General features: G+C 40.5%; 43 protein-coding genes, 2 tRNA genes, 1 riboswitch and 1 other annotated feature (1 of these 47 cut by a window edge). Of the genes, 40 read left to right on the top strand and 5 right to left on the bottom strand.

All coding sequences use genetic code 11. The features are described from left to right. The first annotated feature begins 1633 nt into the window (after nt 1-1633). The 3 genes from ACJQWY_RS03995 to ACJQWY_RS03985 all read left to right on the top strand — a co-directional run bounded on the left by ACJQWY_RS03995 (nt 1634) and on the right by ACJQWY_RS03985 (nt 2821). Nucleotides 1634-2269 (top strand): copper homeostasis protein CutC, encoded by a 636-nt coding sequence (locus ACJQWY_RS03995; protein WP_407076468.1) that lies wholly within the window; start codon nt 1634-1636, stop codon nt 2267-2269. A 103-nt stretch (nt 2270-2372) separates the two neighbouring features. Then, nucleotides 2373-2446, top strand: a tRNA-Pro gene (locus ACJQWY_RS03990). A gap of 57 nt (nt 2447-2503) precedes the next feature. Continuing rightward, nucleotides 2504-2821, top strand: a complete 318-nt coding sequence (locus ACJQWY_RS03985; RefSeq protein WP_407076467.1) for a hypothetical protein — start codon at nt 2504-2506, stop codon at nt 2819-2821. A 98-nt stretch (nt 2822-2919) separates the two neighbouring features. On the opposite strand, the gene ACJQWY_RS03980 is transcribed toward ACJQWY_RS03985, so the two are convergent. Next, nucleotides 2920-5730 (bottom strand): YfhO family protein, encoded by a 2811-nt coding sequence (locus ACJQWY_RS03980; protein WP_407076466.1) that lies wholly within the window; start codon nt 5728-5730, stop codon nt 2920-2922. A 285-nt stretch (nt 5731-6015) separates the two neighbouring features. Between ACJQWY_RS03980 and ACJQWY_RS03975 the strand changes: the two genes are divergently transcribed. From ACJQWY_RS03975 to ACJQWY_RS03875, 21 genes are all read left to right on the top strand, one after another. Then, nucleotides 6016-6969: a mannose/fructose/sorbose PTS transporter subunit IIA gene (locus ACJQWY_RS03975; RefSeq protein WP_407076465.1), complete on the top strand. Its 954-nt coding sequence runs from the start codon at nt 6016-6018 to the stop codon at nt 6967-6969. 28 nt (nt 6970-6997) lie between these two features. Further along, nucleotides 6998-7801, top strand: a complete 804-nt coding sequence (locus tag ACJQWY_RS03970; protein ID WP_407076464.1) for a PTS mannose/fructose/sorbose transporter subunit IIC — start codon at nt 6998-7000, stop codon at nt 7799-7801. Nucleotides 7802-7816: 15 nt separating this feature from the next. After that, a complete protein-coding gene (locus ACJQWY_RS03965; RefSeq protein ID WP_407076463.1) occupies nt 7817-8731 on the top strand; it encodes a PTS system mannose/fructose/sorbose family transporter subunit IID in 915 nt (304 codons plus the stop codon). A 194-nt stretch (nt 8732-8925) separates the two neighbouring features. Next, a complete protein-coding gene (locus ACJQWY_RS03960) occupies nt 8926-9312 on the top strand; it encodes a DUF956 family protein (protein WP_407076462.1) in 387 nt (128 codons plus the stop codon). 139 nt (nt 9313-9451) lie between these two features. Further along, nucleotides 9452-11731 carry an RNA polymerase recycling motor HelD gene (gene helD / locus ACJQWY_RS03955; RefSeq protein WP_407076461.1) on the top strand — a complete coding sequence of 760 codons (2280 nt, stop codon included), beginning with the start codon at nt 9452-9454 and terminating at the stop codon, nt 11729-11731. 6 nt (nt 11732-11737) lie between these two features. Then, nucleotides 11738-12682, top strand: a complete 945-nt coding sequence (coaA, locus tag ACJQWY_RS03950) for a type I pantothenate kinase (protein WP_407076460.1) — start codon at nt 11738-11740, stop codon at nt 12680-12682. Nucleotides 12683-13054: 372 nt separating this feature from the next. Then, entirely contained in the window at nt 13055-13756 is a 702-nt protein-coding gene (locus ACJQWY_RS03945; protein ID WP_407076459.1) for a LysM peptidoglycan-binding domain-containing protein, read from the top strand. A gap of 170 nt (nt 13757-13926) precedes the next feature. Next, on the top strand, nt 13927-14802 hold the full coding sequence (locus ACJQWY_RS03940; RefSeq protein ID WP_407076458.1) for a cation diffusion facilitator family transporter: 876 nt from the start codon (nt 13927-13929) through the stop codon (nt 14800-14802). Nucleotides 14803-14885: 83 nt separating this feature from the next. Then, the gene (locus tag ACJQWY_RS03935) at nt 14886-15272 is read left to right on the top strand and encodes a fluoride efflux transporter FluC (RefSeq protein ID WP_407076457.1); all 387 of its coding nucleotides are present in this window, start codon (nt 14886-14888) and stop codon (nt 15270-15272) included. After that, entirely contained in the window at nt 15269-15631 is a 363-nt protein-coding gene (locus ACJQWY_RS03930) for a fluoride efflux transporter FluC (RefSeq protein ID WP_407076456.1), read from the top strand. Before ACJQWY_RS03935 ends, ACJQWY_RS03930 begins: the two co-directional genes overlap by 4 nt. Before the next feature lie 155 nt (nt 15632-15786). Next, on the top strand, nt 15787-16551 hold the full coding sequence (locus ACJQWY_RS03925) for a CAP domain-containing protein (RefSeq protein ID WP_407076455.1): 765 nt from the start codon (nt 15787-15789) through the stop codon (nt 16549-16551). 287 nt (nt 16552-16838) lie between these two features. Next, a complete protein-coding gene (locus ACJQWY_RS03920) occupies nt 16839-18380 on the top strand; it encodes an MDR family MFS transporter (protein WP_407076454.1) in 1542 nt (513 codons plus the stop codon). After that, the gene (locus ACJQWY_RS03915) at nt 18377-19003 is read left to right on the top strand and encodes a DUF4811 domain-containing protein (protein WP_407076453.1); all 627 of its coding nucleotides are present in this window, start codon (nt 18377-18379) and stop codon (nt 19001-19003) included. The genes ACJQWY_RS03920 and ACJQWY_RS03915 overlap by 4 nt, the downstream gene beginning before the upstream one ends. A gap of 146 nt (nt 19004-19149) precedes the next feature. Beyond that, on the top strand, nt 19150-19617 hold the full coding sequence (locus tag ACJQWY_RS03910; protein WP_407076452.1) for a hypothetical protein: 468 nt from the start codon (nt 19150-19152) through the stop codon (nt 19615-19617). 59 nt (nt 19618-19676) lie between these two features. After that, a riboswitch (THF riboswitch) is annotated at nt 19677-19785 on the top strand. Nucleotides 19786-19824: 39 nt separating this feature from the next. After that, entirely contained in the window at nt 19825-20388 is a 564-nt protein-coding gene (locus ACJQWY_RS03905; protein WP_407076451.1) for a folate family ECF transporter S component, read from the top strand. Between the two features lie 311 nt (nt 20389-20699). After that, on the top strand, nt 20700-21686 hold the full coding sequence (gene trpX / locus ACJQWY_RS03900; RefSeq protein WP_407076450.1) for a tryptophan ABC transporter substrate-binding protein: 987 nt from the start codon (nt 20700-20702) through the stop codon (nt 21684-21686). Between the two features lie 25 nt (nt 21687-21711). Continuing rightward, entirely contained in the window at nt 21712-22608 is an 897-nt protein-coding gene (locus ACJQWY_RS03895) for an ABC transporter permease (RefSeq protein WP_407076449.1), read from the top strand. After that, on the top strand, nt 22608-23378 hold the full coding sequence (locus tag ACJQWY_RS03890) for an ABC transporter ATP-binding protein (RefSeq protein WP_407076448.1): 771 nt from the start codon (nt 22608-22610) through the stop codon (nt 23376-23378). The genes ACJQWY_RS03895 and ACJQWY_RS03890 overlap by 1 nt, the downstream gene beginning before the upstream one ends. 275 nt (nt 23379-23653) lie before the next feature. Continuing rightward, nucleotides 23654-25072 (top strand): pyruvate kinase, encoded by a 1419-nt coding sequence (gene pyk, locus ACJQWY_RS03885; protein ID WP_407076447.1) that lies wholly within the window; start codon nt 23654-23656, stop codon nt 25070-25072. A gap of 163 nt (nt 25073-25235) precedes the next feature. Continuing rightward, nucleotides 25236-26195, top strand: a complete 960-nt coding sequence (locus ACJQWY_RS03880) for a DUF1002 domain-containing protein (protein ID WP_407076446.1) — start codon at nt 25236-25238, stop codon at nt 26193-26195. A 96-nt stretch (nt 26196-26291) separates the two neighbouring features. Then, nucleotides 26292-26435, top strand: coding sequence for a hypothetical protein (locus ACJQWY_RS03875; protein ID WP_407076445.1), 144 nt, complete (start codon nt 26292-26294; stop codon nt 26433-26435). Nucleotides 26436-26503: 68 nt separating this feature from the next. Here the strand turns inward: ACJQWY_RS03875 and ACJQWY_RS03870 are convergent, their stop codons facing one another. Together ACJQWY_RS03870 and ACJQWY_RS03865 are read right to left on the bottom strand one after the other, a co-directional pair. Next, on the bottom strand, nt 26504-26989 hold the full coding sequence (locus ACJQWY_RS03870; protein ID WP_407076444.1) for a PadR family transcriptional regulator: 486 nt from the start codon (nt 26987-26989) through the stop codon (nt 26504-26506). Nucleotides 26990-26991: 2 nt separating this feature from the next. Further along, nucleotides 26992-27534, bottom strand: a complete 543-nt coding sequence (locus ACJQWY_RS03865; protein WP_407076443.1) for a phenolic acid decarboxylase — start codon at nt 27532-27534, stop codon at nt 26992-26994. Nucleotides 27535-27671: 137 nt separating this feature from the next. Between ACJQWY_RS03865 and ACJQWY_RS03860 the strand changes: the two genes are divergently transcribed. Next, nucleotides 27672-27744: transfer RNA gene (locus ACJQWY_RS03860), tRNA-Lys, on the top strand. A 172-nt stretch (nt 27745-27916) separates the two neighbouring features. On the opposite strand, the gene ACJQWY_RS03855 is transcribed toward ACJQWY_RS03860, so the two are convergent. After that, nucleotides 27917-29788 carry a bifunctional diguanylate cyclase/phosphodiesterase gene (locus tag ACJQWY_RS03855; RefSeq protein WP_407076442.1) on the bottom strand — a complete coding sequence of 624 codons (1872 nt, stop codon included), beginning with the start codon at nt 29786-29788 and terminating at the stop codon, nt 27917-27919. A 275-nt stretch (nt 29789-30063) separates the two neighbouring features. Between ACJQWY_RS03855 and ACJQWY_RS03850 the strand changes: the two genes are divergently transcribed. From ACJQWY_RS03850 to ACJQWY_RS03815, 8 genes are all read left to right on the top strand, one after another. Beyond that, on the top strand, nt 30064-30528 hold the full coding sequence (locus ACJQWY_RS03850) for a low molecular weight protein-tyrosine-phosphatase (protein WP_407076441.1): 465 nt from the start codon (nt 30064-30066) through the stop codon (nt 30526-30528). Nucleotides 30529-30544: 16 nt separating this feature from the next. Then, nucleotides 30545-31249, top strand: coding sequence for a hypothetical protein (locus ACJQWY_RS03845; protein ID WP_407076440.1), 705 nt, complete (start codon nt 30545-30547; stop codon nt 31247-31249). A 69-nt stretch (nt 31250-31318) separates the two neighbouring features. Continuing rightward, entirely contained in the window at nt 31319-32890 is a 1572-nt protein-coding gene (locus tag ACJQWY_RS03840) for a peptide chain release factor 3 (protein WP_407076439.1), read from the top strand. A 90-nt stretch (nt 32891-32980) separates the two neighbouring features. Further along, a complete protein-coding gene (locus ACJQWY_RS03835) occupies nt 32981-34276 on the top strand; it encodes a replication-associated recombination protein A (protein WP_407076438.1) in 1296 nt (431 codons plus the stop codon). Continuing rightward, a complete protein-coding gene (locus ACJQWY_RS03830) occupies nt 34273-35274 on the top strand; it encodes an acyltransferase family protein (protein WP_407076437.1) in 1002 nt (333 codons plus the stop codon). Before ACJQWY_RS03835 ends, ACJQWY_RS03830 begins: the two co-directional genes overlap by 4 nt. Before the next feature lie 338 nt (nt 35275-35612). Beyond that, nucleotides 35613-35897 (top strand): hypothetical protein, encoded by a 285-nt coding sequence (locus tag ACJQWY_RS03825; RefSeq protein WP_407076436.1) that lies wholly within the window; start codon nt 35613-35615, stop codon nt 35895-35897. Nucleotides 35898-35984: 87 nt separating this feature from the next. After that, a complete protein-coding gene (locus tag ACJQWY_RS03820) occupies nt 35985-36431 on the top strand; it encodes a universal stress protein (protein WP_407076435.1) in 447 nt (148 codons plus the stop codon). 180 nt (nt 36432-36611) lie between these two features. Beyond that, a complete protein-coding gene (locus ACJQWY_RS03815; RefSeq protein WP_407076434.1) occupies nt 36612-37844 on the top strand; it encodes a hypothetical protein in 1233 nt (410 codons plus the stop codon). 87 nt (nt 37845-37931) lie between these two features. On the opposite strand, the gene ACJQWY_RS03810 is transcribed toward ACJQWY_RS03815, so the two are convergent. Beyond that, nucleotides 37932-38678 carry a hypothetical protein gene (locus ACJQWY_RS03810; RefSeq protein WP_407076433.1) on the bottom strand — a complete coding sequence of 249 codons (747 nt, stop codon included), beginning with the start codon at nt 38676-38678 and terminating at the stop codon, nt 37932-37934. A gap of 153 nt (nt 38679-38831) precedes the next feature. Continuing rightward, nucleotides 38832-39043 (top strand) — a binding site (T-box leader). A gap of 56 nt (nt 39044-39099) precedes the next feature. Between ACJQWY_RS03810 and ACJQWY_RS03805 the strand changes: the two genes are divergently transcribed. The 7 genes from ACJQWY_RS03805 to xseA all read left to right on the top strand — a co-directional run. Continuing rightward, complete coding sequence (locus ACJQWY_RS03805; RefSeq protein WP_407076432.1) at nt 39100-41760, top strand: valine--tRNA ligase; 2661 nt, start codon at nt 39100-39102, stop codon at nt 41758-41760. Nucleotides 41761-41907: 147 nt separating this feature from the next. Next, nucleotides 41908-43221, top strand: a complete 1314-nt coding sequence (locus ACJQWY_RS03800) for a bifunctional folylpolyglutamate synthase/dihydrofolate synthase (protein WP_407076431.1) — start codon at nt 41908-41910, stop codon at nt 43219-43221. Nucleotides 43222-43281: 60 nt separating this feature from the next. Next, nucleotides 43282-44658 carry a 23S rRNA (uracil(1939)-C(5))-methyltransferase RlmD gene (gene rlmD, locus ACJQWY_RS03795; protein WP_407076430.1) on the top strand — a complete coding sequence of 459 codons (1377 nt, stop codon included), beginning with the start codon at nt 43282-43284 and terminating at the stop codon, nt 44656-44658. Between the two features lie 283 nt (nt 44659-44941). Then, on the top strand, nt 44942-45946 hold the full coding sequence (locus ACJQWY_RS03790) for a Gfo/Idh/MocA family protein (protein ID WP_407076429.1): 1005 nt from the start codon (nt 44942-44944) through the stop codon (nt 45944-45946). Between the two features lie 18 nt (nt 45947-45964). Further along, nucleotides 45965-47371, top strand: coding sequence for a DEAD/DEAH box helicase (locus ACJQWY_RS03785; protein ID WP_407076428.1), 1407 nt, complete (start codon nt 45965-45967; stop codon nt 47369-47371). Next, on the top strand, nt 47355-48245 hold the full coding sequence (locus ACJQWY_RS03780; protein WP_407076427.1) for a bifunctional 5,10-methylenetetrahydrofolate dehydrogenase/5,10-methenyltetrahydrofolate cyclohydrolase: 891 nt from the start codon (nt 47355-47357) through the stop codon (nt 48243-48245). The genes ACJQWY_RS03785 and ACJQWY_RS03780 overlap by 17 nt, the downstream gene beginning before the upstream one ends. Then, nucleotides 48230-48747, top strand: partial view of an exodeoxyribonuclease VII large subunit gene (gene xseA, locus ACJQWY_RS03775; RefSeq protein ID WP_407076426.1) — the 5' end (the start) only. 751 nt of this gene lie beyond the right edge of the window; only the first 518 of its 1269 coding nucleotides appear in the window; it begins with the start codon at nt 48230-48232; its stop codon lies off the right edge, out of view. Before ACJQWY_RS03780 ends, xseA begins: the two co-directional genes overlap by 16 nt.

Here is a 48747-nt window from a genome sequence, read left to right as displayed (position 1 = left end):
AAGAGAGTGTGGGTTCGATTCCCACCGACGGCATATTTTATCAGAAATTGCATGAAATTAAGTGAAACGAGAATTTTCGTAATACTTAATTTCATGCATTTTTTATATTAGCATATATATTCAACTAACATCATTGTAATAAAAGCTTTATGTTCTTACGAATGTTCCAAAATAATGTTTAATTATCAAATGCGTTCTTTATCATTGCTAATGATATTTTTGGATGATAACCAATATAGATTGATATGAGTGTTTGAACAGTGTGCCCCATTCAGTACGCTGTATTTTTGTATAATTAATTACATTTTCAGATAAGCATGGGATAAAAGTATGGCGTAAAAAATAAATTGTAACATATGCTGAGGTATTTAACTCTTGTGCTATTTTTCTTAGAGATATATTTAATATAGCCTGTTAAATTGAATATTGATGTTCTGCTTCATTAAAATTAATTAGTGATAGAATAATCGGTACATAATTATCATCTATGTTAATGGTTGATAAGATGGTCTTTTGAGTAATTAATTAATGTTCAATAGTTATTGATAACCATTCAGTCAAAAATAGAGTGTTTCGTTATTCGCCGTTTTTTGTAAAATGACTAAAAATTTTATGAATGTTTAAAAAAATTATGGATTAAAATACTCATTCTTGCAAGCTGATCCATTGTTATATGGTGAATTTCGGGATCGTTACACTCAACTGTTGATAAAATATTTCTTAATTTAAACGTTAAGAAGCAATTATGACCACGAGAATCTGATAAAAATGAAAATGTACCAAATAATTTAAATAAGCATGATAAATCGCAAAAGAATGTGGGATCATTATTACCTAAGACTGCTGTACAAAAAATTAAATTAGTCAGTTTGGTGAGTGGTGTATTGGCGTTTGCTTTTGGATTTGTAATTTGGAAGAGATGTAGTTAATAAATATTAATAGTTGTAAATTAAATTAATAAGTGAATAAATAAGTATGGTTATGTTTTATAAAACCATGCTTTTTTTGAGTTTTATATTAAAAAATTACAAATTAATGTTTCTATAAAATTAGCAAATTCATTAAATGATTTAGTCATAATAATTTAAAATTTTCAATTGCGTACATCTGGCTATCATGTTCAATTGAAACAGATTTTAAACAAGAAAATAAAGCGAAAAAAATTTAAGATATGCCAGCACATAAACTTCTTAGTAATAATTGGTTCATAGGGTCTTATATGATTATTTCGGATTGAGTGTAAGTTTTCAAAGTGTTCCAATATTTGTGACATAGTTAAATACTTCTTTGTCAGAAGTTTAATTCTACAGGGTTAATACTGATTAGTTCGATGCTAACCGACAGGCATAAATAGTTAAATTTAAAATCTTACGAATAAATTTACATATTCTTTTGTAAGATTTTATTTTGGCGCTTTTAGGAATTTTAATTTTTCGAAATTTGATGGTGTTGTTTCAAAAAACAACTTAATATGGTAAATAATTTTGTACGATTTAGTTTAAATTATTGTATAATCTTGTTGAGTAAATGCACAAAGGATGAATCTTTAATAAAAGCTAATATGTAAGGTCTAAATCAGTTCAAATTTATAATTGAACATACGCTATATGACTGGGATTAAATGGAGAAGCAGATGATTAGAGAAATTGCGTTAGAAAGTTATTCGGTGGCACAACGAGCGGTTAAAGCTGGTGTTGAACGAATTGAATTGAATCAACGCCTCGATTTAGGAGGTTTAACTCCTCAGCGCGCAACTTGGCAAAAAATTCAGAAGTTAAAAGTCCCGGTAGTTGTGATGGTGCGTCCGCGTGGCGGTGATTTTAATTATAATAATGATGAATTAAATCAAATGAAGGCAACTCTGCGGCAATTAAAAGCTGATCGAATTCAAAGTGTGACGTTTGGGGTATTAAATGCGAATCAGACTTTAAATAAATCCGTTATGAAAGAGCTAATTGAATTAGCTGCCCCTATGGAAGTTGTCATGCATATGGCCTTTGATGCGATACCACAAAATGATCAGGTGGATAGCATGCAATGGCTTAGCCAAAATCATGTCCATCGTATTTTGATGCATGGTGGAGCTTTATCTGAGCCTTTAAGTGACACGGTATCGCATTTAAAAGCTCTGGTAAAAGCCGCAAAACAACTGAAGGAACCAATGATTATTTTACCAGGTGGCGGCGTAACAACCGATAATATTAAGCAATTGTATCAGCAGTTGGGCGTCACGCAATTCCATGGTTCTAGAATTATTAAATTAGATTAATATGAATCACCGCAAAATTTGTTTTTGGCAAAAGAATATTTTGCTTGATAATTTTGGACAATGTGAGTATAATTAATGATGTTGTGTTAGTTATATTACACATCGGGATGTAGCTCAGCTTGGTAGAGCACCTGGTTTGGGACCAGGGGGTCGCAGGTTCGAATCCTGTCGTCCCGATCGTAAAGCAATGCCTTGAAGGGTGTTGCTTTTTTATTTTATAAGGGAGAATTTCAAATGAAAACATCAGTCAATAATATGCAAGCAGATTCATTTAGTGCATTGATTAATCAACTTTCGGCCGATAGTTTGATTGTTGGTGAAAAAACCTTTCATACTGATCCTGGTTTCCAAGTGCGCGACCCGCAAAGTAGTGAAGAAATACAATTACCATATTGGGATGTTTTAAAGCGGGCAGATGACTCCTTTTGGTCACCTTTAGATGGTGATCGAAAGACGTTATATGATGTGACGACCTTTGAAGTGCGGCCTAATGATCAAACAGCTTGGCAAGCTTTACCTGTGTGGTATGAAGATGCTGCAGTAGAAAAATAGGGTCAGCATCAGAATGAGCTCAGTTTATAAAGATAAACATAGAAAATTATAAAGATAAACATAGAAAAAAGGGGCAAGTTTAAACTTGCCCCTTTTTATTAAACATTCTTAAGTTTACGCTGCTTTAAATAATAATAAAAACGAGAAATCAAAACTAACACCATCAGGCCAATGCCTAGTAATCCGAGCACTAATCCTAATTTAAGACCAGGGGTATGATATTCTAAGTGAATATGATTGGTGCCGGCTTGAAGTTGAATACCTATCAGCCCATTATTAATTTTGATGAGTTTCTGGTTAGTACTTGACCAGCCGCTTGACCAAGGAATGGTTGTTGCCATGACCTGAGACCGTTCGCTGTGATAATTAAAATCAATAGTATCTTTGCCGTAGTTGATTTGCTTAGGTGAAGCAGTTTGCGCCGCAGTCGCAACTTTGGCAAAACGATCATCAATTGGAATTGCTTTAATTTCTAGTTGATAATTATATTGACCAATTTGTGAAAAAGTAATTGGGATAAATTGATCATGCTTAATATCTTTAGCTGCCCCTAGGTTCAAGGTTAGTTCACGACGCTTTTGATAAAATGATAAATTATTTTGCCCCGGTTGGTAAACAGTCTTATCTTGGCCATGATAGTTCGTTGTGAGTTCATAACCGTTAATTTTAGGACTTAGATTCGTTAAATTTTCCATGAACCAATGGTATTTAAAATTAGCGGGATTATACTGTAAATCTTTGGTGCTTTGCGGGTTGGCTAACTGTTGGTGATAGTTGAACTGATATTGCTTAACTTCCGTTGCTAAACGTTGTTGCCAAGATGCTGGCTGATACGTTAAGTCAGTGATTTCTAAATGAAGCTCAGTACCGGCCAATTTTGGATTAGCTTTTATCATAATGCCATTTGGGAGGGTGGATGGCATTGAATTATAGGTTTGGTGTACCTTTTTTTGCCATTTGGTACTTCCTTGATTACTGATTAGTGCTGTCTGAACCGTTTGTTCAAACGGTGAATGACGCTGACCACCATGTGGTACAACGACGGAATCCGCGATGGTAGCCTCCTTTTGTGTCGATGAGAATTGGTTGTAAGCTGTTTGATTAATTTGATGCTTTGGAACATAAAATTGTGGGTAGGCTAAGCGTGACTGTCCGCGCTTGAGCTGGTTAAAACTTGTTAAATTATCCTGATATGTCGTGGGAAGCTTACTGATTTTGGGTGTGAAAATTGATGAAACCCCTAAAGTATTCAGTAAGACATTACGCTGATCTAAATCACCCGTGACGTCGTTACCAGACGCGGTGGGAATTTGAAATCCTTTCATAAATTGTCCTAATGAACGATTCTGTAGCGACCAGTAGCTTTCAACATTATTAATACCGGCGATCAATGGTAAATTACTAGCCGGTGAAATGCCGGTGGCGTTTCCTAATTGATTATCAAGATAAACTCGTTCGTGAGGGAGGAGTGTATCTTTAATGTTTTTTTGTTGCGCCGTTAAATTTTGCACGGCAGCTTGAGTCATTGTGGTAGCTAATTTGGGGTTATTATCATTGGTGTGATTACGCGCCATTAATACAAACAAATTAAAAAGCACCAGGGCACCAATCCAGAGTTTCTTACGACGATTTAAAGGTAAATGTAAAAAACTGAGGCCTAAAATTCCGGCAAAATAAGCAGCTATTAGAAAACCAAATTTAGTATTTAAGTTGAAGTTGTCGCCTGCCAAAAGTGAGATTGCGCTGAGAATACCAACGCCAGTGGCCCAGTGTAAGTCAGGGCGTTCAATGGTTTGTTGATTGATATGGCTAAGGTATTCCAAACTGATAAGGGCAATCGGGAGGCTTAATAAAAAGACCCAACGATTGGATGGCGACGTTCCGCCATTAAAGCAAGCAGCTAGAGTTGGAATAAGTAAACCGATGATGCTGCCTAGCCAAATATAGTTGTAATTCTTAAAGGTTTGAAAATGACGGAAGCTGTGGACGATGGCCACGACACTGATGAAAGTCAAACCGCCCGTAAGCCAAAAACTAGGGGTTAAATCATTGCCGATAATTTTCCCAGGTAAGGTTAGATAGTAGGAAATGGGATAGAAAATTAGCCCGTTGGCGAGGGTATCGCCGGCGCGTGCCGCCTTCATAGTTGCGAGGGCGGAAGGAAGGAAGAGTGGACTACTAATTAAAAAGCCTAAGCTGCCTGCGCCAATGACACGAATAAATTGAGCGCGGAAGCTCCGCTGTTGAATAAGTAAAAAAATCCATACTAGGCCAGTGGCGCACCCCAGCGACCAAGCAAAGTAAAAATTATTCCAAAGCGTCCAAGCCACCATGACGGTAAAAGGCAACCATTTTTTATTTCTTAGTAAATGGAGGAGACTTAAAAGGAGTAACGGCCAGATGATTAATGGATTAATAAAAAATGGATGCTCAAACGCGGCAAACGCAACATAGCCAGAAAAAACATATAAAGTGGCCGCGAGGGCGAGGGTGTTTGGGGTGAATTTTTTTTGTAAGATGCGTGGAGCGGCATAGACGAAGGCAACACCGGCGAACCACAGGCGTAAGATAACCATACAACTATAGTAAAAAGGAGCCATTTTAGCGCTAAAAAAAGCGATGGGGTACGTGAAAATATCGCCCATTACATAGTAAGAAAAGGTTTGAAGATAATCTTGTCCTAAGCTAATGTTCCAATTCCATTGGGCTGGCCACTGATGTTGAAAGAGTAAGCCCTTTAAATCGGCTTGCCACTGCAATAAAGCAGGAAAATGTTGAGTGATACCATCTGCATTCCAAATTAAGGTGTTTGCTCCCACAAAATAAGGGCCAAAAATAGCACAACTAAAAAGGATGAAAATGACGGTATAGCGCCAGAAGGCCGGATGTTTTATTTTTTTAAACCACATAAAAACTTTCCTATCATTTTAATAAATTTATTAAGATTTATTATAGCATGCTTTGCAGGTCGGCGATTTTCAGTACAATATATGAATATTATTTCAAATATATAACGTGGCTAATTTGGTAAATACATGTAAAATTTTGTCGATTGTTTATAGATTATATTAAAAAAATTACCAATGTTGTTAATATGCTAATGTAAACGTTTACTTATTTGTGAAGATAGGGTAGTATAGTATACGTACTTAAGAATTATGTAGGTATGAATAAAATATAAGGAGCTCCGCGAAATGGTTAATTTTATTATTGCCAGTCACGGTGAGTTTGCATCCGGGATTAAAATGTCGGGTCAAATGATCTTTGGTGAGCAAGAAAATGTGGAAGTAGTTACCTTTATGCCAAATGAAGGCCCTGATGATTTGCGGAAGAAGTATTTGGACGCAATTAATCAGTTTGAAGGTGGACTGGATAGTCAAATTTTGTTCCTCGTCGATTTATGGGGTGGATCACCATTTAATCAAGCTAACTTGATTGTGGCTGAACATCCAGAAAATATGGCACTGATTTCAGGATTGAACTTGCCAATGTTAGTTGAGGCCTATGGGGCACGTTTTACAAAGGATCATGCCATTGAAATTGCCCAAGATTTGGTGCCAATTGCGCGTGATGGTGTGAAATCAATTCCAGAAGCTGAAGAAGCTAAAAAGGTCCCCGCTAAGGCTGGTGGAAATAGCGGCTTAAAGGAAGGTAAGCTGAAGATCAATTTGGTCCGCATCGATACTCGTTTGTTGCACGGACAAGTTGCTACAGCCTGGACGCCAGATTCAAAAGCCAATCGCATTATTGTTGTTTCTGATAATGTTGCTAAAGATGACATGCGTAAGAATTTGATTATTCAAGCGGCACCAAATGGAATTAACGCGAACGTGGTTCCCGTTGATAAAATGATCGAAGTTGTGAACGATAATCGGATGGGTGGGGTTGAAGCCTTCCTTTTGTTTGAAAACCCCGAAGACGCCTTGCGTGCAATCGAGGGTGGCGTTCCAATTGATACCATTAACGTTGGCTCAATGGCCCATTCTGCTGGTAAGACGATGGTCAACAAGGTGCTTTCAATGGATCAGACCGATGTCCAAACATTTGAAAAGATGCGGGACATGGGCGTTAAATTTGACGTCCGTAAGGTACCTAGTGATTCCAAGGCTGATTTGTTTGAATTGATTAAGAAAGCCCATGTTAAGTAAATATTTAAGGATTGAAAGGTAGAATATTATGTCAATAATTTCGATTATTTTAGTAATTGTCGTGGCATTTTTCGCCGGGATGGAAGGAGTTTTGGATCAGTTCGAAATTCACCAACCCTTGGTGGCATGTACATTGATTGGACTTGTAACGGGACATTTGATTCCATGTGTTATCTTGGGTGGAACGTTACAAATGATGGCCTTAGGATGGGCTAATATCGGAGCCGCTATGGCACCGGACGTGGCCTTGGCTTCTGTCGCATCTGCTATTATTCTTGTGCAAAGTGGTCACTTTGATTCAGCACACATCACTATTGCGTACGGAGCTGCGATTCCTTTGGCAATCGCTGGACTATTCTTATCAATGATTGTTCGTACAATTTCAGTTGGTATGGTTCACGGGGCTGACGCTGCCGCTAAGCGTGGTGATTATAAAGCCATGGAGCGCATTCACGTTATAACTTTGATGTTCCAAGGATTGCGAATCGCCATCCCAGCCGCATTGTTGTTGGCGATTCCAACGGACACAGTGCAAGCTTGGTTGAATTCAGTACCTGCTTGGTTGACTGATGGAATGGCTATCGGTGGTGGAATGGTTGTTGCCGTTGGGTATGCCATGGTTATCAACATGATGGCTACGCGTGAAGTTTGGCCATTCTTCGCCTTGGGATTTGCCTTGGCTGCTGTAACTGACTTGACTTTGATTGCCTTTGGAATTATTGGTGTTGCAATTGCCTTGATTTACATCAACCTCTCAAAGATGGGTGGTAATGGTGGCGGATCAAATGGTGGTTCCGGAGATCCAGTTGGCGATATCCTAAATGAGTACTAAGGAGGAGAAGAGATTATGACTGCAGAAAGAGTTACACTTACAAAGAAAGATCGCTTCTCAGTTGCTTTACGCTCAACTATTTTGCAAGGTTCATGGAATTATGAACGAATGCAGAATTTGGGATTTGCATACTCATTAATTCCAGCGATTAAGAAATTATACACGACTAAAGAAGACCGGACGGCTGCCTTAGTACGGCACATGGAGTTCTTCAATACTCATCCATACTTGGCTTCTCCGGTTTTGGGAGTTACCTTAGCTTTGGAAGAGGATCGGGCAAACGGTGCTGAAATTGATGATGCGGCGATTGCCGGGGTTAAGGTTGGAATGATGGGACCGTTGGCTGGGGTCGGAGACCCGGTCTTCTGGTTCACAGTCCGACCAATTTTAGGAGCTTTGGGGGCTTCATTAGCCATGGCTGGAAACATCATTGGTCCTATCCTATTCTTCGTGGCATGGAACATTATTCGTTGGGCCTTCATGTGGTATACCCAAGAGTTCGGGTATCGTGCTGGAAATGAAATTACCAAGGACTTGTCTGGTGGTTTGTTGAAAGATATCACCAAGGGTGCCTCAATTCTTGGTATGTTTATCTTAGCCGTGTTGGTTGAACGGTGGGTTAACATTAAGTTCGTTCTTCAATTGCCTGCTAAGAAATTGGCTGAGGGAGCTTACATCAAGTTCCCTAAGGGCGATGTCACTGGTTCACAATTGCAAGAAATTTTGCAAAAGCAAGCTGATGGTGTTAGCCTAGTTCAAAACGTCCCAAATACTTTACAAGAGAATTTTGATCTTTTGATTCCAGGTTTGATGGGATTGCTTTTGACCTTCGCCTGCATGTGGCTTTTGAAGAAGAAGGTTTCACCAATTATTTTGATTATTGCTTTGTTCATTATTGGAGTTGTATTGCACGTACTTCACATCCTATAGAATAAACATTGTTAATTTTAAAATGGGCTGGGGTTGAAATTCCAGCTCATTTTTTATTTAAGGATGGTTTTTATGAGAGAGCAACCTGAAATTTTACGAAATTTGTTATAATAGCTTTTGACGGTATTTGAATTAAATTGCCCCTATATATAGGTGGAAAGTCATCTAATTTAAAATTATAGACGGAGGATATGATGGTAGAATCATTGAATACCAAAGTGGATTTAACGGCTAGGGGGATTTCATATTTAGGAATCGGTGCTAAATATGGCGATATTATGATTGGTGATCGCGCATTTGAATTCTTTAATGAAAAAAATGTTCAAGATTATGTGCAAATTCCATGGAAAGACATGCAAAATGTCTATGCCCAAGTAAAGCATAATCAAACGCTTGGCCGGCGTTTTAAAATTCAAACGACGGCTGGAGAATTTGATTTTTCTTCCAAAGAGGTCGGACCAATTTTAAAATTGATTCGTAATCAGTTGGGGGATGAACATGTGATTCGACAAATTGGCTTTTGGAAACAAATGGGACGAACTATCCGAGGAATGTTTCAGCATAAAAATAAAACGCGGTAATGATTAACACTGATTAGAAAAGCTGGGATGCCAATCATCCTGGCTTTTTTGATGGTGGGACCGATGGGGCAGTTGGTAGAATCTTTCCCGATTATGTGGTAATATAGAATAACTAATTTTTAGAAAGAAGGCCCCTCAAATGCAAGAATTGGGATATGAGCAAAAGCGTTTAGACGGAGTTTTAGAGTCCATCCATACTGCGAAAATTGAAAATGAAAAGAAATTAAGCCGCGTCGCTAAGGATCAAGCGGAAGTAGATAAGGGTTGGAACGACGTACGTTTTAAATCGTCAACTTATTCGGGTCTGTTTGAGACGGCTATGTCAGTGCGGCAACAACAACAAATGTTGCAAGAACGCGAAGTGGCACAAAATTCGGCGGAGCATCAAGCAGAAGTCTTAAAGCGCTTGGAACAAAATCCTTATTTTGCGCGGATTGATGTGCAAGATGCAGAGAGCAATCAAGTTGAACCAATTTATATTGGATTGGCTTCATTTTCGGATAAGCCGGATAATTTTTTAATATATGATTGGCGTGCCCCAATTTCTTCCATTTATTATGACGCGGGATTGGGTCCGGTTAAATATGAAACGCCAGAGGGAACTCAAGCGGCGGAGGTTACCTTAAAGCGCCAATTCCAAATTGAAGATGGAAAGATTGTTACTTTGTTTGACACGGATGAAGCCGTGGGCGATCAAATGTTGTTAAACGCCGTTTCTGGTGAGTCTTCCACGAAGATGAAATCAATTGTGACGACGATTCAACGTGAACAAAATAAAATTATCCGGAATACGAAGGCTAAATTACTCTTTGTCCAAGGAGCGGCTGGATCCGGTAAGACATCAGCTGTTTTACAACGGGTAGCTTATTTGCTTTATCGCTATCGGGCTAATCTAACCGCGGGTCAAGTGCTCATGTTCTCACCAAACCAATTATTCAATGATTATATTGATCAAGTTTTGCCTGAAATGGGTGAACAAAATATGATTCAAATGACCTTCTATCAATATGCTTCACGGCGTCTTCCTAAATTAAAATTGGAGACGTTGCAAGAACGTTTTGAACAGTCTAAAACGGATGAAGAGAATTGGATTAATGACTTAAAGGGTTCAAAAGCTTATTTTGATGCAGTTGGACAATATACTAAAACTTTGAATCAACACGGCATCCGTTTCCGGGCAGTTAAATTTCGTGGCCGGGAATTAGTTTCTAAAGATGAGATTGCTAAAATATATTATTCATTTAATGAAAATTATAGTTTGCGTCAACGCTTGGAAGTAACGCGTGAAAAGTTAAGCAATAAAGTTCGAGGATATGTTAGCAGTGAAATGCGGGCGGGTTGGGTTGAAGAAACCATTCAGAATCTATCCAAAGATGAATATGACAGCTTGCTGGGTGACCAAGTTCGCGAATTTAAAGATGAAAAAGCAGAATATAATGCTTTAGCGAAAGTAATTGTGCAAGATGCGATGCGGCCTGTCTTACAGCAGGTGAGTCGTACGCGCTTTTTGAATATTAATGCGCAATTTGTGGATTTCTTACGTAAGGTGCCCCAATTTATTTTGCTGGCTGACCATGGTTTGGATGAAGCAAGTTGGCAGCGTGGGGTAGAACGAACTTTGCAACAGATGAAGGCTAAGAGTTTAAGCTTAGCTGATATGACACCATTTATGTATCTGTTTGATGTCGTGAAGGGAAGTCATGGCGAGCGTGATATTCGCTTTATCTTCATTGATGAAATCCAAGATTATACACCATTCCAGTTGGCATTTTTGCAGTTCACTTTCCCCAAAGCCCGTTTTACCATGTTGGGCGATTTAAATCAGGCTATTTTTACGAAAGAAAATGCGCGTTCGTTGCATCAAGAGTTATTAGAATTATTTGGTACGGAGGAGAGCGAATTTGTGCAATTGACACAAACCTACCGTTCGACGCAACAAATTACTGATTTTGCGAAGGCTTTGTTATTGAATGGGGCGCAAATTGATGCCTTCGAACGTTCTGGAGCTAAGCCGACGATTCAAGTGGTGAATGATTTTGAAGCCATGGTGCAAGCGGCACGTACACAAATTCAGCAAAATCAGGTACAAAGTGAAACAACGGCGATTATTACGAAGACTTTGGCGGAAGCACAACAAGTTTACGCAGCAATGCAAAATGATGAAGAAATAACTGTGATTCGGACGGAAAACCAACGTTTGGTACCAGGGACCTTGATTGTTCCTTCTTACTTAGCTAAAGGTTTAGAGTTTGATGCGGTAATTATGTGGGACGCATCCGCTCAAAACTATCAAGGTGATGACGAACGACAATTAGTTTATACGATTTCCTCACGCGCCATGCATCAATTGACGATTTTGGCCCAGAAAACATTGAGTCCGTTATTGAACGTTAATGCGGCCTTATTTGAAAGAAAGTAGAAAAGCATGGCAGAATTTCCATTGGATTTTACGGTATATCAAAGGCAGACCTGGCAACAATTAACTATGCCAATTGCGCGACGAGCTGATGAATTAGTGACACCGAAAATATTATCTGAAATCAAAGCATTTAATGATGAGATTTCAATGGATGATGTGGTCAAAATTTATCAACCCCTCGTAAATTATCTTATTTTACGCAAACGGCAAGTTGATTTAGATTTGGCGGAACGGCAGCGCTTTTTAAATCAACTAGCCCATCCAGTTCCTTATGTAATTGGAATTGCTGGTTCAGTAGCGGTAGGTAAGTCCACGACGGCGCGTTTGTTGCAGTATATGTTGCAAGTTGAATATGGGGTGGAGCGAGTGGCCTTAGTGACCACGGATGGTTTCATTTATCCGAACCAAGTTTTAGTAGAACGCGGGATTATGGACCGCAAAGGCTTCCCAGAATCTTATGATACTAAAAAGTTGGTGCAGTTTTTAAACGCGGTCAAGGGGGGCGCTAAACGCTTACGAGTTCCCTGTTATTCGCATGAGCAATCTGATGTGGTGGCGGATAGTTATGATGAATTTGATCAGCCCAGCATTATGATTATTGAAGGCGTGAACACTTTACAAATTAATGATTCTTTGAATGTCTTGTTGTCGGATTTTATCGATCTTTCTATTTATGTTGATGCGCCAACCGAGATGATTGAGCAATGGTATTTAGATCGCTTTATTGCGCTTTTGGATAAAACTAGGGTTGAACATGATACTAATAATTATTTTTGGCAGTGGGTTGATTTGAGTCGGGAAGATGCTTTGACCATTGGACGCAAGATTTGGCAGACGGTTAACTTAACGAATTTAAACGAGTATATTTTACCAACCCGTGAACGAGCTAATATTGTTTTGCGAAAACGAGAAAAACATGAAATTGATGAAGTTTGGTTACGAAAGTTCTAAAATGTAACTTTAAAAAATTGCATATGTGTTACAAAACAAGCTAAAATTCACAAATTAAAAACAAAATAATCGAAAAAAGGATTTTTTAATTACAGTCCAAAATAAAATTATTGAGATTACACTTTAGTCTGAAATTTAGTTGTATCAAGTCGTTAGCGCGTTGAATATTCGAATGTTGCGTTAAAGTTACATGAATTCTAGGTGATTTGGTAGATTAGTAACGGATTGTAAAGTGAGCTTAATATACAAGCGTTTTGAATTGGTAAACTTATATATGTTGATACGACGAAGGCGTCGTAGGGAAGAAGTCCACCTGATAATTACATCAGGCGAGAAAAGTTGGAATTCGATAATCTAGGAGAATTTTAAATAATGAATAAAGTAAAAGAAACAGCCTTAACAGTTGCCGGATTGACTGCCGTATTTGGAGCAGGACAAACAGCAATTCATGCCGCAACAACTTATACAGTTGAAGGTGGAGATACTTTGGGTGATATCGCAACAAAGTTCAACACAACGGTTGCTGACCTTGTACAAGCTAATAATTTAAAAGATGCTAATTTGATTATCAAAGATCAAAACTTAGTTGTTTCAGAAAATGATTCAGAAGTAGCAACATCCGAAGCTACAGCATCTGATTTAGCTGCCCAAGCTGCTGATGATGCAACCTCATCATTAGCCGCAGCTTCAGAAGCGGCCGCATCATCTGCTGCTGCCTCAGAAGCCGCTGCATCATCTGCTGCCTCTTCAGCAGCACCTAAGGCTGCGAGTGTTGCATCTACCTCAAATGGTGGTTCAGTTCAAGCTACTGCGGCTGGCTCAGGTTCAGTTTATGAACAATTTATTGCTGCCGGTGGAACTGCTGCTTTGTGGCAGTACGTGGTTATGCCTGAATCAGGTGGAAATCCTAATGCGGTTTCACCAAATGGTTATCATGGTTTAGGTCAAACTAAGAATGCTTGGGGTTACGGTTCTGTGGCTCAACAAACAGCTGGGATGGTTGGTTACGCAACTTCACGTTACGGATCAATTGATGCCGCTATCTCATTCCGTCTTTCACACGGTTGGTGGTAAAATAAACTTAAATTTAGCTGGTTCTTCGCAAAAGCGGATAACCAGTTTTTTTGTGGTTGAAGATGAGGTATCCAAAACCCGTTATGGATTAGATTTCGTAATTATTTATGAATATATTTTCATGTATATGTTAAAATAAAAGAAGGAATTCAATCGAGGAGGGTAGAAAGATGCAAGAAAAGACAACTAGTCGCCGCTATTCGATTGCAACATTGATGAATATTATTATCACGATTACCGAATTAGTAGGTGGGATGTGGGCCGGGTCGTTAGCGCTGGTTTCTGACGCGGTACATAATTTTACGGATGTTATTTCATTGGTGATTGCATGGGCGGCCCAGCTGGTTATGGGCCGACAAGAAAACGCGGAGAAAACATTTGGTTATCGGCGGGCCCAAGTTCTTGGCGCTTTTGTGAACGCGTTATTCTTAATAATAGTGATGGCCTTTTTGATTGTGGAAGCAGTAAGAGGTTTTGTTAATCCGCATCCCATTAAAGGCACATTGATGTTGGTGATTGCCATTATTGGGCTGGTTGCAAATATTGTGACTGGATTAATGCTGATAGGTGGTCAGCACAATATTAATCAAAAAGCAGCACTCTTGCATGTCTTGGGTGACACGCTCTCATCTGTTGGGGTGATTATTGCGGCTGTGATGATTTATTTTTTCAATTGGCTCTGGCTCGATCCTGCGATTACATTATGTGTCGCTTGTTATATTTTGTATGAAACATGGCCCGTCTTAGTGACTGCGACCAATATTTTAATGGAAGCAAATGCATCGGTTGATTTAAATGATATTGCTCAATTAGTGGAGCAATGTCCATATGTGCGCGGAGTCCATCATGTGCATGTGTGGCAAATTGATGAAGAGCATTTGGCTGTGTCTTTGCACGTAACGATGGAAAATCAATCCTTAGCTGATGTTGAGACAAGTATGCACGCCATGCAAAAGATGTTAGGGCAAAAGTATCCTGGCATGCATGTCACCATCCAGCCAGAAATTGATCATTTAGAACAAGGGCTGGTTAAAAATGAAGGTTGATCTTAAAAGTGCTATAATAATTTAGTTGCTGTAAGCGGTTAGCCTACAGCAATACATATAAAAATATGAAACGAGGGGGTAAAATGTTTTCAAGTATTAAAAATCAACGCTGGTTATTAATCGGGTTAGGTGGCTTTATTGGTGGTGGCTTACGTGCAATGGTGGAAAATTTGTTACAAAGTTATGCCCCTTTAGGAACATTATTGATTAATTGGACAGGCGTGTTTGTTTCTGTCTTACTAACGGAAATTTTGGTTAAGAATTGGCCGGCTTGGCAACAGTGGCATGCTGATTTTCTTTCCATTGGGTTAATTGGCGCCTACACCACGTATTCGACCGCTATATTAGAGATGAGCCAACAAGCACTTGTGCCAGCTCTCGTTTATTGGTGTTTGAGTGTGATTGGCGGGGTTTTAATTGTATTAGCTGCCCAAGTTTGCGCCCGCTGGATACGAGGTAACCAAAAATGACATTTTTAATTGCAGGCAGTGGCGCTGCCCTGGGTTCAATTGCACGGTATTGGTTACTAGAAAGATTACCGGAAAAATTCCCCAAACTACAAAATTGGAAAGTTGTTATATTGAATTTAATTGCAATCTTTTTAATGGGTTATGTGACAGGTTTAGGACTGAATAGTACGTGGAGTTCGTTTATTGCAACAGGAATGATTGGTGGCTTTTCGACTTATTCAACGCCGATTATTGAATTAGCTAATTCAATCACCGCTGACCATGACCAGCAGTTGGGACCAGTATTGTTGAAATCAGTGATTATGTTTATCGGCGGGTTTCCAATCTTATGGCTCGCTATATATTTGGCTGGGTATTAAAAAGGCAAATTTGGGACAGTTTTAAAAAAATTGTAAAATAAGCGTGTTATGATTGTTTTGAATCGTAATATCTTTGTTATTTAGGTTTGGTATAGTCTATTGTAGAAATGTTAATCAAGTAAATTAAGAATTAATGAAGGCGAGAAATAATTAATATGAATAATTCAAAAAAAATTGTTGGAACTGCGATTGCAGCCGCAGCATCTGCAATCCCTTTCTTAGGCGGAAATGCTTCTGCCGATCAAGTCTCATCATTCCGTGATACATCTGTTGATGATGCGCAAAAAGCAACAGATGATGCTAAGAATACACCCACGTATACCGTGCAATCTGGCGATACCTTGTCATCAGTTGCTGACGTAACAGGTGTTTCAGTTGATGATTTGATGAAGTTTAACCATTTAAATACTTCATCCGTTATTGTGAGTGGCGATCAATTAAAGTTGTCAGCGGGCGAAGATAATGCTGATGAAGCATCTGATTTACAGGCTGCAGATAATGATGGAGTGGCTAGCTCTGCTGCTGGGAATAACGGTTCAGCCGCAGTTCAAAATAACAAAAATGTTAAGGTGACTAATACCGCCGCTTCTAATTCGACGGACGTTACATTAGCAGCGTTGAATTCAATGCGTGTGAGTGCTGGATTGCCTGCTTTGAGTTGGGATTCAAGCTTAGCCGCTAAGGCACAGGGGCGTGCAGCTCAAGTAGCCGCTCTAGGTGGAATTCCTGCCGATCACTTTAAGACTTCTGGAGAAGTCATTGCTATTGGTTGGGGTGCTGGTTCTTCAGTTATTTCAGCTTGGTATAACGAAACCAATATGATTGGTGGACCTGGACACCGTAATTGGGAAATGAACGCTTCATATACCCATGTCGGATTTGGTTATGTAAATGGTGTAATTGTCGGAGAAGCGCGTTAAGATTATAAGTTAAAAGGCTAGCTAATGGGCTAGCCTTTTTAATTTGGGTCGGTATGTGCCTAAAAGATAGGATTAACAATGCTAAATTTAGTAATAATTACTTGGGCAAGTAAAAGGCTGAAGGTTGCGTTATGTTTTAAAATGAATTAGCTTTGGCTGATGATTGTCAAGCGAACTTAACGCAAACGGTTACATAAAATTTCATAAAATAGGCATTGCTTTTCATGTTAAATAATCTTACAATACTATCCATACAAGATACATCATTTGATGTTAAGGAGGATGAAATGACTGATATAACGAATAAAGTTGTCGATATCCATGGAAAGCCATATTCAAGGATGGCTTTCATTTTGGTAATTTTATTGGCAACTTTCGCTGGAATGTTGAACCAAACGTCTTTAGGAACAGCAATTCCGACACTAATGCGAGAATTTGATATTTCTATGGCTACAGCTCAGCAAGCCACCACATGGTTCTTACTGGTTAATGGAATTATGGTCCCGGTTTCAGCATTTTTAATGACGCGGTTTAAAACCCGTTGGCTCTATGAAATTGCTTACGTGCTATTATTTTTAGGGTTATTGGTAACTAGCTTGACGCCAGCTAATCATGATTCATGGTGGATATTTATTGTGGGGCGGTGTCTATCGGCTTTGGCCGTTGGGATTACCGCGCCTTTAATGCAATTGGTCATGGTTAATATTTATCCACCAGAGCAACGTGGAGCGGTTATGGGACTTAGTGGTTTGGTTGTTGGAATGGCACCGGCAGTTGGTCCTACTTTGTCAGGATGGATTCTAGAAAAGAATCATATCGTTTTAGGTATGACTTTGAGCAATTCTTGGCGCTCAATTTTCATTTTGCCAATGATTATTTTAGCGTTTACGGTGCTGATTGGCCCTTTTGTCTTTAAGGATGTTATTCCAAAGAGTGCTGAAAAACTCGATTGGATTTCATTGATTTATTCAACGTTTGGTTTTGGAATGTTCCTCTGGGGTTTCACAAATGTTGCTACGGACGGTTGGGGTGATTTTAACAATGTAATCTTGCCAATCATAGTCGGTGTAGTTGTGATTGCAATCTTTATCTTGCGACAACTCCGACTTAAGACGCCATTCTTAAATGTACGTGTCTTCAAGAATAAGCAGTTTACGTTAACGACGATTTTGGTTGCCTTAGCCATGATGGCGATGATGGGAGTCGAAATGATGTTACCAACTTATCTCCAAAATGTGCATGGATTGAGCACGTTAGATTCAGGATTGGTCCTTTTACCGGGGGCTTTGATGGTTGGAGTAATTTCAATGGTTGCTGGAGCGGCTTATGACAAGGTTGGAGCTAAACGCTTGTCACAGATTGGATTCTTAATTCTAGCGATTGGGACAGTACCATTTATGTTCTTAGGAATGGATACCCCGACGCATTATGTTACTTTGCTATATGCTTTGAGAATGTTTGCGATTGCCTTGGTAATGATGCCGTTAACTGCTTCAGCGATGTCAGCTTTGCCCGTTGAAACGGCAGCGGATGGAACTGCAGCAAACAATACGGTCCGGCAGGTTGCTTCAGCAGTGGTAGTTGCCCTGTTGACCTCAGTGACGCAAAATGTAATTAATAATAATACACCAGCACATCATTTGATGGGTGAAGATTCTATCAAGTATGCCTTTAAAGTAGCCCAAGCGGCATTGGATGGCTTCCACGTATCCTTTGCAATTGGAATGTCATTTGCGGTAATTGGCTTTATCTTAGCTAATTTCTTGGCTGGCAAGCACCACAGTAAAGACATTGATGTAGAAGCATTTGAGGAGGGGAAAGCATCATGATGATTCTGATATATGTCCTCATTGCCGCTATGATTTTATATTCTGTGGTGATGATTAAAAAACCAATTTTGCGGATTAGTATAACAAGTATTGGCTTATTGTTATTAGTTGGAGCAGTTGGTTTGACTACGTTGAACTTTAATCAACATTGGGGAATGAAAGAGGTCACGACGACGCAAACACGGACCATTTATTCGGCTGCCCCTGCCCAATCACCAGTCAAAATGGTAATTAAAAAAGAGTTGGGGACCAAGGCTGATAATTATGTCTTAGTTTATCGTGACCACATCAACGATAAGGAAGCTAAAGCCCATTTTATTCCAGATAAAGATGATATGAATAAATTAGTGAATAGCTCAGCGACTTATCGAGTAGCCGATGTCGATGAAGCCACGGTGACTACGAAAGTTACTCGGTGGCGCTTTGATTCAGACGTAGCAAAGTGGCTCTTTAGTTTTGCGGGGATGGATGGTAGCCTTGTCCGGCAATCATCTGTGGTGACAGTGCCTAAAGAAGGTTGGACAGTCATGACGCAGGAGGAGGCCAAGGCAGCCGCAGAAAAAGCTGCTCAAATGCAACAACAGATGATGGCGCAACAACAGGCACAAATGGCTGGCCAATAGCTCTTAAGAGTTGGTATTACAAAAATTATGTAAATTAAAAGACTAAGCGTGCTTGCTTAAAAGCCCGCTTAGTCTTTTTTAGAGTCGCTGGTTTTCCAGGCATGGTAAAATATAAGAAAATGTTAAGGAATTTGGAGTAAATGGCAATGCAGATCATTAAAGATTACGGCGATTTTCAAATTATTAATTTAGATACACAAGATCCGCGTTCAGCGGAACCAACGAGTTTGCCGGCAGGAAGTAGTGGCTTAATGGTGTTACCCACTTCAGATGGGGTAGATCTTGAAGAAATGATCAGTTGGCCAGCGACATATTTAATTTGGGTTGCTGGTGATTGGGGGCCTTTAGTGGATCGTTTAGTCAGCGGTCAGTGGCACTGGGCGTTGGTTCATCAAGTTTATCGCCGTAGTTTAATCCGGGTGACGGGTGATTTAACAACGGGGCAGCAATTAAGTGCGTGGTGGTCAGCACAAGGCGTGCCTATTTTAAAAATCGGATCGCGGTTAATGTTGCACCGCCAGAATGTGCAGGTACCAACTACCAAAGCATCGCAACGTCAGATTATTAATACGCATATTCCAGTCGATTTTCCGCGTAATTTCAACCGCCTGTAACATTAACCTTTACAGGTGCGAAAAAAAGCACTATAATAGCCAAGGATTTAAATTAAATCCGCAGGGTAGGATTCGATGCGTACAGGTCTCTAAAAACGGAATGTGAGTTAGAGAAGAAAAATTAAACCTCTGAGTTTGATTTGCGATGTCGGGTTCGCATTCACTGTAAAAGGTGAAACCCTCCATTATTTAAGGAGGTGTTTTCAAATGAAGACATTAGAATATTTCAAGTTACCCAAGTTGCGTGTACAAGCGTTGGCTTTATTAGGCGTCTTAATGGCCTTAGACATTATTATTTCACGTTTTACGGTGGGAACGGCTTTTTTGCAAATTAGCTTTACCTTTATTACCGGAGGCTTAATTGCGAAATGGTACGGACCTCTATGGGGCATACCGGTTGCTTTTTTAATTGATTTTTTAACCAATTTAATGAGCGGTCAGCCTTATATTATCGCTTTTACATTGGTTAAATTGTTATCAGCGTTAATTTTTGGAATTGCTTATTATCAACGTGAAAAGCTTTCGTGGACATGGATTACGGTAACGGTCTTCTTGCAACTATTGTTGGCAAATGTAATCTTAAATACGTATCTGTTAAGTGTGTATAATTTTATCCCGGTTCATTCATTAGCAGTGGCGATTAGTTCACCCATCGTTTGGGCTCGGGTGTTAAAAAGCGCGATTATGTGGCCGATTGAAGTTGTTTTGAGTTATATCATTTTTAATAATAAAAATTTGGAACAATTACGAAAAGATGCATTTGAACGGTAATTTGCTTGTTTTTGTTAAATTAGTTTGTTAGTATAGATGATATCAAATATAGTTTGGAGAAATGTTATGTCAAAGGGACAACAACAATTAAATCTTTGGTGGCGTATTTAACGCGACCGAACTAGTAGTTAGTAGGTTCGGACGTGCACTTTCATAGTGCAATCGAATCTACGGCTAGATTTCTCCTGAATACAAGGAACGTCTACCTAGATGAGTTTGTCTATGTGGGCGTTTTTTTGTGTCAAAAGAAGCAAAAAATGCTGTATTCCCCAACTATGGGAGAGCATTGAAGCTGCACGAAGGAGAAAGAAATGAATCGTAAAATTTTAGGAACGATAGTTGGTCTAGCTGTGTTATTAGGCGTGGCTGGAGTACAAGAAAGTCGGCAATCGACAGATCAGGCGGTTAAAACAGTGGGGGTTTTACAATATATGAGTCACCCGGCTTTAACCGAAATATATCATGGGATTGAGCAAGGTTTACAAGACGAAGGGTACCAGGTGGGCAAAAATGTCAAAATTGATTTACAAAATGCGCAAGGGGATCAGTCGAATTTGAAAACGATGGCTTCGCATTTTGCTAGTACCAAGCCCGCTGTGACGGTCGGGATTGCGACACCAGCAGCGGTAAGTTTGGTCAATACCATGCAACAACGGGCGATTGTGTTTGCCGGCTCAACGAATCCCGTGGGCGCCAAGTTAGTGTCGCGCTATCAACATCCGGGCGGGAATGTGACGGGAGTGTCGGACCAAGCACCGTTACAAGCACAATTAAAATTAATGCAAACTTTGGTACCAACATTGCATACGGTTGGTGTGATTTATACTTCATCCGATGATTCTGCAACGACCGAGGCTCGAAAATTTACGCGGTTAGCTCAAAAACACGGAATTAAAATTAAAGCTTATTCTATTGCTTCGACGAATGATTTAAACCAGACGAGTTTACAGATGCTTCAAGCTGGGAATGTTGATGCAGTCTTTGTGCCCACTGATAATACGATTGCCGGGGCGATTGATACCTTGATGCAAAATGCGAAAACTGCGCAAATACCGGTCTTTCCGACAGTCGATAGTATGGTTGAAAAAGGGGGCTTGGCTTCTGAATCAATCAGTCAAAAAGGAATTGGGCGGGCCACGGGACGCATGGTTGGGCGCATTTTGTCAGGAGCGAAACCGGGCGATCAAGATGTCGAATTTATGCAACAAGGAAAGTTAGTGATTAACCAAACGGTTGCTGATGAATTGCACATCAAGATTTCGGATGACTTACGAATGAAAGCTAAGATGATTAAATAATTTTTAAAAGAAAAGGGGTGGGCATATGAGTATGATTGTATCAGCGATTGGACAAGGGTTAATCTGGGCGATGTTGGGTCTCGGATTATACCTATCTTTTCGGATTTTAAATTTTCCAGATATGACGGTAGAAGGGACTTTTCCTTTGGGTGCTGCGGTAGCTGTAACGGGCATTAGTACGGGGATGAACCCAGTTGTAGCTGCTTTATTAGCGGCTGGAGCCGGGGCTTTAGCGGGGCTGGTGACAGGTTTGCTATATACGAAGGGTCAAATTCCCATTTTGTTAGCGGGAATTTTGACTATGACCGCGGTTTATTCAGTTAATTTGCGGATTATGGGGCAAGCAAATCGCTCATTATTGGGCGTAAAGACCATTTTTAATGGTAATTGTCTTAAGCACTTACCAGAAAATTTTCCCACGGTGGTAGTCGGCCTGGCAATCGCAGTGGTGATGGTTTTGGCCTTGGCATATTTTTTACAAACTGAATTAGGTCAAGCTTTTATTGCAACCGGTGATAATCCTAAAATGGCACAATCAATGGGAATTAATACTCATAATATGACTATTTTAGGGTTGATGTTATCAAACGCGTTGATTGCGTTTGGCGGAGCCTTAGTAGCGCAAAATAATGGATTTGCCGATGTCAATATGGGCGTAGGCATTATTGTGGTCGCACTGGCTTCCATTATCATTGGTGAGGTAGTCTTTGTTGAGGAGGTAACTTTGACCGAACGGCTCATTACAGTGGTGATTGGCTCAATTTTGTACCGCTTTGTGCTGGTATTAGTTCTGGCGTTAGGGCTCAATGCCAACAATTTGAACCTCTTTAGTGCCATTATCTTAGGGCTGGCGTTATTGTTACCTAAGTTGCGCAAATTTTTCCATTTTGATCGTATTTTGTTGGGACGGAGGGCAGACTAATGACAGAACCAATTTTAGAATTAATTGACGCGACCGTAATCGTTAACCAGAATACACCGGACGCTAAAATTATTTTGCAAGCGGTCAATTTGACGGTTCAACCCGGTGAATTTATTACACTTTTAGGTTCAAATGGAGCCGGAAAATCAACCTTGTTTAATGTAATTGCGGGGACGTTACCACTTTCATCTGGTCAAATTAAAATTGCAGGGCAGGACGTGACGCAGATGGGGGCACCCCAGCGAACTAAGCTGTTGGCCCGTGTCTTTCAAGATCCAAAAGTGGGGACTGCACCGCGGATGACGGGGGCCGAGAATTTGTTATTGGCAGAGCGACGTGGGCAACGCCGCCGATTATTGAACCGTCATTTGACGGCTGAAAAGCAAGCTCATTTTGTAAATTTAGTTAATCAGATGGGGAACGGATTAGGAACGCGCTTAGATATGCCAACGGGGGCCTTGTCAGGGGGCCAACGTCAGGCTTTAAGCTTCGTGATGGCGACTTTAAGCCGACCAGAAATTTTGTTATTAGATGAGCATACTGCCGCCTTAGATCCAAAAACGAGTCAACAATTAATGCGCGTTACCGATGAACAAGTGCGAGAACAACATTTAACGGCACTGATGATTACCCATAATTTAGATGATGCATTACGGTATGGGCATCGGTTATTAATCTTACATGCAGGACAGATTCAAGCCGATTTTAATGGTGATGAAAAAGCGCAATTAACGCGGAACCAGTTACTTGATTTTTTTGAACAATATTAGTGTAATTAAAAAGCAATAAAAATGTAATGTATTGCAAATTAATTTAATTTTAACTGTATTTGAAGAATGCCTATGATAGGTGTTGGTTGAATGAAATCGCTTACTTCGGTTTTTGTTGATTTTGGAATTCATGTGTGGCATGTCACATAAGCTTCTGAATCCGGTAAATCCGGCTTTTTCATTGGAAAAATGATTTTACAATTAAGCGTAAAACAGTTAAAATATAGAAGAATTAAATCAAGTAATTTGCATGGGTAAAAGGAGATTTTCTTAAGATGAAGAAGACAAAAATTGTTTCAACACTTGGACCTGCTTCAAGTGATGTCGAGACTATTGCTAAGTTGATTGATGGTGGAGCTAACGTTGTACGTTTTAACTTCTCACATGGTGACCATGAAGAGCATTTGGGTCGGATGAACGCCGTTCACGAAGCTGAGAAGATGACCGGTAAGAAGGTTGGATTCTTATTGGACACTAAGGGTGCCGAAATCCGGACAACTGTTCAATCAACTGGTAAGATTGAATTCAACATTGGAGATGTAGTACGGATCTCAATGGACGATTCTTTGGAAGGAACCAAGGAAAAGGTTGCCGTTACTTACCCTGGATTGTATGACGACGTTAAAGTTGGTGGGCATGTTTTGTTTGATGATGGGAAGCTTGACTTCTTGATCACTGAAAAGGACGAAGCAAACCACGAATTGGTAACAACAGTGCAAAACCACGGTTTGTTGGGATCACGTAAGGGTGTTAACGCACCTGGTGTTTCAATCAACTTGCCTGGAATCACTGAAAAGGATGCTGATGATATCCGCTTTGGTTTGGAACACGATATCAACTTTATCGCCGCTTCATTCGTTCGTAAGCCAGAAGATGTTAATGACATCCGCGCTTTGTTGAAAGAAGCTGGTAAGGAAGATGTTATGATCTTCCCTAAGATCGAATCTCAAGAAGGAATCGACAACTTCGATGATATCTTGGAAGTTTCTGATGGATTGATGGTTGCCCGTGGAGACATGGGAGTTGAAATTCCAGCCGAAAACGTGCCTTTGGTACAAAAGGACTTGATCCGTAAGTTGAACGCTGCTGGTAAGCCAGTAATTACCGCTACTGACATGTTGGATTCAATGCAAGAAAACCCACGTCCTACACGTGCCGAAGCTTCTGACGTTGCTAACGCTGTCTTTGACGGAACTGATGCAACAATGCTTTCAGGGGAATCAGCTAATGGTGATTACCCAGTTGAAGCCGTTCAAACAATGGCTCGCATTGACGAAAAGGCCGAAACTGCTTTGGCTTTGAACGGACGTCATGTCAACAAGTTCGTCTCAAATGATGGAAATACTGAATCAATTGCTGCAGCTGTTGCAGAAGCAACTAGCAAGTTGGACATCAAGGCAATCGTTGCTTCAACTAAGTCAGGAAACACGGCTAAGTTGATTTCAAAGTACCGTCCAAATGCTGATATCTTGGCTTTGACTTACGATGAGCGAGTTGAACGTGCTTTGAAGATTTACTGGGGTGTACAACCAGTTATCGCTGAAATGCCTGAGAGCACTGATGATATTATCGCTGCTTCTAAGAAGGCTGCTTTGGACCAAGGATTGGCTCAAAAGGGTGATTTGATTATCGTTGTTGCTGGTGTGGCTGCTGAAGTCGGATCAACTAACTTGATGACAATCCAAACTGTTTAATTTTTAAAATTACAGACAAGTCAAATTTGGCTTGTCTTTTTTTATTGGCAAAAGGATTGATACTAATTGGTATTTGTTGGTTTTGAAATTTACTTTACTAAAACGTAATGGTGATGTAAAATAAATGCAACAATAGAAACAAGAAAAAACGAGGTCAAAAATTATGCAAATGAAACGAGCAGTAACTGGTTTAGTTGTCGGCGTAACGATTGTTGGAGTATTAAGTGGTGTGATGGGGGCCAAAGCAGCTACGCAGACACAAACAAAACAATTAAGTCAGGCGTACGTTGTGATTGGCTCAGGAAATAATGATCAAGCGGGAATGTTGAAAACACTTGATCCAAATGGTAAAGCAAAGCAGATTACGGTGAATGGAGCGGATGGCGATCAATACCTAAACTTACAAGGGGTGAGCGACAGTGCTATGATCAGTTCAGTCTCGGTGGCGCCAGCTGAACCCGGTTCAGGGACCTTGGTTAATCTACAAAAATACAATGGTGAAGACAATATTACCAAAGTAACTGCTCAGCAATATGCCATGGCGGCAACTTTGGCTGGGGTAAATGATGTTATCATAACTGTGACATCAAATCAGGCGGTGTCTGGTGAGTCAGCTTTAGCAGGGGTGTATAAAGCTTTAGCGTCTGATGGAACGAACCTCGATGATAATAACACTACGGCCGCTAATGATCTGTTGTCTGCGACATCGCAAGCTCAGTCAGAAGTAGGCGATAAGAACGCTGGTAAACTTTCTGGAGCCGTAACTGATACAGCGGCAGAAATCGCCGACAATAAGCAACAGGGGAATGAAATGACAAATAGCGATATTACTAATAGTTTGAATAATAATTTAAATAATAATAATATCAATATTTCAATTAATGCCCAGCAACAAATTGTAAAAGCACTCGAGACCTTCCAACAAGCGCCGATCGCATCTAGTTCTTCTTTTATCGATAATGCTAAGAAGCAAGCTAAGCAGCTAAAAGGTTCAACTGGTGATATTATGGCCAAAGCGGGTGACTTTTTGAATTCGGAAGATGCTTCAAATTTGAAGGCACAAGCAACTGGCTTTTGGGCGAAAATTAAGGCCTTCTTTACTGGATTATTTAATCAAAATTAATTTGTGAGACCCAGGCTGAAAGTGTTATAGTTATGGTGTAGACATTACGCTAGGTCAGTTACCTGACGTTGATAAAATAAATACGGAGGTACGATGATGTCACAGAAAAATCGTTTAAAGAAGTTGTTGGAGAAGCAAGGAATTGATACTTTACAGGTTAATGGAACGACAGTGCCAGTTCAAGCAGCGAAAGAACTAGATTTGATTGAGGCAGCTAAGGCTCAGGGTATTATGAAGTAATTATTAAATAAAAACCTACATCTATTGGGAGTAGATGTAGGTTTTATTTTTTATTGATGACTATTTAATCATGCGATATGATTTTCTTCACGTTCAATTGCGCGGTCTAAAATTAAATAATGACCATAATGATGCTGAATATCAGTAGCGTGCGCAAAAAGAGTCGCTTTGCGTTTTAGGAAATGATCAAGTTTTTCTTGGTGCACTTTCAGACTAGATTTTAAAATGTCGGAATTTTGATCAGCAATAAAATAAATTTTTAAAGAATTTAATTCTTCGTTGTGTTCATTGATTGGTTCTAAGAGCCAATCATTTAACGCGCTAAGGCCTTTATTAGTCGCCGTATAGTAAAATTTACGCGGTTCCTCAGCGGTTTTACTAATTAATTCTTCTTCAACCATTTTATTTAATTCAGGATAGAGCTGACTATGTGAAGACTTCCAAAATTCACCAATTTCGTTGTTAAAATCATTAAGAATTTCATACGCAGTGATATGATCGTTTTGTGATAGAATACCTAAAATGACAAAAGGTAGGATACGCGGTTTAGGCATAATTAGTGCGTCCCGTTGATGCGGTGATAATTGGCATCGAAATAGCGACTAGCCCGAATGTCATCTGGCATTCCGGCATAAGGGGCTTCGGCAATGACGTCTTCATTATTTAAGCCAGCATCACCGGCGTAAGTGATTTTAGCGAATTCGGGAGCCACTAATTTTGGATAAGTTTCGTATTTTTCACGTGATTCTTCCATGAGTTTGATGTGCTCATTTTGGAAAGTGACAGTGATTTCAGGGTGTTCCTCAACCCACTTAGGGAAGAAGATGGTTCCATGAAGCTTGTCTTCATTTGGCAAGAAGTCCAAAGCGACGTCAGTACCAGTTGGTTCGGTCCAAGAAATTTTGTAGATGCCTTCTGTTAACATGATGATATCGGCTTCTTGGTCTTTTACCCAACGACCAGCGACCATGCCACCATGAATAAGATAATTAACGGTGTGATCGTTTTTAGCATACCATTCATATTCCCAGCCGTTATCATAAGTGTATACAAAGTGAGTTCCCAAAAAAGCATCAAGAGTTTTAAAATTCTTTTCCATGTTGAATGTCCTTTCGTTTCTTCAAGTTAGTACTTAATCATTCGATGTCGATATGTAAATTTAAAAAACGGAAATTAAAAAAAGTGTTGCATTTGATGATTAACGAGTGTATATTTAATTGTGTTGTTAAAAGACATGGACAGTTAGCTCAGTTGGTAGAGCAACGGACTCTTAATCCGTGGGTCCAGGGTTCGAGCCCCTGACTGTCCATCATAGGCTTCATTTCGTTAGTTGTTTTCAGTTAATGCGATGAAGCTTTTTTATATATTTAGTAAATAAACTGTTCTATCCAACGGGTAGGGTAGGTAGGGCAAGATGATAGCCGAAAAAAGGATCAGCATGAATGCTGATCCTTTTCGCTAGGTTGATAAATCATATACGATTAACTAATCGTAGGTAATTCTGGAATTCCAAAGTATGGTCCTTGAGCTTGAATGATACCCAACTGTCCCTGAAGGTTTGTTAGTTGTTCTTTCGTTGAAACGTCGCTGACGATGCTAATCAGTTCATGGTCTTGACAATAACGTATCCAAGGCGTCAATTGTTGAATCTGCAGTTGAAGATTTGAATAGGTCTTGAGGTGGTATTTTATTCCATCTACTTGCTTTAAGATTGTGAAGTCCATCTGTGATTTGACATCGTCCCATAATACCAACACGTTGTGTTGGTGAAGGAAATTAATCTGTTTGGTGAAACGAGCGTGATCGACAGGTTTGAGATGATTCAAATCATTAATCTCTAATACAAATTGAATTCGGGAATACTTTTTAGCGGTTGCAATGAAATTTTCACAATTATTGGGGTCAAACATCTGGTCCAAAGTCACATTTAGATGTAATTTGGTAGCAGTGTTTGGGTCTAATAATTTATTAATTAAATCAATTTGAATATTGAAGTCTGAGCGAAAATCTATATCAGAATGCCAACGGTACGTGTTGAAATCATACTTTTGCAAGACGAGCTCATTGGCAATATTTTCAAAGTGACTGCCGTCTAACTGCACAATTGGCTGATTTAAGTAGGCAAACATGGCCATTACTTGTTGACGCCGCTCACCGGAATAAATTGTTTTGTCATCTAAGGTTACTTGATTTCGACCGTTGCGTTTACTATGGTACAAAGCTTGGTCAGCGCGATTATAAATCGTATTAAAATTTTCATCTTCGGGTCGGAGTTCAGTTCCACCCATGGAAATCGTGACCTCAATCAGCTTACTATTGTAGTAAAAGTTGGTGGTGCGAATATCATTCCAGATTTTCTTCATTAAAGGTAAGGCTTGATCTGATGAGCAGTCTGGAATAATAATGGTGAATTCTTCGCCCCCGGTCCGATACAAATCGGCATAGATATCGGCGTTTTTCAAGGCTTCCTGGACAATTTTGGTGGTGTCCATGAGGATTTGATTCCCAGCCGAGTGACCATAATTATCATTGATTTGCTTAAAGCGATCAATGTCCCATTCAATCACAGTTAATGGCATTCGCACGGTTGTACTGTAATGGAAAGCTGTATTGCTGTCATGTTTGAAGAGTGCAAAGGACTTGGCCTTGGTTAAGGTATCGTAATCAGCTTGCTTTTCAAAATAATTATCTGATTCATTACGTGCTCCACGCGGCCAAACAATGAGGACAATAACATTCATAGCGACAAAGATGATAATTCCCAGAGCTGAGGTAAGATGATTAATTTTAATGTTCATGGAAACTTGAGGGAGCGTTTCCCAGAATAGAAAACCTAGGAGAAAGAAGTAGATGATTCCGTAGGCCCAGTGATAAATAATCCGTTCATGCACCATAGGAACCATACTAGCGACTAATAATACAATGGTAATCGTAAAGGCAAGAATAACCAGTGGCTCCGACATGTTAGCGCCTTGAACCATTACTCCGGTATGGTGGGCAATCCACACATAACCAATTGCACCAAATTGTAGGATACGCTCAAACAGGTTAAAGCCACCACTATATAAGAAAGGGATGACTAATAGGAAGAGGGCGATGTCATGGAAGACTAGGGCGATGTTACCGCTGAAGTAAAACATCGTGGCTAGATGTAGATAGAGTCCCACGGTACAACTTAAGATGATAAGCTGAATGCGTTTTAAGATTAAATGATTCGAATCTTTTTGGATGAAGACAGCACCCCATAATTGTTGAAAATAGTGAATATATCCAGTGCTAAAAAAGCAAGCGATAACCAACGCCATTGTTAAAAAACTGAGGTTATCGAAAAAAATAGGTATAAAATTATGCATTGGTATCCTCTAAATAGTAAATTTATATTTGATTAAAAATGTATCTATACAATTATACCGGTTTTATACATTTTATGGTAAAAAAAGTGACATTTTTTGAGGAAATATTGGAATGAATGGTCAAATTTAGTTAGATGGCTTTTTGATTCGCAATGCGATGGTAAACATTATATGTTAAGATAAATAAGATTTTAAATATTTTTTCGAACTTGAAGTTAAAGATCAGCAATGACAATGTTAGAAAGCCATTTTGGTAAAATTAAATGGAGAAATACATGAAAGTTTTATTTGTATGTTTAGGAAATATCGCGCGCTCAACGATGGCGGAAGCGTTATTCACACAAATGGTGGCTGATGAAGGTTTGTCAGCACAAATTAAAATTGATTCGGCCGGGACTTCCGATGAGGAGCGAGGGAATCCACCCCATCCAGGGACGCAAAAAGTCTTACGAGAATTAAATGTGCCGTTTGATTGGATTCATGCCCGCCAGATTCAAGTCGAGGATTTTAAGACAGCCGATTGGATTATCACAATGGACCACCAAAATATGGCAACATTGAAGCAACGCTGTCCCGCACAATTGCAGACTAAAATTCATTTAGCATATGAGATTTTGCCTGATAAACAGGATCAAGAAATTCCGGATCCATGGTATACGCAACGGTTTGATATCACTTATCAACAATTAATGGAAGTTTTACCAATGTGGTTACAGTTTTTTAAAAATAAACTGGCATAGTAATTGGAGAAATTAGATGAAAAATAAGGGAAGGTTGTTATTGATTATTATCTTGGCCATTATTTTCGTTTGGAGTGGTCAACGAAGTGTCAATCAATTGCTGGCGCAGCAAAATATTAAGACGGCCCGCAAGTCAGTGCAACAAGCTGATTGGATAACAGCTCAGCAGGCTTATCAAAAAGCACAAGCGCGGGTGCCATCGGTTGAAAGCCGTACGTCGCTAGAGCAGTTGGATTTATTAATTGCTGGTGATAAAGCAGCTGAGGCAGGAAATTTGACTGTGATGAAGCAAGATTATCAGCGGGCTTTGCGAGTTAATGGGGGGATGCGCCGAATTAATCAACGTATTCAAGCTAAATTACAACAAAATGACGCAGAGGCAGAGCGGTCAAAAGCGTCTTCAGCAACGCAAAAAAAGCGGACGTCAAAAACAGCCTTAGCTAAAAAACACCCTGCTGCATCCGACAAAACGGAAACGGCGGATTGGTCACAGGCAAGTTCTAATAATTTAGCGACACCTAGTGCGAATTTAGCTGACGCTTATCAATTTTCAAATGCGGATATTGAGACAGCTCGGGCCGAACTAGCTCGGACTTATCCTAATGCTGAAAATTATGATGATATGAATATCAAAAAGGTTATGGCGATGAGTTTGTTAAATAAGACTTCAATAACTGAGGCTTACCAGGCTGGTGGCTGGAATCAAATGCGCTCATATTAACAGAGCTATTTTTGATATGATGATAATTATGGAATAAGAATTTAATTTATATAGAAAAGATTGGAAATTATGACAGATTTAAAACAAGCAATTGATAAACGGCGCACCTTCGCAATTATTTCGCACCCTGACGCCGGAAAAACGACAATCACAGAGCAAATGTTATTGTTGGGTGGGGTGGTTCGCGCAGCTGGGACGGTTAAAGGCCGGCAAGGAAATTTTGCTAAGTCCGACTGGATGGAGATTGAACAAAAACGTGGAATTTCTGTGACATCATCTGTTTTGCAATTTGATTATGATGGTAAAAGAATTAACATTTTGGATACGCCCGGGCACGAAGATTTTTCTGAAGATACGTATCGAACTTTAATGGCAGTTGACTCAGTTATTATGGTAGTCGATTCAGCAAAAGGAATTGAACCACAGACACGCAAACTTTTTGAAATTGTCAAAGAGCGGCATATTCCGATTTTTACCTTTTTCAATAAACTGGATCGTGATGGGCGTCCAGCGATGGATCTAGTTGATGAGCTGGAAGAAACTTTAGGCATTAATGCCTTTCCAATGAATTGGCCGATTGGGTCTGGGCAGGTATTATCTGGTTTGTTTGATATTTATCATCAACAAGTTGAAGTTTATCGACCTGCTTTGGAGGATGAAAGGTTCTTACCTTTGAATGCAGCTGGGGATGATCTAGCACAACCTAACGCTATTCAGCAGACCCCTGTCTGGGAAGAAGCACGTGAAGAAGTCGAACTTTTGCAGGATGCTGGGAATGCCTTTGATGAAGATGCCGTCTTAAAAGGTGAGTTAACACCTGTCTTTTTCGGGTCAGCTTTGGCGGGATTTGGTTTGGAAACTTTTTTGCAGACCTATTTACAATTTGCCCCAGCTCCAGCGCCGAAGAAAACACTCAATCAACAAGTGATTGAGCCTGATCAGGCGGAATTTAGTGGATTTGTCTTTAAAATTCAAGCGAATATGAACCCGAATCATCGAGATCGAATTGCTTTTGTGCGGATTGTCTCGGGTGAGTTTGAACGGGGGATGGATGTTACCTTACAACGCACGGGTAAAAAGATTCGTTTGTCAAACGTGACGCAATTCATGGCTGATTCACGTGAAAATGTTGAAAATGCAGTGCCTGGTGATATTATTGGTGTGTATGACACAGGTAATTTCCAGATTGGTGATACGATTTATGCAGGTAAAAAGGCAATTGAGTTTGAAGAATTACCTACTTTTACTCCTGAACTGTTTATGCATGTGCGCGCGAAAAATGTTTTGAAACAAAAGTCATTCCATAAAGGAGTGACCCAGTTAGTGCAGGAAGGGACCATTCAAATGTATACTGCCTGGGATTCAGGTGATTACATTTTGGGAGCAGTTGGACAACTGCAATTTGAAGTTTTCCAGTTCCGAATGGAGAATGAATATAATAGTGAAGTTATTTTAGAGCCAATGGGATCAAAGATTGCGCGATGGGTTTCTGAAGATCAATTGGACCCCAAGATGGCCTCGTCACGAAACTTGTTAGCTCGTGATCGGCATGGTAATCCGGTCTTCTTGTTTGAAAACATGTTTGCTGAACGTTGGTTTGAAGATAAGTATCCTGATGTAAAGTTAGAGACTAAATTGTGATTTAGAAAAAATGGTAAATCTGAACAAAGCTGGGAATTCCGGCTTTTTTGCTATTAATTGAATGTTGGTCATGATGAAGGGGGGCAACAGATGGAACAACCGTTAGCTTATCGGATGCGTCCACGTAAAATTGATGAAGTTGTGGGTCAGCAAGCGTTAGTTGGACCAGGGAAAATTATTTCACGGATGGTTCAGGCGAAAATGTTATCATCAATGATTCTCTTTGGTCCTCCTGGAACGGGAAAAACGAGTATTGCAAGTGCAATTGCTGGCTCAACCCAGTATGCCTTTCGAAAATTAAATGCTGCAACAGACACTAAAAAAGATTTACAGATGGTGGCCGAAGAAGCTAAAATGTCTGGCACTGTCATTTTGTTATTGGATGAAATTCATCGGTTAGATAAAACTAAGCAAGATTTTCTATTACCTCATTTGGAAAGTGGTCGGATTGTTTTAATTGGGGCGACGACGGAAAATCCATATTTATCAATTAACCCTGCAATTCGTTCGCGGACCCAAATTTTTGAAGTCCAACCTTTGACATTGGATGAAATGGGGGTGGCCGTTGACCGAGCGTTAAATGATGCAGAACGTGGACTCGGTCAGTATCCAGTTGATCTGGATGCCGATGCCAAAAAACAACTATTATACGCAACTAATGGCGATCTACGGGCCGCTTTAAATGGGCTTGAGTTGGCCGTGAAGTCAACACCGCTGGATGTTGATGGGCGTATTAAAATTACGTTACCAATTATTGAAGAGAGTGTGCAAAAACGCGCCTTAGTGGCGGATAAAGATGGGGATGCACATTATAATGTTATCTCCGCCTTGCAAAAATCAATTCGGGGAAGTGATGCTGATGCGGCTTTACACTACGCTGCCCGGCTCATTGCGGCCGGTGATTTAGTGATTTTGGCGCGCCGTTTGCGGGTAATTGCGTATGAAGATATTGGAATGGCTGCGCCTGCAGTCGTGAATCAAGCGATGATGGCGATTAATACGGCTGAGCAGTTAGGCTTTCCAGAAGCGCGAATTCCTTTAGCCAATGCGATTTTGCTGCTAGCCTTAGCACCCAAGTCAAATTCGGCAATGGCAGCGATTGATGCAGCCCAGGCTGATTTGCAAAAAAAGGGCGGTGGGCCGATTCCTGATCATTTGAAAGATGCGCATTATCAAGGTGCAGCGGACTTAGGTCATGGTGTTGATTATTTATATCCGCATGCTTATCCAGGTGATTGGGTTGCGCAACAATATTTGCCAGATAGTCTTCAAGGACATCAATATTTTGCACCTAAAGGTAATTCTAAGACGGAGTTAAGCTATCAACAACAGTATGAAAAATTACGGACGGCGCAAAGACAAAGCTTACAAAGGAAAAAGAAATGAATCGAATTGAATGGGTAGATGTGGCCAAAGGATGGACAATCTTGATGGTCTTATTGGTGCATGTTTTAGAAGGGCTTTATAAAACAGGTGCTTATCCGAATCAAACCCAGTTGCTTCAAAGTTTGATGGCCGGACTGTTTTTGTTTATTATGCCTCTCTTTTTTGCTTTATCAGGTTATTTATACCGAGCCCCAAAAACTTGGGTGGCTTGGCGCTTGCAGATGCAAAAAAAGATGATTGCGCTGATGGGACCATCAATGATTTTTACCGTCCTTTATGTTGGCTTACAACAAATGGGAGGGGAAAACGTCCATAACGAATATCAATGGTCGGATGTATTATTGATGTTTGTTCATCCAGTGGGATATTTGTGGTTTTTGGAGACGCTTTTCCTAATTTTTGCTTTAGTGGGCGTTTTGACTTTACTAAAGCTGCCAGCAGGGTGGCAAATGTTGTTGTATTTGGTACTAGCCGTGATTGGTAATTTTATTTGGACCCCGTTGATTTTACAAGAGGTTTGTTGGTGGACGAGTGCGTTTTATTTAGGCTATTTAATGCGGCAAGAAGCTCGTTGGTGGCAGCAAACGTGGGTCGTTGGTGGGGCCATTCTGGTGATTGTAGCGGGGATGTTATGGCGATATGATCAAGGGGGGGCTTGGTTTGATACCAATTTGCCAGCCTTGAATTTGATTTTGCCCAAACTAGCAACAATTATTGTGGGCTTTAACGTCTTTCAAAAAATCCAAGGATCAAATTATTGGGTACGCGTGGGGCAAGCATCCCTTACAATCTATTTAGTACACGCTCCCTTAGCTTCGATGGTGCGGATTGGATTAACGCATCTAGGGTTGCATAATTTTTGGCTATTGTTGCTGATGGTGAGCTGGTTAACTTGGCAAATTTCAATTTGGATTGTCCAAGCGACTGACCAAGCTGCAAGTCTCCAATTGCTATTTTATCCATATCAATGGTGGCAAAGGCGACACGCCCGTGCTTGAAAAAATATGTAATCATCTATGGAAAAGATGTTGGAACTACCAATATTTTGCGTTATAATTTGGATATAGTAAATTACCTGGTCGTACGCGTGATTCATAATATCATAATGTTGCTTTACAACTTTCTAAACGGGAATGGCGGAAAGCCGGCGGAGCATGCCATGACATGTGGTAGCTACAAACGCTGTCTTAGTGCCCACTTTCTTATATTAGGAGCCAACTTTGACGAATCATCTAACGGCGACATACAAGTTTTTTACAGGCTCGTTTACCTTGTTAAACGGGCTTTTTATTTTAAAAAATAGGTTTGGTTAAAAAATTAAATCAGTGGAGAAAGTGTGAGTAGAATGATGTTGATGATTATTGAAATTTTTTTTGCAATTTTAGTTGGTGGGATTGGAATTTATTTGTTAAGGCACCAAACCAACTTTTTAGGGCTTAGTGCTCAGCAAATACAAAAGACCGCCCGTTTTTATGGCTGGGCGTTACTAATTGTGGCGGTGGGGTTGCTCATTAGTGCAATTTTTTTCGCGAAGATAGTCTGGTTGATGACAATCTTTTTAATTTTATCAATGGCCTTGACGATGATTTTGGCAGTAATTATTAGTAGTAAATTATTTTAACTAAGAATATTTTTAAAATCTGTGAAAACGCTTACGACCTATGTTATAATGTGTATATAACAAGTAAACTTCGAGGAGGGTGAGATTATGATGGCGGAAATGAATTATAAAAATATTTTAGTACCAGTCGATGGATCAAAGGAGGCTGAATCAGCCTTAAAACAAGCGATTGATATCACCAAGCATAATCATGCCAAGTTGCATATTTTGCATGTCATTGATACCCGTGCTTTTCAAAATGTAGCTGATTTTAAAACAGCCATGGTCGAAGAAGTAGCTGATACGGCTAAGAAGACGTTGGAAACTTATTTACAACAAGCTAAAGATGCCGGAATTGAAGATGTAGAATATTCAATCGAGTATGGTTCGCCCAAAAATATTATTGGGCACCAGGCGGTTGAGAAATACAATATTGATTTAATTATTATGGGAGCTACGGGGCTTAATACAATTGAGCGATTCTTGATTGGATCTGTGACTGAGTATGTAACTCGTTCTGCCAAGGTTGATACGTTAATCGTTCGGGCTAATTAATGAAGCCATTTAAACAGGCACAGCGACCACTGGCAAGCAGTTGGTGCGTTGGACCTGTTTTTTATTTAATAAAATTAAAAGTTTCAATAAATTTTGTGCAAAAATATGCGAATTAGCATATTATATAATTATATAGACTAAGACAGGCGAGAATCGCTAGTTAAGTTACGGGGAAATAATATGGAATTACCATTAACAGCAACAGTATTAAATAAACGCAGTGGAATTACAATCGTTGGGTCGGTGGGGGATGCAAAAGCAAATGTCACTGTTCAATTAGCTGATCAGACACTCTTGACACCAGAAATTGATGAGAGCGGGTCTTTTATCGTTCAAGTTGATTGGCAACAAGCGCATGGAGACATTAAGATTGTGGCTAGTTTGCCCGATGATCCAACAACGCGAAACGAAACGACTTTACATATTGAAGCGCCACAACCCATTGTGACGGCGGTATTATCGACGCAAGGTATTATGCGTAAATTGACAGGATCTGTGAATCAACCGGGTCTTTTTATTGAGGTGCATACACCGGAAAATGCTCACCCCATTGAGGTTTTGGTTGATGATAATCTGGAATTTGAATTACAAATCCCAATCGCATTACGACCAGAAGATTTGCGGGTGACCGCTTTGAATCCGGTGACGGGTGAACAATTGGAAGTGCCAGTCGAAATTGGTGTGACCACTAAAACGATGACAATTCCCATCTTAACGGATGAGATGATTAATAGTTATGCTGAAGCGGCTGAAGAACGCCGAGCGGCTTCAGAAGCCCATGATCAAGCGTTGGTTGATAAGGCGGCCGCTTCTGAATCCTTTGTTAATTCGATTGTAGAAGGTATTACGCCGTCTTCAGCGGCTGTGACGGCATCTATTGTCGCGGAAAATAAGCAAGCTACTGAAAAGGCAGATGTTCCCGTTGACGAGGTGCCTGTAGCAGCAAAAGCCCCTGAAACTAATGGTGAAGCCACGGAAGTGAAGGCATCGGAACAAGCACCCGTTGAGCCAGTTAAGGTGATTGTAGAGGTGCTTCAACCGCGGCAAACACAGACGCAGTCATCATCGACTGCCGAGCAAGAAATAGCTGCTTCTGAGGCTGAAGCAACTCCATCTGTGGCAACATCTAAAAAAGATGAAGATATGGTACGGGATGAAGCAGTCTCTGAAACATTGACGACAGAATTTAATCTATCTGATTTTGATGATGGAGATGAAAAAAGTGCAACCGAAACAGGTGTGGCTGAGGTTCTGCATGATGGTGGGATTAAGACTAATCGCAACATTGAAGATCCGCGCGCACAAACCGAACCCCAGACAAATTATTCGCGAACTTCGCGTAATCAAGAAGTCAAGCCCAAGAAAAAGGGGGGCTTCTGGAATTTCTTGAAACGTTTATTTGGTCGAGGATAATAAAATAAATGAAAAGCTCTCCAGCCTGATGCTAAGTCAGGTTGAAGAGCTTTTTTATCTTTTATATTTATATTGGGAAAATTTATTTTATTTTTTAGCCGTTGAATTATTAATCCAAGCATTAAAGTCATCATTGTCGGCGCTTTGTCCACCAGTAATATGGCTTTGGTAAGCATTCTTTTGTGGTTGTGAAAGTGAAGCCCAAATTGAACCATTTAGCGCATAACGTGAGGCTTGAGCTAGCAAGTGGTCCGCTGTAACATCTTTAATGTTTTCTTGTTGGTGATTAGCTAATTGATCACCTGTCCACAGGGTAGCCACTCCAAATTGAGAACCATTTTTTAAGCGTAATTGCCGTGCCACGCGTACCGTTGAAATCTTGTCAGTTTGGTTAGCAGTAGCGGCTAAAGCGACAGCCGTCGCTTTAGCATATGAATTGAGGTAGGATTGGGTATCACTTTGTTTTTGATTATCTTGGAAAATGACGGTTGCGGTTTCGTCTTTTACCAAAATGGTCTGTAATTTAATGTCAATTTTATTATTGGTTAACATTTGTTGCAGCTTATTACTGTAGTTGGTATTTTGAATCAGCGTTTGGCTGGTTGAAGAAGCTACTGCGTTAGCGTTTGGATCATTAATCGCTGAAGCAATGGCAGCTTTTTGCGATGAGCTTGAGGCGGCCTTTTGCGAACTTGACCGTTGACTGACCGCTTTGGCTGCCTGATGAGCTTGGTGTTGACGTTGTGCGGCGATGTGCTGACCAAAGAGCGCGATACCACCAATGATAACTAAAATGGCAATCAAGGTGATGCCTGTTCGTTTTGTATTTTTCAAAAGATAAACCTCCATAAGAATAACTAATTGTTTTTATTATAGCAAATTCATGTTGAGATGAGATTGAGAACTGATTAAAAATCAATAACGGACGTAACAAAGAAGGACTTCAATAAAAAACTTGTAAAAAAGGGTAGATGAACGTAAAATAATGAAAGGGCAAGGCCTTATTGAGTAAATTCAAAGTCAAGTTTAGAGAGTTTTCGGGTGGTGCAAGAAAATCATGGCTTGAATTGAAAGTAGGTAAGGGGCCGAGTTGGTGAACTATGTAGTAGCCAATTCCGTATCTTCCGCGTTAAGGAGATGAAGATAAGGCTTGAGTAAGTCTTGAATTCAGGTGGTACCGCGAAAAATTCGCCCTGATAAATCATTAATTTGGTTTGTCAGGGCTTTTTAGTTTCAAAATAAGGAGAATGAATAAATGCGTGAAATTGACATGCCAGGTAAATATGACCCGCAGGTCGTAGAAGCAGGTCGTTACGACAAATGGTTAGAAGATAAGCGGTTTGCGCCGACTGGGAATCGGAAGGCACGGCCTTATTCAATTGTGATTCCACCGCCTAATGTTACTGGTAAATTACATTTAGGGCATGCGTGGGACACGACCTTGCAGGATATGTTAATCCGTCAAAAGCGGATGCAAGGGTATGATACTGTTTGGGTGCCCGGTATGGACCATGCTGGAATTGCAACCCAAGCAAAAGTGGAGCAGCGCTTGGCAGAACAAGGAATTTCTCGCTATGATTTAGGACGCGAGAAATTTGTGGATCAAGTTTGGGATTGGAAAAACGAGTATGCTGCTACGATTAAGACTCAATGGGGGAAGCTTGGCCTATCTTTGGATTATAGTCGGGAGCGTTTTACTTTAGATGATGGATTATCAGATGCGGTTAAAAAGGTGTTTGTGACACTTTATCAAAAAGATTTGATTTATCGTGGTGAATATATTATTAACTGGGATCCTAAGGCGCGGACAGCTTTATCAGATATTGAAGTTATTTATAAAGATATTGAAGGTGCATTTTATCATGTTAAATATCCATTTACGGATGACACAATCCTAAATGGTAAAAACTATATTGAAATTGCGACCACCCGACCTGAAACAATGTTTGGGGATGCGGCTGTGGCGGTTAACCCTAAGGACGAAAGGTATCAATCAATTATTGGTAAGACGGTGAAGGTACCGTTGGTTGATCGTGAAATTCCCGTGATTGCTGATGAATATGTTGAGATGGAATTTGGAACGGGGATGGTGAAGATTACACCTGCTCACGATCCAAATGATTTTGAAGTGGGGAATCGTCATAATCTTGAACGTATTAACACGATGAATGAAGATGGTTCCATGAATGAACGAGCTGGAAAATATGTCGGGATGGATCGCGACGACGCTCGTAAAGCAATCGTAGCTGATTTAGAAGCCGGTGGTTGGATGCTAGAGGTTGAACCATATACTCATTCAGTTGGTCATTCAGAACGGACCGGGGTGCCTGTTGAAGCGCGGTTATCAACCCAGTGGTTTGTACGCATGAAATCTTTGGCTGAGCAAGCTTTGGCCATGCAAAAGTCAGATGATCGGGTGAACTTTTACCCTCCTCGTTTTGAAAATACCTTTACTAATTGGATGGAAAACATCCATGATTGGGTGATTTCACGTCAACTATGGTGGGGGCATCAAATCCCAGCTTGGTACCATAAGGAAACGGGTGAAGTCTACGTTGGTGAAGAAGCGCCAGCGGATATTGAAAACTGGACGCAAGAAACGGACGTCTTGGATACTTGGTTCTCATCAGCATTGTGGCCATTTTCAACGATGGGTTGGCCTGATATTGATGCCGAAGACTTCAAGCGTTATTTCCCAACTAACACGTTGGTCACGGGATACGATATCATCTTCTTCTGGGTTGCGCGGATGATGTTTCAATCAAAGGAGTTTACCGGACGACGGCCATTTAATAATGTGTTGATTCATGGTTTGATTCGAGATGAGCAAGGCCGTAAAATGTCTAAGTCTTTGGGCAATGGAATTGACCCAATGGAGGTGATTGATCAGTATGGGGCGGACGCATTACGTTGGTTCTTAGCGAATGGTTCAACGCCGGGGCTTGATGTACGTTTCTCATACACTAAGATGGATGCCGCTTGGAACTTTATTAATAAAATCTGGAATGCAGCGCGGTATGTCATTATGAATCTGGATGATGATACACTAGCAGAATTGCCAGCCCGTGATCAAATGACTTTGGCTGATCGTTGGATTTTGTCACGCTTGAATCAAACGGTTGAAAATGTGACGAATAATTTTGATAAGTTTGAATTTGGTGAAGCTGGTCGAGCTTTGTATAACTTTATTTGGAATGATTTTGCTGACTGGTACATTGAAATGACCAAGGAAACCTTGAGTGGCGATGATGCAGCTGCAAAAAAGGCCGTGCAAGGAGTCTTAGCGTATATCCTAGACCAAACCTTGCGTTTGTTGCATCCAATCATGCCGTTTGTTACGGAAGAAATTTGGTTGGATATGCCAATGAATGAAGGTTCAATTACGGAGGCAGCTTATCCGGAAAAATATGTTGAGTTACAAGATGCGGCGGCGGAAAATGATTTCCAACGGGTAGTTGATTTGATTACAGCAGTACGCAATATTCGAACGGAAGCCAATGCCCCAATGTCAACTGCGATTGAAATTTTGATTAAGACCGATGATGTAGCCTTACAAACAATCGTGGAACAAAATCAAGATTATATTAATCGTTTTGTGAAGCCAAAGACGTTGCAAATTGGTTCAGATTTGCAAGCGCCAAAGTTGGCGATGACCAAGGTAATCACCGGAGCTGAAGTGATTGTCCCATTGGAGGAGTTAATTAACTTAGATGAGGAGATTACGCGTTTAACAAAGGAATTGAAGAAATATCAAGGTGAAGTTAAGCGAGGCGAAGGTAAGTTAGGTAATGAAAAGTTTGTTAATTCAGCCCCTGAGGCTGTGGTGGCGGCAGAACGTGAAAAGTTAGCTGATTGGCAAGCAAAAGCCGCAGCTACACAACAGCGCTTGACGGAATTGAAAGCGGCCCAAGCTTAATGGCAAAAGATAAAAATTTGATGTTTTTTATGGTGTGTGCTAATTAATAATTGAGCACATTATTCTGGACATCGTAGGTGAGGTTGGCGCAGATAATGCATCAACCTTTTCTTATAGTGAAGGTAATTCTTTGAAGGGAGAAATTGAATGATTCAAGACTATCAAGCAGCCTTAGCTTTAATTCATGGGCGCCCACGTTTTGGAAAAGCGGAAACGTTGACACGGATGCAAGCATTACTGACTCTGCTCGGTAATCCCCAAGATCAGTTACAATACGTGCATGTTACTGGAACCAATGGTAAGGGTTCTGTGTCCCGCATGACGGAACAAATTTTAAGTGCACACGGACTCCGGGTCGGACTATATACTTCGCCATTTATCATGCGCTTTAATGAGCGGATTCAAATTAATCATGTCAATATTTCTGATGCTGATTTAGTCCGGTGGGTCCAAAAATTAGAACCCTTGTTAGCGCAGCTCGATGCGCAAGCGGCTGACGGCCCAACAGAATTTGAAACCATCACAGCCTTAATGTTTGCGTATTTTGCGGAACAAAAGGTGGATATTGTCGTCTTAGAAGTCGGGATTGGGGGCTTGTTAGATTCTACTAATATTATCCAGTCGAAGCTCGTTTCTGTGATTACCACCGTGGCTTTTGATCATCAAAAATTACTGGGAAATACTTTAACCGCGATTGCAACCCAAAAGGCCGGTATTATTAAAGGACCCAGACATCCGACGGTGGTAGGTCGTTTGCCGGTGGAAGCTTTACAGGTTATTGCGCATAAAACAAAACAGTTAAAGATTTTAGATCACGATTTTTGGTTAGAGCATGTGCAAAAGGACGCCAATGGTTATTTTAAATTTGATTTTGTTAATCAGCACGGTTTAAAATTAACTAATTTAATTTTGAACTTAAAAGGGACTTATCAATTGGGAAATAGTGCTGTGGCAATTATGACGGCTCAATTGGCGTTGCAAGCTTTGAATATTGAGTTAAAGCCAGCAGCCGTTCAAGCCGCTTTACAAAATGTGACCTGGCCGGGACGATTTGAATATTTGCAACAACAGCCCCCCGTGGTGATTGATGGGGCGCATAATTTAGCGGGCGTTAATAGCTTATTGGATACTTTAAAACAACAGCCTGCCAAACACATTGAAATTATTATGGGTGTTTTGACCGATAAAGATTATCCCGCGATGTTAAAACGATTAAAAACGGATTCGCGGGTGCATTTGACCGTGGTAGCTTTTGCTGCGCCAAATCAAAGGCAAGTGGTGCAGCCGAATAATAATAATATGGAGGCGGCAGTCGATGCGACGGCTGTGGATTTTGAGCAAGCCTATGCAGCGCTCCAGCCGTTGCCAACTGATACATTGGTCGTTTTTACGGGCTCTTTGTATTTTATTTCAGCGGTGCGGCAAGCATTTATCACAAAGAAAACCAGCAAAATTAGGTAAATGATGTTATGATGTAGCAAATGAGTTGTCGCAAATACCATTTGAGGAGAAAAAATTAATATGGCAAAAATTAACGCGCCGGTTTATAAAAACCAAGAGATTGAAGGGGAAGTAATCGATATTACCTACCAAGGAATGGGTGTGGTAAAAGTTGATGAATATCCCATCTTCGTAGTGGATGCAGTTCCTGGCGAAGAAGTCTTAGTGGGTGTCACCAAGGTCCAAAAGAATTATGCTTTTGGTCGGGTTATTAAGCGGTTAAAGGAATCTAATTTACGTAATCATGAAGTGAATCAAGCCGCTTTGACGACTGGAATTGCACCTTTGGCTAATTTAGTTTATTCAGCGCAATTAGAGTTCAAACAAAAACAAGTCCAAGAGTTATTTAAAAAGATGCACTTGGATGTTGAAATCTTACCAACCATTGGGATGGAACAACACACGGGATATCGGAACAAGGCACAAGTCCCTGTACGTGAGATTCATGGTGAGATTAACACCGGGTTTTATCGGCGAAATTCACATAATTTAGTACCAATTGAAGACTACTATATTCAAGATCCAGCAATCGACCATGCTATTGTGGTCGTGCGTGATTTGTTGCGTAAGTATCAGTTGGATGCTTATGATGAGCAAACGCATCATGGTGATATTAAGACAATTATGGTCCGGCGAGGTTATTACAGTCATGAAATGATGGTTGTGATTGTAACACGTCGCAAAAAGTTGCCCGTGGCGGAAGCATTAGTGGCTGGAATTCGGGCTGCTTTGCCAGAAGTAACGTCAATTATTCAAAATGTTAACCCTGAAGCAACGAATGTTATGATGGGTGATACGAATAAGACTCTTTGGGGAGCAGATTATATTACTGACACCTTGTTAGGTAAGACATTTGAAATTGGACCTTTGTCGTTTTATCAAGTGAATCCTCAATCAACAGAACTTTTATATCAATTAGCAATCGATAAGGCTGAATTGCACGGGGATGAGACGGTAATCGATGCTTATTCTGGAATTGGAACGATTTCGTTAACTGTAGCTAACCAAGTTAAGCAAGTGATGGGGGTTGAAATTGTCCCTGGAGCAGTGGCGGATGCTAAGCGGAATGCCAAAATTAATGGGGTCGAAAATGTGACCTTTGAATTAGGCAAAGCCGAAGAGAAAATGCAAGAATGGCAAGCGGCTGAACTTCAACCGGATGTGATTTTCGTGGATCCGCCACGTAAGGGCTTGGCACCTGAGTTGATTGATGCAGCGGTGGCAATGAAGCCAGCTAAAATTGTCTACATTTCATGTAATCCGGCAACTTTGGCGCGTGATGCAGAATTATTTGCAGAGCAAGGTTACGCTATTAAAGGATCCGTCCAACCAATTGACCAGTTCCCTCAAACGACACATGTTGAGTGTGTGGTGGTGTTTGAACCAAAAGAAGCTTAATTAAATTTGGGCGGTAAAGTCGTCTACTTATGTTTGATAAGTAGTCGGCTTTTTATTGTTCTCATAAGCTGATGATAATGGGAAGCTCAATGTATTAAAGATGCTAGATAATTTAAGATGATTCTTAGCCTTAAGGTCTGGGGGGCGCTTAGTTTTTTGAATTTTCTAACATGCTGTCGTCATACCACTGCAAGGGTATGAATGTTAAAAATGAGCCTAACTAAAGCAGGGAGGACAATGCTATAATAGAAGAATAAGTATTTAAAATTAGGAGGATGGCGACATGACTTTAAAATTGGGAACGATTGGGACAAATTGGATTACAAAAATGTTTGCAGAAGCTGCCCAGATGACGCAAGAATATGAATTAAGCGCAGTTTATTCGCGGACGGTTGAAAAAGGGCAGGTCTTTGCGGATGAATTAGATAGTTCAGCCGCAGTTTTCACTGATTTAGATGAATTTTTAAAGAGTGGGATTCAAGTTGTTTACATTGCCTCACCAAATAGTTTGCACTTTAAACAAGCGCAGGCGGCAATTAAAGCGGATGTCAATGTGATTGTTGAGAAATCAGCCTTTGATAATCCCCAGCAATATGAAGTCATTTATTCATTACTGCAAATGCATCCAAGTGTCCGTCTTTTTGAAGGAGCACGGCATCTTTATCAGCCGAACTTTATGGCGATTGAAGAACAAATTAAGCAAATGGAGCACATTTCAGGGGCTACTTTAGTATTTGAAAAATATTCATCACGTTTTGATGATTATCTAGCTGGTAAGCAGCCCAACGTGTTGACCCGGGAGTTTTCAGCGGGAGCTTTAGCTGATTTGGGGATTTATCCGTTGTATGCAGCTATTAAGCTCTTTGGATTACCTAATAATCAGTATTATTTTGCCACCAAGTTGACGAATGGCGCTGACGGTCGTGGAACGGCCATCTTACGCTATGACAATTTTGATGTCACTTTGCTCTTTGGAAAAGGTTCTAATTCTTATGAACACTCAGAAATCTTAGGGCGGCGCGATACCATTGTGATTGATAATATTGCGGAGCTTGGAAAAGTGACTTATCTAGATGGTCAAGGTCAAGAACGCGTGATTAGCACGCCGGTACCGACTAATCCAATGGTACAAGAAGCCCAAAAGTTTGCTGATATTATGAATCGCCCAGCTGAATCACGGCCTGAATACGAAGAAATGTTGTTACTAAGTCAACAAGTAAACTTAGTATTAACTAAATTACGGCAATCAGCGGGAATTACCTTCCCATCTGATCCGCACACGAATTAAGAGGAACTTGAAAAAATAATGACAGACACGATGGATGAACGATTAGCCCAAAAGTTTGCGGCTACTGGCTTTATAGAACAAACGCCCATTCAAAAAGCAGTTTTTGAACCACTTGCCACAAGCCAATCAATTGATGCCTTAGCGCCGACGGGAACCGGAAAAACTTTGGCCTTTACTTGGCCACTTTTGCCATTATTACAGCCTAATGATGGGGAACAATTATTAATATTAGCGCCGTCACAAGAGTTAGCCATGCAAACGACGCGAGTTGTGCGCGAATGGGCGCAAGGTTTTGATCTAAAGGTCTTGGCTTTAACGGGGGGAGCGAATGTTAAAAACCAACTGGATCGGTTGAAAAAGCATCCAGAAATTTTGGTTGGTACGCCCGGTCGGGTTGGTGAACTTGCCGCTAGCAAAAAGTTGAAATTGCAGCGCTTGCGCACTTTAATCTTAGATGAAGCCGATATCTTGTTGCAGGATGAGACGGCTGATCAAATTCAAAATGTGTGGGAATTATTTGGCGATGAAGATATTCAAGTTGCAATGTTTGGTGCCACCGCGGTGATTAATCACCGGGCTCAAACAATTTTTAAGCGTGAATTTACGCGCATTGATTTGCGGGATGTTCAAATGCCTACTAGCTTGCACCATCAGTTTGTTTTGACGGCCAATGATCAAAAAAATAAACGTTTGCGGCAGTTAGCAACGCGTAAGGGATGGCAGGCAATGGTCTTTTTCAATACGACGAAAGCCTTGAAACAGACAGCTAGCTTTTTGGCTCATGAACACGTGGCAATGGCAACCTTGGTCAGGGGTGACTCAAGCCGGACCCGGGCAAGTGCATTAGACGCTTTTAGGAATGGACAAGCAAAATTTTTGCTGACGACAGACGTCGCTGCCCGTGGATTAGACGTAATTGATTTACCCGCGGTCATTAATTATGATTTACCACGAGATGGTGAAACCTATACACATCGGGCTGGGCGAACTGGACGGATGGGACGTACGGGTAAAGTAGTGACCTTTGGAAATGATCATGATTTGCGCGATTTAAAGCGGATGGTACAAGTTGAAATCGATGTCTTGCCATGGCAACAAATTGTTGAACAAAGCGGTCGTGCACAAAGTAAAGCGCCTACGCATGTTAAAAACGAGCAAGGACGGACGCAGACTTACTCTGCTCCTAAAAAAGGCAACGCAAAACAGGCGGAAAAGTTAGCGCAAGCGCAAGATTTGAGTAAATCACGAACTAAGCAACGGGCAACCAGGGTGGCGGAAAAAACGTTCGCGGAGCCAGTTAAAAAGTCTGAACGCATAGCTAAAGCGAAAAAAGCGAAACGCCGAAATCAAAAAGATAAAGGAAAACCTAAACACAAACTGGGACGTGATTTAGGGAAGAGGGATTTGAATGACAGAGATAATTGATGGACGAGCGATTGCTCAGCGTGTCCGAGCACAAGTGACAATGCAAACCCAACGTTTAATGGCCGAAAATATTATTCCAGGTCTAGCAGTAATCTTGGTTGGGGATGATCCAGCTAGTGAAATTTATGTACGCAATAAAGAGCGGGCAGCAGCAAAAACCGGGATTCATAGTGAGACGTTCAAGTTGCCAGCAACGACTGCTGAAGCTGAAGTTTTAGCTCTAATTCAACGGCTTAATAACGACGCGACAATTGATGCGATTTTATTGCAAAGCCCCGTGCCAGGTCAAATTAATGAGCAGGCGATGCAAGATGCAATTTCACCTGAAAAAGACGTGGATGGGTTTAATCCAACCAACATTGGGAAATTATTTGCTAATCGGGAGGGTTATTATCCAGTGGCGAATACCCCAAAGGGGATTATGACCTTATTGGAACAAGCTCATGTGGAATTGGCGCAACGTCTAGTAGTTATTTTAGGACGTTCGAATTTAGTGGGACGTCCTTTATTTGCCTTGATGGAAGCGCAAAATGCTAGTGTGGTCTTATTGCATCGTTTTACACCAGATGTTTTGCGTCATCAATTATTGCAACAAGCTGATGTAATAATTTCAGCAACGGGTGTGCCTAAGTTAGTCCAAGCCGATGATGTTAAGCCGGGGGCGACCGTTATTGATGTTGGAATTACGCGCTTGGCTGATGGTAGTTTACAAGGTGATGTTGACTTTGAAGCAGTCGCTAAAAAGACGAAGGCAATTACCCCAGTACCAGGTGGGGTTGGACCAATGACAATTGCGACGTTATTACAAACGACGGTAGAATTGGCCGCTCAACATCATCAAGTGGAGTTAGAGGCAGGATGGCAGAATATTTAACAGTAAGTGCATTAACGCAATATTTAAAACGTAAATTTGTGGCAGATCCATATCTAAAAGAGATTTACCTGACGGGAGAAGTGTCTAATTTTCGCCCGCGGCCGAAGCATCAGTATTTTTCAATTAAAGATGAGCACGCGGTGATTAGCGCGACCCTTTTCCAGGGTGTCTATCGAAAGTTACCTTTCCAATTGGAAGCTGGTATGCGAGTGAATGTAGTTGGACATATTGATTTATATGCGCCTAATGGAGGTTATTCAATTATTATTGAGCGCATTGAGCCAGATGGAGTGGGTGCCTTGGCCGTACAATATGAGCAGCTGAAGCGCAAACTGGAAGCAGAAGGGTTGTTTCAACAAAATCAACGAGCTATTCCAGCATTTCCGCAGAAAATTGCGGTGATTACTTCGCCGAGTGGAGCGGTCATCCAAGACATTCGTACGACTGTTCAGCGCCGTTATCCGATTGCCCAAATTTATCTTTATCCCGCAGTAGTGCAGGG

Origin of the sequence: Weissella kandleri (assembly GCF_045504165.1) — a bacterium.
Taxonomy (GTDB): Bacteria; Bacillota; Bacilli; order Lactobacillales; family Lactobacillaceae; genus Weissella; species Weissella kandleri_A.
Note: the sequence above shows the minus strand (reverse complement) of the source record. Positions and strands in the feature narration are given on the sequence as shown.

What these genes read in the sequence shown, in the direction of transcription:
- ACJQWY_RS03815 (WP_407076434.1), top strand. Translation starts at nt 36,612, where the DNA reads ATGGAATTACCATTAACAGCAACAGTATTAAATAAACGCAGTGGAATT.
- ACJQWY_RS03855 (WP_407076442.1), bottom strand. Translation starts at nt 29,788, where the DNA reads ATGCATAATTTTATACCTATTTTTTTCGATAACCTCAGTTTTTTAACA.
- ACJQWY_RS03905 (WP_407076451.1), top strand. Translation starts at nt 19,825, where the DNA reads ATGAAGACATTAGAATATTTCAAGTTACCCAAGTTGCGTGTACAAGCG.
- ACJQWY_RS03995 (WP_407076468.1), top strand. Translation starts at nt 1,634, where the DNA reads ATGATTAGAGAAATTGCGTTAGAAAGTTATTCGGTGGCACAACGAGCG.
- ACJQWY_RS03920 (WP_407076454.1), top strand. Translation starts at nt 16,839, where the DNA reads ATGACTGATATAACGAATAAAGTTGTCGATATCCATGGAAAGCCATAT.
- ACJQWY_RS03780 (WP_407076427.1), top strand. Translation starts at nt 47,355, where the DNA reads ATGACAGAGATAATTGATGGACGAGCGATTGCTCAGCGTGTCCGAGCA.
- pyk (WP_407076447.1), top strand. Translation starts at nt 23,654, where the DNA reads ATGAAGAAGACAAAAATTGTTTCAACACTTGGACCTGCTTCAAGTGAT.
- helD (WP_407076461.1), top strand. Translation starts at nt 9,452, where the DNA reads ATGCAAGAATTGGGATATGAGCAAAAGCGTTTAGACGGAGTTTTAGAG.
- ACJQWY_RS03840 (WP_407076439.1), top strand. Translation starts at nt 31,319, where the DNA reads ATGACAGATTTAAAACAAGCAATTGATAAACGGCGCACCTTCGCAATT.
- ACJQWY_RS03850 (WP_407076441.1), top strand. Translation starts at nt 30,064, where the DNA reads ATGAAAGTTTTATTTGTATGTTTAGGAAATATCGCGCGCTCAACGATG.
- ACJQWY_RS03785 (WP_407076428.1), top strand. Translation starts at nt 45,965, where the DNA reads ATGACAGACACGATGGATGAACGATTAGCCCAAAAGTTTGCGGCTACT.
- ACJQWY_RS03870 (WP_407076444.1), bottom strand. Translation starts at nt 26,989, where the DNA reads ATGCCTAAACCGCGTATCCTACCTTTTGTCATTTTAGGTATTCTATCA.
- ACJQWY_RS03925 (WP_407076455.1), top strand. Translation starts at nt 15,787, where the DNA reads ATGAATAATTCAAAAAAAATTGTTGGAACTGCGATTGCAGCCGCAGCA.
- ACJQWY_RS03970 (WP_407076464.1), top strand. Translation starts at nt 6,998, where the DNA reads ATGTCAATAATTTCGATTATTTTAGTAATTGTCGTGGCATTTTTCGCC.
- ACJQWY_RS03960 (WP_407076462.1), top strand. Translation starts at nt 8,926, where the DNA reads ATGGTAGAATCATTGAATACCAAAGTGGATTTAACGGCTAGGGGGATT.
- ACJQWY_RS03895 (WP_407076449.1), top strand. Translation starts at nt 21,712, where the DNA reads ATGAGTATGATTGTATCAGCGATTGGACAAGGGTTAATCTGGGCGATG.
- ACJQWY_RS03940 (WP_407076458.1), top strand. Translation starts at nt 13,927, where the DNA reads ATGCAAGAAAAGACAACTAGTCGCCGCTATTCGATTGCAACATTGATG.
- ACJQWY_RS03790 (WP_407076429.1), top strand. Translation starts at nt 44,942, where the DNA reads ATGACTTTAAAATTGGGAACGATTGGGACAAATTGGATTACAAAAATG.
- ACJQWY_RS03835 (WP_407076438.1), top strand. Translation starts at nt 32,981, where the DNA reads ATGGAACAACCGTTAGCTTATCGGATGCGTCCACGTAAAATTGATGAA.
- ACJQWY_RS03880 (WP_407076446.1), top strand. Translation starts at nt 25,236, where the DNA reads ATGCAAATGAAACGAGCAGTAACTGGTTTAGTTGTCGGCGTAACGATT.
- ACJQWY_RS03980 (WP_407076466.1), bottom strand. Translation starts at nt 5,730, where the DNA reads ATGTGGTTTAAAAAAATAAAACATCCGGCCTTCTGGCGCTATACCGTC.
- ACJQWY_RS03890 (WP_407076448.1), top strand. Translation starts at nt 22,608, where the DNA reads ATGACAGAACCAATTTTAGAATTAATTGACGCGACCGTAATCGTTAAC.
- ACJQWY_RS03865 (WP_407076443.1), bottom strand. Translation starts at nt 27,534, where the DNA reads ATGGAAAAGAATTTTAAAACTCTTGATGCTTTTTTGGGAACTCACTTT.
- ACJQWY_RS03935 (WP_407076457.1), top strand. Translation starts at nt 14,886, where the DNA reads ATGTTTTCAAGTATTAAAAATCAACGCTGGTTATTAATCGGGTTAGGT.
- ACJQWY_RS03915 (WP_407076453.1), top strand. Translation starts at nt 18,377, where the DNA reads ATGATGATTCTGATATATGTCCTCATTGCCGCTATGATTTTATATTCT.
- ACJQWY_RS03975 (WP_407076465.1), top strand. Translation starts at nt 6,016, where the DNA reads ATGGTTAATTTTATTATTGCCAGTCACGGTGAGTTTGCATCCGGGATT.
- ACJQWY_RS03830 (WP_407076437.1), top strand. Translation starts at nt 34,273, where the DNA reads ATGAATCGAATTGAATGGGTAGATGTGGCCAAAGGATGGACAATCTTG.
- rlmD (WP_407076430.1), top strand. Translation starts at nt 43,282, where the DNA reads ATGGCAAAAATTAACGCGCCGGTTTATAAAAACCAAGAGATTGAAGGG.
- ACJQWY_RS03945 (WP_407076459.1), top strand. Translation starts at nt 13,055, where the DNA reads ATGAATAAAGTAAAAGAAACAGCCTTAACAGTTGCCGGATTGACTGCC.
- ACJQWY_RS03930 (WP_407076456.1), top strand. Translation starts at nt 15,269, where the DNA reads ATGACATTTTTAATTGCAGGCAGTGGCGCTGCCCTGGGTTCAATTGCA.
- ACJQWY_RS03875 (WP_407076445.1), top strand. Translation starts at nt 26,292, where the DNA reads ATGTCACAGAAAAATCGTTTAAAGAAGTTGTTGGAGAAGCAAGGAATT.
- ACJQWY_RS03800 (WP_407076431.1), top strand. Translation starts at nt 41,908, where the DNA reads ATGATTCAAGACTATCAAGCAGCCTTAGCTTTAATTCATGGGCGCCCA.
- ACJQWY_RS03845 (WP_407076440.1), top strand. Translation starts at nt 30,545, where the DNA reads ATGAAAAATAAGGGAAGGTTGTTATTGATTATTATCTTGGCCATTATT.
- ACJQWY_RS03820 (WP_407076435.1), top strand. Translation starts at nt 35,985, where the DNA reads ATGATGGCGGAAATGAATTATAAAAATATTTTAGTACCAGTCGATGGA.
- ACJQWY_RS03985 (WP_407076467.1), top strand. Translation starts at nt 2,504, where the DNA reads ATGAAAACATCAGTCAATAATATGCAAGCAGATTCATTTAGTGCATTG.
- ACJQWY_RS03805 (WP_407076432.1), top strand. Translation starts at nt 39,100, where the DNA reads ATGCGTGAAATTGACATGCCAGGTAAATATGACCCGCAGGTCGTAGAA.
- trpX (WP_407076450.1), top strand. Translation starts at nt 20,700, where the DNA reads ATGAATCGTAAAATTTTAGGAACGATAGTTGGTCTAGCTGTGTTATTA.
- ACJQWY_RS03910 (WP_407076452.1), top strand. Translation starts at nt 19,150, where the DNA reads ATGCAGATCATTAAAGATTACGGCGATTTTCAAATTATTAATTTAGAT.
- ACJQWY_RS03965 (WP_407076463.1), top strand. Translation starts at nt 7,817, where the DNA reads ATGACTGCAGAAAGAGTTACACTTACAAAGAAAGATCGCTTCTCAGTT.
- coaA (WP_407076460.1), top strand. Translation starts at nt 11,738, where the DNA reads ATGGCAGAATTTCCATTGGATTTTACGGTATATCAAAGGCAGACCTGG.